The sequence below is a fragment of the Myxacorys sp. genome (genome assembly GCF_059501405.1).
Window position 1 is genome coordinate 1 of sequence record NZ_JCACCM010000024.1, and the last position, 57671, is coordinate 57671.

The 57671-nt window shown below is 48.9% G+C and carries 47 protein-coding genes (1 of these 47 running past the window's edge); 17 read left to right on the forward strand and 30 right to left on the reverse strand.

Going from position 1 to position 57671, the window contains the following annotated elements; all coding sequences use genetic code 11:
- Positions 1 to 232 precede the first annotated feature (232 nt).
- Genes AC5I6P_RS02345 through AC5I6P_RS02355 form a run of 3 tightly spaced genes read right to left on the reverse strand, consistent with a single transcriptional unit; the run spans position 233 to position 4817 of the window.
- Entirely contained in the window at positions 233 to 1369 is a 1137-nt protein-coding gene (locus tag AC5I6P_RS02345) for a CO2 hydration protein (protein WP_495692152.1), read from the reverse strand.
- 25 nt (positions 1370 to 1394) lie between these two features.
- Positions 1395 to 2945 (reverse strand): NADH-quinone oxidoreductase subunit M, encoded by a 1551-nt coding sequence (locus AC5I6P_RS02350; RefSeq protein WP_495692153.1) that lies wholly within the window; start codon positions 2943 to 2945, stop codon positions 1395 to 1397.
- 36 nt (positions 2946 to 2981) lie between these two features.
- Positions 2982 to 4817 (reverse strand): NAD(P)H-quinone oxidoreductase subunit F, encoded by a 1836-nt coding sequence (locus tag AC5I6P_RS02355; RefSeq protein WP_495692154.1) that lies wholly within the window; start codon positions 4815 to 4817, stop codon positions 2982 to 2984.
- 570 nt (positions 4818 to 5387) lie between these two features.
- On the opposite strand from AC5I6P_RS02355, the gene AC5I6P_RS02360 reads away from it, so the two are divergent.
- From AC5I6P_RS02360 to AC5I6P_RS02385, 6 genes are all read left to right on the forward strand, one after another.
- The gene (locus AC5I6P_RS02360) at positions 5388 to 5696 is read left to right on the forward strand and encodes a carbon dioxide-concentrating mechanism protein CcmK (RefSeq protein WP_162423611.1); all 309 of its coding nucleotides are present in this window, start codon (positions 5388 to 5390) and stop codon (positions 5694 to 5696) included.
- A 79-nt stretch (positions 5697 to 5775) separates the two neighbouring features.
- Entirely contained in the window at positions 5776 to 6117 is a 342-nt protein-coding gene (locus AC5I6P_RS02365; protein ID WP_017290237.1) for a carbon dioxide-concentrating mechanism protein CcmK, read from the forward strand.
- Between the two features lie 6 nt (positions 6118 to 6123).
- Complete coding sequence (gene ccmL, locus AC5I6P_RS02370) at positions 6124 to 6423, forward strand: beta-carboxysome shell vertex protein CcmL (RefSeq protein ID WP_495692155.1); 300 nt, start codon at positions 6124 to 6126, stop codon at positions 6421 to 6423.
- Between the two features lie 297 nt (positions 6424 to 6720).
- A complete protein-coding gene (gene ccmM, locus AC5I6P_RS02375) occupies positions 6721 to 8829 on the forward strand; it encodes a beta-carboxysome scaffolding protein CcmM (RefSeq protein ID WP_495692156.1) in 2109 nt (702 codons plus the stop codon).
- Between the two features lie 96 nt (positions 8830 to 8925).
- Positions 8926 to 9618: a beta-carboxysome scaffolding protein CcmN gene (ccmN, locus tag AC5I6P_RS02380; RefSeq protein ID WP_495692157.1), complete on the forward strand. Its 693-nt coding sequence runs from the start codon at positions 8926 to 8928 to the stop codon at positions 9616 to 9618.
- 211 nt (positions 9619 to 9829) lie between these two features.
- Positions 9830 to 13510: a hydantoinase B/oxoprolinase family protein gene (locus AC5I6P_RS02385; RefSeq protein ID WP_495692158.1), complete on the forward strand. Its 3681-nt coding sequence runs from the start codon at positions 9830 to 9832 to the stop codon at positions 13508 to 13510.
- A gap of 1 nt (position 13511) precedes the next feature.
- Here AC5I6P_RS02385 and AC5I6P_RS02390 read toward each other — a convergent pair whose 3' ends face one another.
- Complete coding sequence (locus tag AC5I6P_RS02390) at positions 13512 to 13847, reverse strand: hypothetical protein (protein WP_495692159.1); 336 nt, start codon at positions 13845 to 13847, stop codon at positions 13512 to 13514.
- An 804-nt stretch (positions 13848 to 14651) separates the two neighbouring features.
- Between AC5I6P_RS02390 and AC5I6P_RS02395 the strand changes: the two genes are divergently transcribed.
- On the forward strand, positions 14652 to 16076 hold the full coding sequence (locus AC5I6P_RS02395) for a right-handed parallel beta-helix repeat-containing protein (RefSeq protein ID WP_495692160.1): 1425 nt from the start codon (positions 14652 to 14654) through the stop codon (positions 16074 to 16076).
- A 118-nt stretch (positions 16077 to 16194) separates the two neighbouring features.
- Here the strand turns inward: AC5I6P_RS02395 and AC5I6P_RS02400 are convergent, their stop codons facing one another.
- Positions 16195 to 19878 (reverse strand): WD40 domain-containing protein, encoded by a 3684-nt coding sequence (locus AC5I6P_RS02400; RefSeq protein ID WP_495692161.1) that lies wholly within the window; start codon positions 19876 to 19878, stop codon positions 16195 to 16197.
- Between the two features lie 194 nt (positions 19879 to 20072).
- Here AC5I6P_RS02400 and AC5I6P_RS02405 point away from each other — a divergent pair, with 194 nt between their 5' ends.
- A complete protein-coding gene (locus tag AC5I6P_RS02405; protein WP_495692162.1) occupies positions 20073 to 21236 on the forward strand; it encodes a pyridoxal phosphate-dependent aminotransferase in 1164 nt (387 codons plus the stop codon).
- Positions 21237 to 21289: 53 nt separating this feature from the next.
- Here the strand turns inward: AC5I6P_RS02405 and AC5I6P_RS02410 are convergent, their stop codons facing one another.
- From AC5I6P_RS02410 to AC5I6P_RS02475, 14 genes are all read right to left on the reverse strand, one after another.
- Positions 21290 to 22411, reverse strand: a complete 1122-nt coding sequence (locus tag AC5I6P_RS02410) for an inorganic phosphate transporter (protein ID WP_495692163.1) — start codon at positions 22409 to 22411, stop codon at positions 21290 to 21292.
- A 354-nt stretch (positions 22412 to 22765) separates the two neighbouring features.
- Positions 22766 to 23989 (reverse strand): DUF8838 domain-containing protein, encoded by a 1224-nt coding sequence (locus AC5I6P_RS02415; protein WP_495692164.1) that lies wholly within the window; start codon positions 23987 to 23989, stop codon positions 22766 to 22768.
- Positions 23990 to 24170: 181 nt separating this feature from the next.
- Positions 24171 to 24758, reverse strand: a complete 588-nt coding sequence (locus AC5I6P_RS02420) for a hypothetical protein (protein ID WP_495692165.1) — start codon at positions 24756 to 24758, stop codon at positions 24171 to 24173.
- 70 nt (positions 24759 to 24828) lie between these two features.
- Positions 24829 to 25161, reverse strand: coding sequence for a hypothetical protein (locus AC5I6P_RS02425; protein ID WP_495692197.1), 333 nt, complete (start codon positions 25159 to 25161; stop codon positions 24829 to 24831).
- An 81-nt stretch (positions 25162 to 25242) separates the two neighbouring features.
- Positions 25243 to 25467 (reverse strand): hypothetical protein, encoded by a 225-nt coding sequence (locus tag AC5I6P_RS02430; RefSeq protein WP_495692166.1) that lies wholly within the window; start codon positions 25465 to 25467, stop codon positions 25243 to 25245.
- A 204-nt stretch (positions 25468 to 25671) separates the two neighbouring features.
- Entirely contained in the window at positions 25672 to 27420 is a 1749-nt protein-coding gene (locus AC5I6P_RS02435) for an iron uptake porin (RefSeq protein WP_495692167.1), read from the reverse strand.
- A 140-nt stretch (positions 27421 to 27560) separates the two neighbouring features.
- Positions 27561 to 28556 carry an ABC transporter permease subunit gene (locus tag AC5I6P_RS02440; RefSeq protein ID WP_495692168.1) on the reverse strand — a complete coding sequence of 332 codons (996 nt, stop codon included), beginning with the start codon at positions 28554 to 28556 and terminating at the stop codon, positions 27561 to 27563.
- Positions 28553 to 30106, reverse strand: a complete 1554-nt coding sequence (locus AC5I6P_RS02445) for a sugar ABC transporter ATP-binding protein (protein WP_495692169.1) — start codon at positions 30104 to 30106, stop codon at positions 28553 to 28555. The genes AC5I6P_RS02440 and AC5I6P_RS02445 overlap by 4 nt, the downstream gene beginning before the upstream one ends.
- A 21-nt stretch (positions 30107 to 30127) precedes the next feature.
- Complete coding sequence (locus AC5I6P_RS02450) at positions 30128 to 31126, reverse strand: ABC transporter substrate-binding protein (RefSeq protein ID WP_495692170.1); 999 nt, start codon at positions 31124 to 31126, stop codon at positions 30128 to 30130.
- A gap of 576 nt (positions 31127 to 31702) precedes the next feature.
- Entirely contained in the window at positions 31703 to 31864 is a 162-nt protein-coding gene (locus tag AC5I6P_RS02455) for a cupin domain-containing protein (RefSeq protein ID WP_495692171.1), read from the reverse strand.
- Entirely contained in the window at positions 31813 to 32259 is a 447-nt protein-coding gene (locus tag AC5I6P_RS02460) for a helix-turn-helix domain-containing protein (protein ID WP_495692198.1), read from the reverse strand. Before AC5I6P_RS02460 ends, AC5I6P_RS02455 begins: the two co-directional genes overlap by 52 nt.
- Before the next feature lie 15 nt (positions 32260 to 32274).
- Positions 32275 to 33156, reverse strand: coding sequence for an EamA family transporter (locus AC5I6P_RS02465; protein ID WP_495692172.1), 882 nt, complete (start codon positions 33154 to 33156; stop codon positions 32275 to 32277).
- Positions 33157 to 33181: 25 nt separating this feature from the next.
- On the reverse strand, positions 33182 to 33625 hold the full coding sequence (locus AC5I6P_RS02470) for a DoxX family protein (protein ID WP_495692173.1): 444 nt from the start codon (positions 33623 to 33625) through the stop codon (positions 33182 to 33184).
- 147 nt (positions 33626 to 33772) lie between these two features.
- A complete protein-coding gene (locus AC5I6P_RS02475) occupies positions 33773 to 34504 on the reverse strand; it encodes an alpha/beta fold hydrolase (protein WP_495692174.1) in 732 nt (243 codons plus the stop codon).
- A gap of 608 nt (positions 34505 to 35112) precedes the next feature.
- Between AC5I6P_RS02475 and tftA the strand changes: the two genes are divergently transcribed.
- The gene (gene tftA, locus AC5I6P_RS02480; RefSeq protein ID WP_495692175.1) at positions 35113 to 36480 is read left to right on the forward strand and encodes a hormogonium tapered terminus morphoprotein TftA; all 1368 of its coding nucleotides are present in this window, start codon (positions 35113 to 35115) and stop codon (positions 36478 to 36480) included.
- Between the two features lie 51 nt (positions 36481 to 36531).
- On the opposite strand, the gene rlmN is transcribed toward tftA, so the two are convergent.
- The gene (gene rlmN / locus AC5I6P_RS02485) at positions 36532 to 37596 is read right to left on the reverse strand and encodes a dual-specificity RNA methyltransferase RlmN (RefSeq protein ID WP_495692176.1); all 1065 of its coding nucleotides are present in this window, start codon (positions 37594 to 37596) and stop codon (positions 36532 to 36534) included.
- 513 nt (positions 37597 to 38109) lie between these two features.
- Between rlmN and AC5I6P_RS02490 the strand changes: the two genes are divergently transcribed.
- From AC5I6P_RS02490 to cobM, 3 genes are all read left to right on the forward strand, one after another.
- Complete coding sequence (locus tag AC5I6P_RS02490; protein WP_495692177.1) at positions 38110 to 39690, forward strand: PAS domain S-box protein; 1581 nt, start codon at positions 38110 to 38112, stop codon at positions 39688 to 39690.
- 149 nt (positions 39691 to 39839) lie between these two features.
- Entirely contained in the window at positions 39840 to 40694 is an 855-nt protein-coding gene (lgt, locus tag AC5I6P_RS02495) for a prolipoprotein diacylglyceryl transferase (RefSeq protein ID WP_495692178.1), read from the forward strand.
- Positions 40695 to 40844: 150 nt separating this feature from the next.
- Positions 40845 to 41705, forward strand: a complete 861-nt coding sequence (gene cobM, locus AC5I6P_RS02500; protein WP_495692179.1) for a precorrin-4 C(11)-methyltransferase — start codon at positions 40845 to 40847, stop codon at positions 41703 to 41705.
- A gap of 4 nt (positions 41706 to 41709) precedes the next feature.
- Here cobM and argC read toward each other — a convergent pair whose 3' ends face one another.
- Positions 41710 to 42768 carry an N-acetyl-gamma-glutamyl-phosphate reductase gene (gene argC / locus AC5I6P_RS02505; RefSeq protein WP_495692180.1) on the reverse strand — a complete coding sequence of 353 codons (1059 nt, stop codon included), beginning with the start codon at positions 42766 to 42768 and terminating at the stop codon, positions 41710 to 41712.
- 384 nt (positions 42769 to 43152) lie between these two features.
- Here argC and ribBA point away from each other — a divergent pair, with 384 nt between their 5' ends.
- Complete coding sequence (gene ribBA, locus AC5I6P_RS02510) at positions 43153 to 44844, forward strand: bifunctional 3,4-dihydroxy-2-butanone-4-phosphate synthase/GTP cyclohydrolase II (protein ID WP_495692181.1); 1692 nt, start codon at positions 43153 to 43155, stop codon at positions 44842 to 44844.
- Positions 44845 to 45005: 161 nt separating this feature from the next.
- Here the strand turns inward: ribBA and AC5I6P_RS02515 are convergent, their stop codons facing one another.
- The 3 genes from AC5I6P_RS02515 to purD all read right to left on the reverse strand — a co-directional run bounded on the left by AC5I6P_RS02515 (position 45006) and on the right by purD (position 49077).
- The gene (locus AC5I6P_RS02515) at positions 45006 to 45452 is read right to left on the reverse strand and encodes a DUF29 domain-containing protein (RefSeq protein ID WP_495692182.1); all 447 of its coding nucleotides are present in this window, start codon (positions 45450 to 45452) and stop codon (positions 45006 to 45008) included.
- 277 nt (positions 45453 to 45729) lie between these two features.
- Complete coding sequence (gene nblS / locus AC5I6P_RS02520) at positions 45730 to 47703, reverse strand: two-component system sensor histidine kinase NblS (protein ID WP_495692183.1); 1974 nt, start codon at positions 47701 to 47703, stop codon at positions 45730 to 45732.
- Positions 47704 to 47784: 81 nt separating this feature from the next.
- Positions 47785 to 49077, reverse strand: coding sequence for a phosphoribosylamine--glycine ligase (purD, locus tag AC5I6P_RS02525; RefSeq protein ID WP_495692184.1), 1293 nt, complete (start codon positions 49075 to 49077; stop codon positions 47785 to 47787).
- Positions 49078 to 49324: 247 nt separating this feature from the next.
- On the opposite strand from purD, the gene AC5I6P_RS02530 reads away from it, so the two are divergent.
- Positions 49325 to 50617 (forward strand): tetratricopeptide repeat protein, encoded by a 1293-nt coding sequence (locus tag AC5I6P_RS02530; RefSeq protein ID WP_495692185.1) that lies wholly within the window; start codon positions 49325 to 49327, stop codon positions 50615 to 50617.
- A gap of 74 nt (positions 50618 to 50691) precedes the next feature.
- On the opposite strand, the gene AC5I6P_RS02535 is transcribed toward AC5I6P_RS02530, so the two are convergent.
- From AC5I6P_RS02535 to AC5I6P_RS02550, 4 genes are all read right to left on the reverse strand, one after another.
- Positions 50692 to 51342 carry a response regulator transcription factor gene (locus tag AC5I6P_RS02535; RefSeq protein ID WP_495692186.1) on the reverse strand — a complete coding sequence of 217 codons (651 nt, stop codon included), beginning with the start codon at positions 51340 to 51342 and terminating at the stop codon, positions 50692 to 50694.
- Positions 51343 to 51751: 409 nt separating this feature from the next.
- Complete coding sequence (locus AC5I6P_RS02540; RefSeq protein ID WP_495692187.1) at positions 51752 to 52201, reverse strand: (2Fe-2S) ferredoxin domain-containing protein; 450 nt, start codon at positions 52199 to 52201, stop codon at positions 51752 to 51754.
- Between the two features lie 90 nt (positions 52202 to 52291).
- Positions 52292 to 53653, reverse strand: a complete 1362-nt coding sequence (creD, locus tag AC5I6P_RS02545) for a cell envelope integrity protein CreD (RefSeq protein ID WP_495692188.1) — start codon at positions 53651 to 53653, stop codon at positions 52292 to 52294.
- 192 nt (positions 53654 to 53845) lie between these two features.
- Positions 53846 to 54175, reverse strand: a complete 330-nt coding sequence (locus AC5I6P_RS02550; protein ID WP_495692189.1) for a hypothetical protein — start codon at positions 54173 to 54175, stop codon at positions 53846 to 53848.
- 153 nt (positions 54176 to 54328) lie between these two features.
- On the opposite strand from AC5I6P_RS02550, the gene arfB reads away from it, so the two are divergent.
- Together arfB and AC5I6P_RS02560 are read left to right on the forward strand one after the other, a co-directional pair.
- Positions 54329 to 54742, forward strand: coding sequence for an alternative ribosome rescue aminoacyl-tRNA hydrolase ArfB (gene arfB / locus AC5I6P_RS02555; RefSeq protein WP_495692190.1), 414 nt, complete (start codon positions 54329 to 54331; stop codon positions 54740 to 54742).
- A 179-nt stretch (positions 54743 to 54921) separates the two neighbouring features.
- Entirely contained in the window at positions 54922 to 55059 is a 138-nt protein-coding gene (locus AC5I6P_RS02560) for a hypothetical protein (RefSeq protein ID WP_495692191.1), read from the forward strand.
- Between the two features lie 323 nt (positions 55060 to 55382).
- Here AC5I6P_RS02560 and AC5I6P_RS02565 read toward each other — a convergent pair whose 3' ends face one another.
- On the reverse strand, positions 55383 to 56930 hold the full coding sequence (locus AC5I6P_RS02565; RefSeq protein ID WP_495692192.1) for a SagB/ThcOx family dehydrogenase: 1548 nt from the start codon (positions 56928 to 56930) through the stop codon (positions 55383 to 55385).
- Positions 56931 to 57123: 193 nt separating this feature from the next.
- On the opposite strand from AC5I6P_RS02565, the gene AC5I6P_RS02570 reads away from it, so the two are divergent.
- Complete coding sequence (locus tag AC5I6P_RS02570) at positions 57124 to 57651, forward strand: pentapeptide repeat-containing protein (RefSeq protein WP_495692193.1); 528 nt, start codon at positions 57124 to 57126, stop codon at positions 57649 to 57651.
- 18 nt (positions 57652 to 57669) lie between these two features.
- Here AC5I6P_RS02570 and murQ read toward each other — a convergent pair whose 3' ends face one another.
- A protein-coding gene (gene murQ, locus AC5I6P_RS02575) for an N-acetylmuramic acid 6-phosphate etherase (RefSeq protein WP_495692194.1) crosses the window boundary here: on the reverse strand, positions 57670 to 57671 show a 2-nt sliver of it. It continues 919 nt past the right edge of the window; only 2 of the gene's 921 nt are visible here; the start codon falls outside the window, past its right edge — the gene reads right to left on this strand; the stop codon is cut by the window's right edge — 2 of its three bases fall inside, at positions 57670 to 57671.

The window sequence follows — 57671 nt, forward strand, 5'->3', positions numbered from 1 at the left end:
GATTGTGTCGATGCCGCCTTCAGGCATTGTCCTAACGTACTCGCGTAGCGCTATAGATCCAACCCTAGAGTTTGGAATGCATGAGCCTGCATTTCAATTGTTCCCTTAGAATAGGGACTGCGATTGGCTCTGCCAAGCTCCAAAGGATCGGTCGTACCAGAAGCGACGCACTATCCAGGGACAACAATACCCTTATGACAAGAATTTCGTCTGCATCCAGCGACACTGCGCATTACATTTCACAAACTTGTACATAGGCAATGCGCGAATCCACTAACTTATCCATCCATCCCTCTAAATATTTTCGATTGGCTTTTTGTTCCTGCGGATCTTCTGTATCCATTGGATGAGGTGCTAACCCTAGAATTGCCGCAGTTGTGACGCAAAACATCGATTTTTGAAAACTTACACAAATCATCACCCGTAAATCTTCCTCGCCCCGCAACGAACGGCGGTAGAACTGATGCAAATACTCCGGCACATGATGGCGTAAATCTTGCATCAATAGCGTGGGCGGAATTCCCGCTCCGCCGACTGGCAATGGATCGGCATAAAGCACGCCATAGGAGAAGCGTTCGGGTTCTGAAGGGATGGCTCTTGCCTGAGCGTTGTAGGAAACGGTTCCCATAAAGGGGAATGATTTGAAAAAAACAGCTTCCACATAAGGAACGGCTGTGTCCATCAAGAAGGTTAGCCCTGCTGATTTTGGAAGGATGTCATAGGGTTTACCGTCGATGTTCACGGTATAGGTAATGGGCAGACTAGCGCTCTTCACCAATCCCTCTTTCACTAAGGCGACAACCTCTGGAATCGACGAAATTTCTCCCGCATCATAGCGATCGCTCAGTTCCGTAAAGATATCGCTCATGACCCGCCAGAATTGGCCCAGCCCACTGTAATACGCCAGCAGCCGAACTTGCTCGATTAGAAATTCTGGGAATGCTTTAGATAACCCTTGCATCAGCAGATTTCCTTTGAGCTTTGCCCCGATCGCGGCTTGCGCCAAGGCAACAAATTCGGGCGTGTCCAAGTAGGCGTCTAATCCGCCACCGCCGTGCCAAAGCATTGCCTTCATGCAGTATTCAGCAAACTCGTAATTAAAGCGATCGTGCCACCAATGCTGAAACAGCTTCTTAGCTGAAACGTCTCCATTAAAATATTTGAAAAACGGAAACAACACTAAAAACTGATGCTCAGCAATGTAGTTAAGATTGTTCGAGTAAGCATCTAAAACAACAGCATAACTCTTGAGAATGCCAACCACTTCGAGAACGTTTTCCTCCGAATCGGGCAATAGCGCCCCACCAGATTCTAACGTCTCAATGATTTCAGCCAGTCGGTGCTGCGATCGCGCACGGGTGCTAACCATAGCTTCTCCTAAATAAACGGACGAATTAGTTTAGCCGAACGGGTAAAGGATTCTCAGATACTGCTGGCGTGAGCGGTAGATCTACAGTTTTAGGATTGGGTAGATGGGCGGCGACTGTCGTGAAATCGTTGATTACAGCCGTGGTTGTCGTTTCTATCCAACGCACCATCCAGTTGGGTTGCAGTCCTAAAATTACAATGATCAACGCCAGCCCAAATCCGGGCAAGCGCTCTGACCAACTGACTCGCGGCAAATTTCCCAACGCATCTGGCAATCGACCAAAAAATACTTTATTGACGAGTAACAGAAAATAGACGGCGGTTAGGCCAGTTCCAACCATTGAGAGCAGCGTTTGCACAGGAAACACCTCAAAGCTGCCTCGGAAAATCAAAAATTCTGAGATAAAGCCCGTCATGCCCGGAATTCCAGCGCTTGCCATCACCCCAGCTACCATCAAGCTTCCAATGATCGGCAGTCCGCGTTCTGGTGTCAGCAAACCTTGCAGAATGTTGATATCGCGGGTTCCAGTCGTTTTATAGACGACGCCGACCAACACAAACAGCAAACCAGAAATTAAACCGTGGCTCACCATTTGAAAGACGGTTCCCAGCAAACTAATCGGCGTTGCGGCAGCGACGGCTAATAGAATAAATCCCATGTGCCCGATCGAACTGTAGGCAACCATTTTCTTCATGTCGGTTTGCGCGATCGCGGTGAATGCCCCAAACAGCACGCTCACCACGGCCCACCCTGCCAGCCAAGGGGCTAATACTGACCACGCTTGTGGGAACAGTTCTAAGCCAAACCGGATCAGTCCGTAAGTTCCCAATTTTAGAAGAACACCTGCCAGTAGCACCGAAATCGGCGTCGAAGCTTCAACGTGAGCATCGGGCAGCCAAGTGTGAAACGGGAATAGCGGAATCTTAATTCCAAAGCCAATTAAGATTCCTCCCAACAAGATAATTTGAGCTGTGAGCGGCAATCCTTGAGACATTAATGGATTGTATTCAAACGTGTTCGAGCCGCTCAGCCAAACCAGCCCCAAGAAGGACATCAGAATCAAGATGCCGGAAATCGCCGTGTAGATTAGAAATTTTGTTGCTGCATATCCTCGTCTTGTGCCACCCCAAATTCCGATCAACAAATAAAGCGGAATTAGTTCTAATTCATAAAACAAGAAAAATAGCAGCAAATTGTGCGCTAAAAAGGCACCTGCTACGGCAGAGTTAATAATTAAAATCAGCAAATAATACAATCGAGGACGTTGGATGGACGTATCGCTACACCACAGCGCAACGATCGTCAGCAAATTATTCAGAACTACCAACGGCAACGATAGCCCATCAATTCCCAGTCGGTAGGTCAAGCCTAAAGAGTCCAGCCAAGGGATATCTTCTTGGAACTGGAGGCCAATATCAATGACATCAAATTGATTGGCGATGTACAACGACCAAGCGAAGACAATGCTGATCGAGGCAATGGCAATTGATCGCAAGCGGCTAGACGATACCGAAGCAGGCAACAACCCGATCACCGCCGCACAAAAGATCGGAATCCAAATCAGGGCACTAAGCATAGACAACCTAGAGTAGACAGAAATTGAAAGTAGGGTTTACCAAAACGATCGGGTTAGGATTGCTCCTAGTAGTGCAACTCCCGTCAGAATGGTCAGCATATAAGCTTGATACTGACCAGAGACGCTGTACTTCAGACTTTCTCCACTAAAGATCGACGCTAGGCCAACCAGATTGACAAATCCATCAATCACATAGCGATCGCACCACGAACTAAAGCGAGAGATCAAACTGACGACCAGAACAACGCTGATCCGGTAGAGCCGATCGATATAGAAGTCATACGACAGCATATCCTGCAAAAATCTGAGCGGAGCTTGAACCGGGCGTGTCCACATATGGTTGAGCCTCATCAAAGACCCCACTACACAGCCTGCCAATCCAGAGCTAACCAGTAATACCACTCCTGGCACATTGACTAAGCCAAACGCTGGCAGTAGCGTTAATTTGTCTAGAATCGCCGGAATCATAAGCGTTAGCACGATCAGCGTCACCATCGGGACTGCCATTGTCCAAGGAACCTCTGGAGCGCGGCGAGTTTTAGGTTGGGGTTCCCCTAGAAAGACCAACCGAAAGACTCGTGTGAGACTAAGTGCTGTGAGTCCATTCACCAACAAAATAACGGTGACCAACCACGGTGCAACCACCCAGAAATCTTCGATGCCTCGCTGAAGCGCCCAGAAGCCACCCAAGGGAAATAATCCAATTAGCCCCGCCGATCCGACGACAAATGCCCCTGTTGTTGCAGGCATTTTCTTCCATAAGCCGCCCATTTCGGTTAGGTCTTGGCAAGTTGTCGTCAGGATGATTGAACCAACGCTCATGAATAAGAGAGCTTTTGCGATCGCGTGGGCAAACAGCAAAATCAACGCGAAATCTGTCCAGCCGACGCCAACCGCAATAAACACCAATCCAAGGTATGCACTGGTAGAGTGGGACAGCGCTCGTTTAATATCAATTTGGGCGAGAGAAACAAGCGATGCTCCGATCGCCGTCATCGTTCCCAGCGCAATTGTCACGCCTGAAGCAATTGGCGATAATACAATAATGGGTTGAAGCTTGATCAGCACGAATGCGCCGCATCCGACCACAACAGAATTTCGTAGAATCGAAGCGGGATTAGGCCCCTCCATTGCTTCATCGAGCCATAGGTGCAATGGAAACTGAGCGCATTTTCCGGTTGGTCCGGCAATCAGCGACAATCCAATCAAGGCGGCGATGAGAGGAGTCGGCTGAGCGGTTTCTGCCCACTGGTATAAATCCGAAAAATTAAGACTGCCCGAATACGTAGACAGCGCAACAACGCCCATTAGCAGTAGGATATCTCCCACACGCTTCGTTAGGAAAGCGTCTCGGGCTGCCGTTACAACCAAGGGCTGTGCGTACCAAAATCCAACCAGCAAATATGTGGAGAGCGTCAACAGCTCCAGCAGAGCGTAGGTGAGCAGCAGTGAGTCACTTAACGCAATTCCACACATTGCCGCTTCAAAAAATCCCATCAGCGCAAAAAATCGAGCTAGTGCCCAGTCTTTTTCCATATATCCCAGAGCATATACCTGAGCTAGCAGGCTTAATCCTGTCACTAGTTCCATCGCGCCTACACTAATGGACGAAAGCTCCAGTGCAAACGAGAGGTCTAGCCCAGCTGCTTGAAACCACTGAATCTGGAGATACTGTGGCGGCTGTCCCCAAACCGCATTAAACAGAAGTGTCCCGTGAATAAGCGCAATCGCGGTAGTCAAAATATTTAAATAAGCAGCGGGTCGGGGTCCTGTTCTGCGAATTAGCCCAACTGCCCATGGCAGAGTCAAAATCGCGGCTAGAAGCCCATAACAGGGAACCCACCAACTTGTATTAATGAGGAACTGATGCAATGAAGCCTCCCCTTGCCCTAACTAAATAAAACTGCCAAAACCATTCCCCAAGCTCAAGCGAGACCTCAGGGAGATAACTTACTGGTGTTATGACTATCGAGAAGTTACCAACAAATTTTGTTTGAATTTCTTAAGATTCAGCTTACCGTCTAATTTGAGCAAATGTAAAACTCGCGAGATAGATAGCTCCTATCGTAGCAAGAAGTAAATGTTTATATATAAATGTAACTTATGATTGAAAAAGATGTTGATTTACAAAATGAAAAACTGCACCCTATCAGGTGTTTAATCGGTCAGCGCTTCTTCATTACTGCCGAATGATCCCGTCTACTCTGGGAACGGGTAACAAACGGATCAGTAGGAAACAATAGCGCGATCGCGCTTTCATCAGACTCCCTTATTGGTCAAATTTGCAAGTATCATTGAACTTTATATTGTCAAGTGTGAACGTCGGTCTTATTCTTAATAGAGAAGGTAGAGATAGCTTAACAAACCTTTACATCATGGGCGATCCCGTTGAAATAGCAACGTGGGTTGGTATGATTAGTTTCACTTATCAGGAGATTTCCGATGCCCATTGCTGTGGGAATGGTTGAGACGCGGGGGTTCCCGTGTGTCGTGGAAGCGGCAGACGCGATGGTAAAAGCCGCTCGCGTTACGCTGGTGGGTTACGAAAAGATTGGGAGCGGTCGCGTCACGGTGATCATTCGAGGTGACGTATCTGAAGTTCAGGCGTCTTTGTCGGCTGCGATGGAAGCGGTCAAGCGAGTTAACGGCGGCGAAACAGTGTCAACTCACATCATCGCGCGTCCCCACGAGAACCTAGAATACGTATTGCCGATTCGATATACCGAAGCGGTCGAGCAGTTCCGTAGTTAAATGGCTAGTAGCAGTTAGCGACTAGCAGTTCGTTTAATTTCAAGATCATCTTTTACAGATTGGAAGGGAGAATTTCACAATGGCTATTGCAGTTGGCATGATCGAGACTCTAGGATTTCCTGCCGTGGTAGAAGCGGCGGACGCGATGGTAAAAGCCGCTCGCGTAACCTTGGTCGGTTATGAAAAGATTGGAAGCGGTCGCGTCACGGTGATCGTTCGGGGCGACGTGTCTGAAGTACAGGCATCGGTTGCAGCTGGCATCGAGAACGTAAAGCGCGTTAACGGCGGACAAGTCTTGTCTACACACATCATTGCTCGCCCTCACGAGAACCTAGAGTACGTTCTACCTATTCGCTACACGGAAGCTGTTGAGCCGTTCCGTGAGAGCGTCAGCGGAATTCGCCCTCTTAACCGTCCGTAACGCCTGATGCAAATTGCGAAAGTTCGCGGAACCGTTGTGAGTACGCAGAAGGAGCCGAGTTTAAGAGGAGTCAAGTTTCTACTGGTGCAACTCTTAGACGATGCGGGAGAGCCACTTCCGGTTTATGAAGTAGCGGCTGACAATGTTGGCGCAGGCATTGATGAATGGGTTCTAGTCAGTCGGGGCAGTGCTGCCCGTCAGGTTCCTGGTAGTGAAAGTCGCCCCGTTGATGCGGCGGTGATTGGCATTATCGACACGGTGAGCGTGGATAATCGCTCGTTGTACAACAAGGGAACGCAGTACTAGAAACCCTTCGTCATGTGCGATTGGTTCTGCCAGGTTCTATAGCGATCGCGACAGAAGGCTAGTCCGCAATTTCTGATTCGCTCCTTTGGTCATTTATGCATCGGAGCGATTTGTCAAACCTAGGGTGATGAGTGCGCTCCGATGATGAATCGAGGGCGAGAAATAGCTTTCTGACCTTCAGGTTGATTTGGGAGTTGCGCCTTCGGTATTGCGCCTTGCGCTAACCGCTTCGTTTTCTGCGTAATCGTTTCTCTGCGGGAAATACAGTGCATTAGGCTTCAGTTAGGAGATCTTGTTATGGCAGCCCGGAATGCGGCTCCGCCTACGCCTTCGCGCAGTTTAGCCGAGCCGAAAATTGATGAGACAGCTTACGTTCATTCGTTTTCTAACATTATTGGCGATGTGCGAATTGGCGCAAATGTCCTGATCGCGCCCGGAACTTCAATTCGAGCCGATCAGGGGAATCCGTTTCATATTGGTCAACACACCAATGTGCAAGACGGGGTGTTGATTCGTGGTTTAGAGCAGGGCAGAGTGATCGGAGATGATGACCATTCCTACTCGGTTTGGATTGGAAATCACACCTCGATCGCTCATATGGCATTAGTTTACGGACCTGCCTATATTGGCGATCAATGTTTCATCGGCTTTCGTTCGACTATTTTTAATGCGCGGGTAGGCGATGGGTGCGTGGTGATGATGCACGTCCTGATTCAGGATGTGGAAGTGCCGTCTGGCAAGCTTGTGCCGTCAGGGGCGATCATTACAACTCAAGAGCAAGCGGACCGATTGCCGGATGTTCGCGATCGCGATCGCGCGTTTGCTGCCCATGTGGGAGGCATCAATCAAGTGTCGAGACTGCAAGACAATCTCCCTTCGGGAGTGCAGGGCAAGCTCCCTTCGGAATCGGGCTATTACTGCGCCGAAACTACGAATGGCACTAGCCCGATCAACGAAAAAAAATCAACTAGTACACAGCAAACCACTGCCTCCAGTAGTGCTACCAATGGATCAACTATGAACGGCGAAATTATTAACCATGTTCGGCAATTGCTGGCGCAGGGCTACCGGATCGGGACAGAACACGCCGATCAGCGTCAGTTTCGAACTAGCTCTTGGAAAAGTTGCGCGACAATTCAGACCAACAATGAGTCTGCGGTTTTGGCAGAATTACAATCTTGTCTGGCAGAACACGGAGGCGAGTATGTCCGCTTAATTGGCATCGATCCAAAAGTGAAGCGACGGGTTCTTGAAACCATTATTCAGCGTCCGGGTGAAGCCCCTGCCAAGCTTTCGTCTAACGGCGGATCGTACTCCTCCCAGTCTTACAAGAATTCCACGGTCACTCGGCCTCCGTTGTACACGCCTGATAACAGCCATCGCGGCGGACTTGATCCGGCGATCGCGGCTCAAGTGCGGCAAGTGTTAGCGAAAGGCGGACGGATTGGTATGGAACACGCGGATGAGCGTCGCTTCCAGACGTCTTCCTGGAAAAGCTGCACCCCGATTAGCGCCACAAACGAATCGGCGGTGATTGCTGGACTGCAAGCGTGCATGGCGGAACACCAGGGTGAGTATGTCCGTTTGATCGGCATTGATCCGAAAGTGAAGCGCCGAATTTTAGAAGCGATTATTCAACGCCCCGGTAACAAGCAGGTGACGCAGCACACAAAGGCATCCTCATCCGGAGGAGGCGCTGATTATGGTAGATCTCACGGCGGCAATGCTTCTGGTGGCGCCGCTCTTGGGGGTGGTATCGCTGAGCAAGTGAATCATCTGGTGGCTCAAGGCGCTACGATTGGTTTGGAATACGCAGATGAACGTCACTTTAGAGCCAGTTCTTGGCAAACCGCTCCAGTGATGCGTGGCAATTCAGCGGCTCAGGTGATGAACGCCCTGAACTCGTTCCTAGCAGAACATCAGAAACACTACGTTCGGCTTGTCGGCATTGATCCAAAAGCGAAAAAGCGGGTGGCGGAAACGATTATTCAGCGTCCGGGTAAGCCTGCCTCTGCTAACGGGGCATCTTCTGGCTCAGCTTCTAGCTACAGTGGATCTAACCGCAGCCAGTCTCACCACAGCCAATCAAGCTATGGAGCGTCCTCAGGGCATCAGAATAGTTCCTCGAATGGCAGTGGTCGCTTGAACTCAGATGCGGTGAATCAAATCCGTCAATTCGTCAATCAAGGCTACCGGATCGGCTTAGAATATGCCGATCAGCGTCGTTATAAGACGAGTTCTTGGCAGACGGCAGCTAGTGTTCAGGCGCATCGAGATTCAGATGCGATCGCGAAGATTGAATCAACATTAGCGCAGCACCCTGGCGAGTATGTCCGCATCATTGGCATCGACCCGAACAGCAAACGGCGGGTGGCGGAAGTGCTGATTCAGCAACCCAAGAAGTGAGGTTTAAGTTTGGGTTTTGGAGCTTGGAGCTTGGCAGAGCCAATCGCAACTCTAGAATCTGAACTTAAACTTCCGAACTCCAAAATGGTGTAATTTATGATGCACTCTCCGCCCCCACAACTGCATCCAATTAGTACGACTCACTCTTATAAGAGTGGTGATATTACGATTGGGGAAGGGGCAGCGATCGCGCCGGGTGTATTGCTGCAAGCAGATCCTGATAGCCGAATTGTAATTGGTGTTGGGGTCTGTATCGGCATGGGTTCGGTCATTCATGCGAGTGGCGGAACCCTCAGTATTGGAGAAGGAGTGATGATTGGGGCGGGCGTGTTAATTGTAGGCGCGATGACGGTTAGCAATCGCGCTTGCATTGGTTCTGCCACGACTGTTTTCAATCACGACATTGGCTCTGGCGCAATGATTCCTCCTAGTTCTTTAATCTGTGCGGAGTCTGATGCTGCCCCGGAGTCAGAACCGTCTGACCCATGGGACGATCGTTCAGAAGCCTCTGCTAAACCGTTTTTCCAGAACGGACAGCCGAAATCGGAACCATTTCCGAAGAAATCGGAACCATTTTCTGAAAATGGTCAGCCGAGACAATTTTCAACATCAGAGTCTAAAGCAGAATCAGAGACCAAAGAATTTGTTTCAGAGGAACCATTCAAAGAAGCTGACCCTGGTTCTGCGATCGTTCAAAAATCTAATTTGCAGGCTGGTGTGTACGGTCAAGTTTACGTCAATCAGCTTCTTAGCAAACTGCTGCCAAATCATAATTCTGGTCAGGGCTGATGCGTTGGCACAGTGTTCTATGCTATTTCGTCGCGATCGCGCAAATATTGAAGGATTGCCCGAATAAGCCTGTTGACTTAAATTCATGACGTTTAGGGCAAGCTCAATACCTTTAGGATTTGGTTCTATTAGATTAATAGTCTCCGTTTGAGAACACTTTGTCATCGAATGTGCAGATTACAATAAGCCTATTCTTCCAGGTGAATAGCTCATGTCTCGTTGGCAATTCTGGGTCGATCGCGGCGGTACGTTTACCGATATTGTGGCTCGAAAACCCGATGGCTCTCTGGTAATTCATAAACTACTGTCAGAGAATCCAGAACGCTATGCTGATGCGCCACTACAAGGTATTCGAGAGTTGCTTGGAATCGCATCTGATCAACCCATTCCGTCAGGGCAGATTGAAGCCATCAAAATGGGAACGACAGTCGCCACGAATGCACTACTAGAACGCAAGGGCGATCGCACGCTTCTAATAATTACCAACGGCTTTCGAGATGCATTACGAATCGGATACCAAAATCGTCCGAATATTTTTGCTCGCGAAATTGTGTTACCAGAAATGTTATATGAGCAAGTTATTGAAGTTGAAGAACGTTATAGCGCTCAAGGTGAGGAACTTTTATCGATTTCATCCGATGCTGAAGCGCGATTGACGCTAGCATTGCAAGCCGCGTTTGATTTGGGCATTCGCTCGTGTGCGATCGCATTCCTGCATGGCTACCGCTATCCGCAACACGAGCAGCAGGTTGCCGCGATCGCCCATCAAATCGGCTTTGCTCAAGTTTCGGTGTCTCACCAAGTCAGCCCGCTCATGAAGTTGATCAGTCGCGGTGATACGACAGTTGTAGATGCTTACCTGTCTCCAATTTTGCGACGCTATGTAAATCGAATTTCTAACGAGCTAGATCAGTCTGCAACCGCTCGACCGCGATTGTTGTTTATGCAGTCCAACGGCGGCTTAACCGATGCTCAATTTTTTCAGGGGAAAGACAGCATTCTGTCAGGTCCGGCAGGAGGAATAGTCGGTGCAGCGCAGACGAGCGATCGCGCTGGATTTCGTAAAATTATCACCTTCGATATGGGCGGAACTTCGACTGATGTTGCTCACTACAACGGCGAATATGAGCGCACGTTTGAAACCGAAGTGGCAGGCGTTCGAGTGCGATCGCCGATGATGTCAATTCACACGGTAGCGGCGGGGGGTGGCTCGATTGTGCGGTTTGATGGCGCTCGCTATCGAGTGGGTCCAGAATCGGCGGGCGCACATCCGGGTCCAGCGTGTTATCGCAAGGGAGGATCGCTGACCGTGACTGATTGCAATGTCCTGCTGGGGCGAATACAGCCCGAATTCTTTCCAAACGTGTTTGGAGCGACAGGAGATTTGCCGATCGATTCTAAAATTGTTCAAGAAAAGTTTGTTGAGTTAGCCGCAGAAATCGAAGCAGCAACGGGAAAGAGCGTTTTACCTGAAGATGTAGCACAGGGATTCTTAGCGATCGCGGTCGAAAAAATGGCAAGTGCGATTAAGAAAATCTCTGTTCAGCGGGGTTATGACATTACCGAATACACACTCTGCTGTTTTGGCGGGGCAGGCGGACAACATGCCTGTGCGATCGCTCAAACGCTTGGCGTTTCTCAAATCTTTTTACATCCGTATGCAGGCGTTCTTTCAGCCTATGGAATGGGACTTGCAGACCAGCGAGTGTTGCGAGAACGCGCCATCGAGAAAGATCTATCTGATACGGTGATGATGGAATTGGAACAAGCGATCGCGCAACTCGTTGAAGACGCAGAAACTGAATTAAATCAGCAAGGCGCAACGACGACAGAAATTGTTCGACGAGTTCATTTACGATATGCCGGAACCGATTCAGCCTTGATCGTAAAGATGAACGATTTAGATGAAATGATTCATCAATTTGAAGAATCTCATCAACAACGCTTTGGTTTTATTTCACCTAATAAAAAACTCATTGTTGAAGCGATCTCTACAGAAGTCATTTCGACAACAGCTTTACCAACGGAACCAGATATTTCAACCCCTCGAACTGGTCTGCTCGAACCCATTGCAACCGTACAGGCCTACATTGGTAATCGTTGGCAGCCCACGCCTATTTTTCGTAGGGAGGATCTACGTCCTGGCGATCGCATTTCCAGTCCTGCTATTTTGATCGAATCCACAGGCACAAATGCGATTGAACCTGGCTGGGAAGCCATCGCGAATGATGGGCATCTTGTTCTCCGCAAGACCCATACCACTGCTCAATCCCTGATCCTATGCTCCAGTCTCCACACTCCTGATCCGGTGTTTCTCGAAATCTTCAATCATTTGTTTATGGCGATCGCGCAGCAAATGGGCGTTACGTTGCAAAACACTAGCTCCTCTGTCAACATTAAAGAACGCCTAGATTTCTCTTGCGCTATTTTCGATCGTCAAGGTCAGCTTGTCGCAAATGCGCCTCATATTCCGGTTCATCTCGGTTCGATGAGCGAAAGCGTGATCAGTTTAATTCACGATTACAGCAACGCCTTCAAATCAGGAGATGTTTACGTTTCAAATAACCCGTACAATGGCGGAACTCATTTACCTGACATCACGGTAATTACTCCTGTATTCGCAAATAGCAACGCAACTAATTCTGCCACGCCATTATTTTTTGTCGCTTCTAGAGGGCATCACGCAGACGTGGGAGGCATCACTCCTGGATCAATGCCTCCTAACAGTACAGCGATCGATCAAGAAGGTGTTCTGATTAACAACATTCGATTAGTTAAGCAGGGTGAATTTCAAGAACAAGATATTCTAAATCGATTGACAAATCATTCTTATCCGGCTCGCAATCCTGCACAAAACATAGCTGATCTCAAAGCACAAATTGCTGCTAACGAACGAGGCGTACACGAACTGCAAAACATGGTTGCACACTTCGGTTTAGAAACGGTGCAAGCGTATATGCAGCATGTGCAAAATAACGCTGAAGCGGCTGTGCGGCAGGTAATTGATGCCCTCAAAAACGGCAGCTTTACTTACAAAATGGATGATGGCAGCCAAATTCAGGTTGCTGTCAGCATCGATTCTACCGATCGCACTGCCAAAATTGATTTCACAGGAACCTCTCCTCAACAGCCCAACAATTTCAACGCGCCGCTCGCCGTTTGTAAGGCCGCTGTTCTTTACGTCTTTCGGACGCTAGTAGACGATGATATTCCTCTCAACGCCGGTTGTCTAAAGCCGCTAGAGATTATTGTTCCAGAAGGCTGTATGCTCAATCCACATTATCCTGCTGCGATCGTAGCTGGAAATGTTGAAACCTCACAAGCAATTACCAATGCTTTGTATGGCGCGTTAGAAATACTATCGGCATCGCAAGGCACAATGAATAATTTCACGTTTGGCAATCATCAATACCAATACTATGAAACCATCTGCGGTGGCTCTGGTGCGGGTGCTACATTTGATGGAACCGATGCCGTTCAAACTCACATGACCAATTCTCGCTTAACTGACCCCGAGGTTCTAGAATGGCGATTTCCTGTCCTGCTAGAGCGCTTCTCGATCCGGGCTAACAGTGGAGGAAAGGGTTTCCATACGGGCGGAAACGGTGTGATTCGTCAAATTCAGTTCCGCGCCGCCATGACTGCCGCTATTTTGTCGGGTCATCGCGTTGTGCCTCCGTTTGGACTGCATGGAGGCAACCCTGGACAAGTGGGGCGAAACTATCTTCGGCGCAATTCTAGCGATCGCGCCGAAAATTCTACTATTGAATCGCTCGATGGTAAAGCACAAGTGCAAGTGCATCCAGGAGATGTGCTGGTGATTGAAACACCTGGAGGGGGCGGATATGGTGAGCCCCGTCCGCTGCCCTCACTGCCTTCTAAAGATGCTTGATCTAACGAGTTTCGTAGCTAGGAAGTGGACGACTGGTTCTGCCAGGGTCAGAGGCATCCCGTCTGCGCGAGTGCGAATCGCCTCGACGCTGAGGACGAGCGCGATGGGACGGACGACCCAATCCATCCCCATCTTCAGTCGGTGTATCACTGATCGGATCAGGGCGGGATGCGGTCAGCATAAACACCCGTCGCCCATCATTAATTCGGTAAAGATCTTCGGCAGTACAGACTAGTCCGGTTGCTTGTAGCGCTTCAATTCGTTCATCTCGCTTCTTTCGTGCAGTCTCTGGATCGTCCCAGTCGAGTTCTGCAAATACTTCTTTGATCGGAGTCATTGCGTTTATCTATTGATTTTGATTTGTCTACTTAAAGTGCTACTTCTTAGCGTAGCGTGCTTTCAGGACAGATTTTATTCCTTAAAAGGCGATATGGAGCTTTAATGGCAAACAGCATATCGGGAAGCCAGTGTAAATTGATACAGGCACAGTTACTAAATTGTCATGGAGTAAGTTGCTCAAATTCGGCTTAATCACTTAAGAGACATTCAGTTACATGAATGTCTTTATTTCTTACAGCCAAAAACAATAAATAGTTCCGCGCAAAGAATCGTTTCGTCGGCGACACAGTAAGACTCTGCTTGTTATGAGGACGGTTTTCAGCGCACAAGGTTCCATAAACCATAAATAAAATCTGGACTGAGAAGAAAATCTTTTGGAGAGAAGGGCTTGAACCAATAGGAGTGTCCACAAATAGAAGTAGCACACTCGATTGTTGTGACGCTTTACTTTCCTTTTACAGTAGCCCCGTGCATCCACCGCTTCAATTTACACAAATCAGGTTTCAGTAGTACGCGTCTAATCAATGGGGTGTGACCGTTTCAAACACGTGTTCCAGGTGATCGTGGGATATCGCCATCAAGAATTAGTGTGTTGCCAGACTTAGTGTGTTGCGTTCATCACATTATTGTCGCGTTTTCGAGATAACAAAGGTTTCGTTCAATTTTTCCATTTCTTCTAAACCAGCAACTTTTTTGCTGAGTCATTTGGCTGATTACACGAGTAATTGGTCAACGTGATTCAGTGAGAGAACTTCATGCTCCTCAAGGTGCTCTACCCCGGTATTTCATACAAGGAGTCTTTATGATGTTATCTACTCAGTCTTCTCAACCTCTCAATACGAATGCCACTGACTATTCGACAAATGCTCTGCCTAAGTCAGAGTTGTCCACCTCTAGCACGGCAGCACTTTCCTCTGCTCTGCCTGTATCGAGCAGTTCTGCGCCTTCTTATTTTGTTGCTACCGATGGCAGCGATCAGAATGCAGGCACGATCGACAAACCGCTGAAAACGGTTCAAGCGGCGGTTGGTAAGATTGTTGATGGCCAAGGCGGCAACATTTTCTTGCGGGGCGGAACGCATACGCTGAACGACACGATCTGGGTTGGAGACTACAACGATGGGTCTGCAAGTTCTCATTTGGTGATTCGCCCATACCAAGATGAAAAGGTAATTTTGGATGGTGAGAAACGTGACATTGTGGGGGTTTCAGTCGGAGGACAGTATGTTGATGTTGCAGGGCTAGAAATCCGCAACACCAAAATGGGTGTGATCTCGTGGGGAGGGCGTCACCTCGGCATTCTCAATAACATCGTTCATGATACAAACGATACGGGAATTGCTAGCTATGCGCCCAACATGTTTGGGTCGGCAGATGTGCGGGTAGATGGAAATGTTGTTTACCACACCAATCTCAAGAATAGCAATCGCGGGGACAGTGGCAATTGGGGGTCAGGCATTACGATGTCTCGCACCGATGGAGCCGTGGTGACCAATAATCAGGTCTATGAAAATTATGGAGAAGGAATCACAGGGACTCTTTCTAATAATGTGCGAATTGCAAATAATGTGGTTCACGACAATTACAGCGTCGAACTGTATTTAGACAATGCTACAAACTCTGTTGTAGAGAATAACTTTGTCTACAATAGTGGCAACGCAACTTACTTCCGTAAATCATCTGGAATTCCTCAGCCTGCATCTGGAATTCGGATGGCAAACGAAGACTATGGAAGTGATTCAAATCCATCCGATCGCAATATCGTACGCAATAACATTGTAGCTGGCACATTAGCAGGATTTGAATACGCCAACTACGGTAAAGGCGGCGGTATGAAAAATTCGCAGGTTGTCAACAATACCTTCTATGGAGGAACGGAAACAATGCTGAGAATTTCTAGTGGTAGCCACCAAAATACTGCGATCGCAAACAACATTTTCTACCAAACCAAAGGTAAACCGATGGCAGATATGCAGCCGAGTTCTGAGGTAGCGCTCGATCACAATTTGTGGTTTGGCGGTGCGGCAGGCAAAGCGGCAAGTTCTAGCGACATCAATGGCGATCCAATGTTGGTCAACGCAGGCGGATTCCAAGCGGTAGACTACAAGGTGCAGAACGGATCGGCTGCGATCGACCAGGGTGCGGCGCGGAGCGATGTGACGGCCGATTTCTTTGGTGAACGTCGCCCAGTCAATAAAATGGAGATTGGCGCGGATGAGTTTAACTAAACGTCAGGGGTACTGCGTTCTTTAGAAATCGTAGCGAAGCCAGATTTCACGAACCACAGGAGCAGCGCTGCCTGTTCTCTTAACTGAGGTCAGGGCAGCGCCAAACAAAAAACTATTTCTATTCAGAGCAAGTTCTATCAATTTCGCGAATCGTTTGTGATGGCAAATTGCTTTCAGAGATATCTTGAGGAGATTGACGTAAGTGATTGCATCCTTGCTTCATTAGATTTGTTAAGTTCAGATCCCAAACGATCAGACCATTGCGATCGCTAGCACTGGTCAGAGCTGATCCATTGGCATCAAATGAAAGGCTCTCTACCGGGTCTTGATGCCCAAACAACGTTTTGATCACGGCTCCACTGCGTAAATTCCAAAGTTTGATCGTTTTATCCTGGCTGCCTGATGCTAGAATCTGTCCGTCAGCATTGAAGCTGATGCTAGACGCAGGTTGGCTATGCCCAGTTAGCGTCAAATAGGGACTCGCTGCGCGCTCAGGTTTGCCATCACTAACCGTCCAAAGTTTAATTGTTTTATCCCCCCCTGCCGACGCGATCGCTTTTCCATCAGGACTAAACCTCACATCTGTAATCCCCTGAAATTTAGTAGGAGCAGGCGATTCGTTATGGTGTCCCAGTAGAATGGGCTGATTGCTCTCCGGATACCATAAACGGAGGGTATTGTCGCTGCTTCCAGTCGCCAGAATTCGACCGTCTGTGCTGAAATCAATTGCACTAATGGTGGCTTCGCCTGCTTTCAACGTTTCTACTAAGTCACCTTTAGGAATTGTCCAAAGTTTGACAGTCTGATCGGCGCTACCCGATGCAAGAACGCCTCCATCCGAGCGAAAGCGAATTGCTGTCACGCGATCGCTATGTCTGGGTAGCGTTTTAACTAGTATTCCTTTTTCAATATTCCAAAGTTTAATGGTTTTGTCTGCGCTGGCAGAGGCTAACAAGTTTCCATCAGGACTAATCTGGAGTTGCGTAACCATGGCGCTGTGCCCGCTCAAGGTGGTTGTTGATTTCCAGTTGCCGTCATTGCCTTTGTTCCAAAGCACTATGGCTCCCTTAGGACTGGCAGTAGCAATCCGTTGTCTGTCAGAACTGTATGCGATCGCGACGGTAGGCTGACCGAGTTGGGGAGGAGTTTGAGAACGGAGGATGGCTTGTTGGAGTGTTGCGATCGCGCTAATTTTTGCGGATTCGGGCAAGAAATTCCAAGGTCGATCAAGCTGTTGCAAGCGATGCCCTATTTGCAGGGCAACGACCAGGGCCGCCTGTGATTGATTGGCAGATGAAAGCTTTTCTGAAGTAACAGATAGCGCTCTAATGTCACGTAGTTGGGCGTTGCGCTGCTGATAAAAAGAAGATGCAGCCATTCCACAGGCCAACAGTCCAAATCCAGCCAAGGCAAAGACGATGATTTTGCGGGCTTGGGGACTATATTGTTGCTCAGTAAAGCGGTGCGTGAATCGCTCAGCAGATTGTTTCAATCCGCCAACGGCTGTAGCGCTATGTTGACTGGTATCCGAGACGAACCGCTTTAAGTCATTTTTTATGTTGAATGCTTTCTGAGTTCGTTGACGCTGGCGCTGTTCTTTAGCCGCTTCCTGATGACGTTCGGCTTCTTCCTGCTCACGCTGGCGCTGTTCAAGATGCAGTCGTTCGGATTCTTCCCGTTGACGCTGTTGCTCAATAGCTTTTTGCAATTGCAGATGACGTTCAGTTTCTTCGCGCTGGCGCTGTTCTTCAGCAGCTTTTTGCAGTTGTAATCGTTCGGTCTCTTCGCGCTGACGTTGTTCGAGTTGCAGCCGTTCGATTTCTTCGCGTTGACGCTGTTCTTCAGCTGCTTTTTGCAATTGTAGTTTTCGTTCGGCTTCTTCGCGCAAACGCTGTTGTTCGAGGTGTAGCCGTTTCGCTTCTTCCTGCTCACGCTGGCGCTGTTCTTCAGCTGCTTTTTGAAGTCGGAGTCGTTCGGCTTCTTCGCGCTGGCGCTGTTGTTCGAGTTGCAGCGGTTCGGCTTCTTCGCGTTGACGTTGTTCTTCAGCCGCTCTTTGCAATTGCAGTTTTTGTTCGGCTTCTTCGCGCTGGCGCTGTTGTTCAAGTTGCAAACGTTGACGTTCGGCTTCTTCCTGTTCGCGCAGACGCTGTTGTTCAGCTGCTTTTTGGAATTGCAGTTGACGTTCGGCTTCTTCGCGTTGCTGCTGTTCAAATCGGAGTCGTTCGGCTTCTTCGCGTTGCTGCTGTTCAAATCGGAGTCGTTCGGCTTCTTCCTGTTCGCGCTGGCGCTGTTGTTCAAGTTGCAAACGTTGACGTTCGGCTTCTTCGCGTTGACGCTGCTGTTCAAGTCGGAGTCGTTCAGCTTCTTCCCGTTCCCGTTGACGTTGTTCTTCGGCCGCTCTTTGCAATTGCAGTTTTTGTTCAGCTTCTTCCTGTTCGCGCTGGCGCTGCTGTTCAAGTTGCAGCCGTTCGGCTTCTTCCCGTTGACGTTGTTCTTCAGCTGTTCTTTGCAATTGCAATTTTTGTTCGGCTTCTTCGCGTTGCCGCTGCTGTTCGAGTTGTAATCGTTCGGCTTCTTTCTGTTTCTGTTGACGTTGTTCTTCAGCTGCTTTCTGCAATTGCAGGTGACGTTCGGCTTCTTCGCGCTGACGTTGCTCAAGTGGACTATCTATCGGATCCCGCGATGAGGGTGTGAACCTGTCAGAAACTGGAGCGCTAGGCTCTTGCACTACAGGCGCTGCGATCGCTTGGATCAGGCTTTGAGGAAGCAGAGTCTCAACAATCTCTGGCTGAAAGGGCTTGATCGAATCTTGTATTGTCAGCTTGGATTGATTATTCGATGTAGCGTTAGATTCGCCCTCAGCGGTAGGTGCTGACCTTTCTGCTAACGCAACTCCTAAAATTGTCTTCTCACTACTTCTAACAACCCTTTTAGGCTTCTGCAATGTGTATTCGAGCTGTTGTTCTTGCCAATCTTGCTTATGCTGATTAGCAAATCGTATTTTCTGATTTCGTTGGTTGACGTATTGCAGCGTGTGGCTATAGACATAATCACACAGTCCATCAGTGTCAATGATGCCTTGAGCATTAGCCGCTTCTCCCTGCAAGCCTTGTACTAGATAATGGGTGAATACGCCATGTCCTAGTTCTGGAAATTTCCAGGATTGTTGAGAATTATCGCAGGATAGAAGCGCATCAAATCCTGGATGTTGAGCGGCGCGGCGACGGAGGATTTCAATCAGTTGTGCGGTCGCATCGTCTAATCGGTCTAAGGTCTGATGGTTTGAGCCATCGTGTCTCACATTGTCGCTGTGACATGTATCAAGCCAAACGACTTGTTGTTTGGCTTTGCAGTTGCCGAGCGCCCCTAAAAGAGCGATCGCACTCAGCCCCGTTTTTAGCAACGCATCTTTTTGAGTATCGGCGAGACAAAAAACGGCTTGCTGCAATCGCGGCTCTAACGCGCCGTGCCCACAGAAATAAAACAAAACCGTGTCTTGAGGTTGAGCGTATTCTGCGATTTCCTGAAGGCTCTCCCGCACAGCACTTAGCGTTGGTGCCCGAGACGCCAGATCATGGTGAATGGCGATCGTGCGTTCTGGAAAACTCCGAGTGGCTTGGGTGAGTGCGTAGGCCAAGCTTTGACAGTCGATCGCGGCATAGGGCAACGAGGGGAGCCGAGGATCGTCATAGTGATGGACACTCACCAGGAGTATCCAAAGTTTGGCTTGTCCACCTTTGAGCGCGCTTAGCGCAGAGCGCAACTCCGAAGGAATCTCAGAACGACTAGGGGTGCGAGGCATGGCTAAGAGTGATGGGTCGTGGAACTGCTGAGCGCATTCACAGTGTATTCTGTTACAGCTATATCTATCTTTGATCAGGACATTATGCGCTTGTAGCCATTGGTTTTTCAACCGTTAATTCCGTATCTTTACAGTTGTGACATCAATAGCTAAAGTCCAGATGAGGGGCTAAAGTCCAGATGAGGAAAAACACGATGCAGGAAAGGCAAGCTTTGCGGATGCAGTCCGTGCAATTGCCGATGATTCCGATTGTCGGCGAACTGATTCGTCAGCATGAGGGAACGATTTCTCTTGGTCAAGGCGTTGTGGGTTACCCACCGCCCCCTCAAGCGATCGCGCAAATCAGCGAGTTTCTGAGTCAGCCCAACAATCACAAATATCAAGCGGTAGAAGGAATTGCAGCCCTGCGATCGCGGATTGCCCAAAAGCTCCAGACCGAAAATGGCATGGATGTTTCTGCAAGTCAAATTGTGGTCACTGCAGGCAGTAATATGGGCTTTCTGAATGCGATTCTGGCGATTACCGATCCAGGTGACGAAGTGATTTTGCAGGCTCCCTACTATTTCAATCATGAAATGGCAATCACGATCGCAAGCTGTCGGGCAATCATTGTTCCGACAGATAAAAATTACCAATTGGACTGCAATCTCATCCGTGCGGCAATCACCGAGAAGACGCGAGCGATCGTCACGGTTTCGCCCAACAATCCAACAGGTGTTGTCTATTCAGAAACCGATCTGCAGGCTGTGAATCAACTCTGCCAACAGCACGGTCTTTATCACATCAGCGACGAAGCTTACGAATACTTTACCTATGGTGTGCCTCACTTTTCGCCCGGATCGATTACAGCGGGTCGTGATAATACGATTTCTCTGTTTAGCCTTTCCAAAGCCTACGGATTTGCAAGCTGGCGCATTGGCTACATGGTCGTTCCAGCTAATCTGCTGGAATCGCTGCAAAAAATTCAGGATACGAATGTAATTTGTCCTGCGGTGGTGTCTCAATATGCCGCGATCGGCGCGTTAGACGCTGGGAAAGCCTACTGTCAAAAACAGATTGCCGCGATCGCAGAGGTAAGAGAACTCGTGTTGCACGAACTCAGTTCTATTTCTCACCTCTGCACTGTTCCGCCTGCGAATGGCGCATTTTATTTTTTGTTAAACGTTCACACGGATCAAACCTCAATGGAGGTGGTAGAACGGCTGATTCGTGAGTATCGCGTCGCGGTGCTACCAGGGTCAACGTTTGGCTTAGAGACAGGTTGCTATCTACGAGTGGCGTATGGTGCGTTGGATCGAGAAACTGCGATCGCGGGCATTGGACGATTAATTGACGGATTGAAACATATACAGATGTAACGGACGAAATCAGGCTATCCGATACATCTGTTACCCAATCCGCTGCCACCGCATTATCGATGCAAGATCCAGTAGAACAGCCCACCTAGACACGCCGCGATCGGGAGGGTCAAAATCCAGGACAGCAGAATTTGAGAAAATACTTTAGCATTGGCTTTTCGAGAAACGACGCCAACCCCAAAAATTGAGCCAACCGATACGTGAGTCGTTGAAACAGGCAATCCAAATCTGCTTGCCGCAATCACTAGAATGCCAGTGACCAAATTTGCTGAGAACCCTTGACCAGAATTCATTTCAGTGATTTTTTTACTCATCGTTTCGGCAACTCGACGAGCGTTGAGCAAGCCGCCTAATGCCATCGCAAGCGCGATCGCAAGCGAGCCGCCTTGCAGTGAGATTGCCTGAATGGTCAATAGTAACGGCACAATTTTTGGGGTATCGTTCAGTCCTCTGGCAAAGCCAACAATTCCAGCACTGAGAAAATGACCTGCATCCACTAACCTTTGGCTAGAAATCCCGGCAAAGGCTCCGGTATAGCGTTGCTGACAGTTTTCGACCGTATCGATTGAAACGACGGAAGATTGCATCAGAACTGGTGTGCCTACCAGCGCTACTGATGCTGTCTCGCCAACACAAATACAGCTTTCTTTACCAATGCCTAGCTGTTTTCGGGCGTAGTGAAGGATGCCATACACTCCAATCCCGAATAGAATGGCGATCATAGGGCTTAACAGTAAAGGCAGCAAAAAAGACTTCTGTAATGCGGCAAAATTAACTTGAGTTCCGATTGCTAGTAATCCTGCCCCTACCAACGCTCCGGTTAATCCATGAGTCGTTGAAATCGGAAATCCTAAGATTGTCGCCAGAATGACGGTTAGCCCTGTGGCAATTGCAACGGCAAGGTGAAAATCGGTTGCGTTCGCGATCGCGTCCGGCACAAGTCCTTTGCCTGAGAAACTCTTGACCAGAGCAGAGGCAAGAAAGACAGAGCAGAGCGATCCTGCAAATGTAGTAATGGTGGCCCATGCGATCGCGGTTTTGTAATTCGTTGTTTGACTGCCAAATAGGGTAGCTACGCCTTTGAAGTTGTCGTTTGCACCGTTAGAGTAGGCAAGGAACAGAGTTGCCAAAAAGAGAAGGACAAGATACACCAAAATTGGGTCTCCTTGGTTCAAAGATTAATGCTCAACAGATTAACGCTTGGTTATGCTGCTTTCAACGCTTAATGTTGTGGCTGTCAAAAGCATTAACGTTTCATCATCCTGGGTTGAACGCAGTAATTTGTAAACGATAACCTTTTCTTAACCTTGCTCTACTCGTTCACTGTTAAGAACTTTCTGCACCTTGGAAACCCGTTTGTCGTTCCTGAAGAGGTACACTCCAACAAGCGCTCTCAACATTCAGTAGGAATTAGAGACAAAAATTAGAGACGACGCAAAACGATTGCTTAAAGATACGCTCTTCAAGCAATCGTTCTATCAGCAATGCGATTAGCGCATAGCGCAACTTTGTAGAAATGGCAAATGCGACTAGCAACAGCTTTCTACATCGCAGCAAGCACTACCCTCGTTCGTAACTGTGACGTGATAATCTAACCCTTTTGTCTCCTGAGCAGATCGAATGATGTTATGTGAACAATCGAATATAGGTGCAGATTCCACCGGGATGGTTTCATAAGGTTCAACCGGAATCACATCACGATGATAAGCACCACTTGAGCTTGTGTAAATCTCAAAGGTCTTCTCACAAACTGCCATTCGTTCGCCTCGATAAAGCGTATGCCCGTCATCATCCTGAACTGCTTTCCAAGGCCCTTTATAAATCACCGCTTGATTGCGATCGCGACACTCTCCTTCTTTCCCCTTAAACGCGCGAACCGTGAGAGAACGAAATTCTATACCGTCTACAACTTGCCAAGGTTCTGTCTGGCGACTCAAAATCTCGATGCCATAAAATCCGGCTTGCTCAAACATTTCGAGAAATTCGTTCTCGCGAAATGCACCAGAAATGCAGCCACTCCATAAGTCAGGATCATTGAGAATGTCGGAAGTCGGATCTTCATCGCACACGATGTCAGAAATTACGGCTCGCCCGCCCCGCTTTAACACGCGAAAGATCTCTTGGAACAACTGTTTTTTATCGTGAGGGCGAACAAGATTCAGAACACAGTTGGAAACAACAACATCAACGCTATCACTAGCAATAAGCGGTTGTTCGCGGCGTAAGCGATCGCACTCTGATTCTAGCTCTGCCATCCCAGCAACGGTTGTAACCGGATGCTGCTCTAGCCAAGTTTGTACCGAGTCGAGGCTGAGAGCTAAATCTTGAATTTTACCTTTGACAAACTCAACATTGCGATAGCCCAATTTCTCGCTCATCTCACCCAGATAGCTGCGAGACAACCCTAGCATTTCATCATTAAAATCAACCCCAATGACTCGTCCTGCCGCCCCAACTTTTTGAGCAATAATGTAGCAATTCTTTCCTGCGCCTGATCCTAGATCGACAACCGTCTCTCCTGCATTCACATAGCGCGTCGGATCCCCGCAACCATAGTCTTTCTCAATGATCTCCTGGGGTAACGCCTCTAGATAGCGGCTATCATAGCCATCTGTCGGACAGCACAACGCGGCCTGAGGCTGCTGCGCGCCCGCTTCGTAACGTTGCAATACAGCTTGCTCAATATTATAGGTGATATTAGAGGAGGTGATGCTAGAGGAATCTGTCGGTTGAGAAAGTGCAGTTTCAGTCATAACAGTGTCTCGATTACCGCTTCATGTTACACGAGACAATACATTAGCCGTATCGCTCTGGATTTAAGTCTACCGAGAGCCACCGCAGAAAAGCTGAAAACTTGCTAAAAATAGTATGAAATCTCAACCTATTTCTCTCGCGTTGATTTCTGCACTTGAATTTGACTAATTTAACATCACTCTAACAATGGATGTACTGTTGTAGTTCCCATTGTGTCACTTCTGTGTGATAGTCACTACATTCTTTGTACTTAAAGTCCAGAAAGGTTTTTGCGCCTTGCTCACCCAAGGTTTTTATCAATAAGACATCTTGCTCTAGACAACGCAATGCTTCGATCAGTGTTGTCGGCAGCGTTTGCAGAGCAGGAAATTCTGAGCCGCGAACAAACATATTTTCATCAATGCGATCGCCCGTCGTCAAATGCTCAGTGATCCCTTCGAGTCCTGCCGCCAGAATTCCCGCTTGCGCCAAATAGAGATTGGTTGAACCATCGGCGAGACGAAGCTCAAACCGTCCCCCTTCTGGAATTCGTAGCATGTGAGTGCGATTGTTGCCACCAAACGAAATATATCGTGGGCTCCACGTGCTGCCGGATGAGGTCATCGCGGCTCCTAACCGACGATAGGAATTGATGGTCGGATTGCAGAGCGCTGTCAGACCGCGTGCGTGAGCCATCACCCCGGCCATAAATTTGTAGTCAACGGGAGCCACGCCTAATTCATCCCGCGCATCTTCAAACACGTTTGACTCACCGTTCCAGAGGCTCATGTGCAGGTGAGCGACATTTCCTGTGAGATGACTAAATGGCTTAGGGCATAAAGGTTGCGGTCAATCCTTGCTATTCTGCCAATGTCTTCACCATGTATTTGAAAAAGACGTGCCGATCGGCAGTGGTGAGCGCGTCGCTGTACGTCCAGTTAATCTCAAACTGTCCGTTGGCATCTTCGTGATCGCACTGGTAAGGCTCCCAGCCCAACCCCTCCATATAACGCACCAACGTGGAAATCAGATCAAATTGGCGCATCAGGTTGAGTTGGTCATAGCACGGTCGATCCGCGTTATCGAGCGGATCGGCAATGCGGTAGTCCTTCTCCACTTGCTTTAGCAGCATGAATTCGGCTTCGGCTCCGGTTTTATAGTTGTAGCCAAGCCTTGCAGCGCGATCGCACACTTGTTTCAAAATTACTCGTGGTGCGGCGGCAAAGGGTTCACCATCGAGGTACAGATCACTGGCAACCTAACGTCGGCTGGGTTACCGCGGCAGCACGATCAGCGAACTTGCGTCAGGAATCGCGGCGATATCGTGAGCGTCAGGACCTAAGCCCAAGTTACACGCAAAGGGCGCAAAACAGGCACCCGCCGATTCAACCGCAGAAACTTTGGCAGCAGGAACGAGCTTAGCGCGAGTTCCTCCCAGCAGATCTGTAAACGAGACTAGAAAGAAATCTAACTTATGCGCTCTTATGCGCTTTAGCAAGGTCTGTCAGCGTTTGAGTTCTGGATGCAGTTCCAACCATTGTCACATCTCCAGCGATTCCTGCATTCAGTAAATCAAGCGCATTTAGATTAATTTGTAGTGGATGCTACTAATGTGATTGAGATTGTATTGAGTTTACAGAGGACGAGTTGTTTCTATGGATTAATCCGCTACACCCATTATCAAATTCGCTGCCGACCTGGTTTAAAACGCAAACACAGTTCTAAGTACTCCAATCACCACATCATTGTTATTTTCATTGAAATCTGGGTTAGTAATCCAAATTACTCCTGGCGTAATGGCAATGTTGTCATTTAAGCGATAGCGGTAAAAGGCTTCTAAGTGAAATGAAGGGTCGCGATCCTTCGGAGCTTCGCCCCGCGAATCGCGCGCTCCTAAATTGCTGCCCGCTAATTTTGGCTCTTGCCCTACCAACAGCCCGCCTAAGTTTCCTTCTTTAAACAAATCAGGAAACGCCAACGTAACCGCCCAATTCCACACGTCCCCTCTGCCTCTGTTAACGTAGTGATGATTGGCGTAGCCAACCCATCCCCCTAACGCAAATTTTGGTGAGAGTTGAAACGTACCGGAGATTCCGTAAGCGTTAATGCCGACTGCCGTTCCAAAGTTACTATTTGCCAAGTTGCTTCCCGTCGCACTCAAGTTGAATGGGTCGTCAGGCTGCAAATCGCTGGCAAACGGTGCATACGCATTAATGTAGGTAAAGCCAATCCGCGACGTTTGACTCAGGTTCACAATAAGTTGGGCTAAGGCTCCATACTGCCCGTTAAACAACCCATTCTTATCGCTGGGATTAAACGCATTTGGAACTAGATATCCTAAGTTCACTTCGGCAGCGTCGCCAAATCGGTGTCGCAGGCCAAACCCTGTACCCCCAGAGTAGTTATAAATTGGGTTACGCAACCCAAACAGCGACACTGCACCGCCATCAAAATAGGGGTTGAGTTGCGAAGACGCATCTAGATCAACGAATCCGTTTCCGGTTCCAGCGAGATAGCCATCGGTGTTGCTGCCGATCGGGAAGCGGTAGCGCAGTAAAGCAAGCCCGACTGTACCGCCGCTATCGCCATCAAACTCGACCCGCCCTTGGTTAGTGCCCAAAACGCCTAAACCGCGGACTCCAGTCGGGCTGGTTGGATCTGGTGTTGTGTCACCAAGCGGGACAACGTTGTTCGCTTGTAGGCGAGTGGTGAGCAAGTCGCGCCCATTGAAGCTGGTGTTGAGGTTCAAGCGCACCCGATAGCTCAGCGTCGGATTCCGTAGCGCTTCTTGTCCGTTGGCATTGTCGCCCGCAAGGACGCTAATTGCACCAAAAATAGCCTCACCTTGTAGCTTGGTTGTTGTGGAGAATTGTTGCCGCTCTACCGTGGCGCTTCGAGCTTCGAGGACACCTACCCGACCCCGCAATGTGGCGAGTTCAGCCGCAAATTCTTCTTGCAGCCTTTGCAAGCTTGCCAAGTCTTCTTGTTTGACCAGATTTGCAGTAGACGCTGCAATCAATTCATTCACGCGATCGAGACAGGCATTCAACCCTGCCGCAAATTCGTAGCGGGTCAAAGCGCGATTGCCACGATACGCCCGGTCAGGATATCCGGCGATACACCCATACCGCTCAACAAGAGATTGAAGCGCTTGAAAGGCCCAGTCAGTGGGTCGCACATCTGATAGTTGCGATACCGAAGTGACTTGATCCAGTTCTGGCTGATCTTGGCTCTGAGGTGCGGCGGGAATAATGTCGTTTGAGATCTCGTTTGAGGTTTGCTGAGTGATCAGTTGCGGAGACGGAGAAGTGGAGAGATGGGGATGAGGAGCGACTCCAGACACTTGCGGCGCGGTTTGTTCAGGTTGAGGCGAAGCGCCTAGGGCTGGAGGCACTAGAATGCAGCTAGTTGCTAGGGCAACGAGAGAGGCAAATGAATAGTGTTTTGACATTGTTTTTTATAGATTGAGAATTGATTTTTTATAGTTTTTGAGAACCGCAAAGTAGGTTCGTGAACTCAGAAAACGGTGGCTCCAGACTCCAATTTCTTCAAGAAATCGGAGTCTGCACAATTCTCAGCGATTCGTAGAGTTCATCGGGACGAGCGGCGGCGGAGTCTGTCGATCGTTACGGCGATGATGATCACTAAACCTTTGACAACCAACTGCCAGAAATAAGACATGTTGAGCAGGGTCAAGCCATTGTTGAGAACGGCAATGATTAACGCACCGAGCAACGTTCCCGGAATCGTGCCGATGCCACCCGTGAAGCTTGTGCCGCCCAAAATGACAGCCGCGATCGCGTCCAATTCATAGCCGTTTCCTAACAGCCCAGTGGCGCTATAGAGGCGACTCGAGCTCATGACGCCTGCTAACCCTGCCAGCAATCCGCTCACTCCGTAAACGAATAGGAGGACGCGATTCACTTTGATACCCGTCAGGCGCGCCGCGCGTTGATTACCGCCCACAGCGTAAATTTGCACGCCCAATACCGTCCGCCGCAGGATAAACCAACTCGCCAGCACTGTTAAGAGCGCAATTACAACCAGCCAGGGGAAAGGGCCCAAGTAGCTATTGCCGATCCAGGCAAAATTGAGATCCCGATTTAGCACCGTTGTGCCATTAGCAACAAGATAGGCAACTCCGCGCAGGGCCGTGAGTCCGCCCAATGTCACGATAAACGGCGGCAAATCCACAAAGGCGATTAGCACGCCGTTGAGCAAGCCTAGCAGCAATCCCGTCAGCAGCGCTGCCAGCACCGCCGCCCAGCCTAACCCTGGCACAAGCGAGGTCAATACGCCCACGACAGCAGACACGCCCAAAATCGAGCCAACCGATAAATCAATGCCTCCTGTCAGAATCACAAACGTCATGCCGGTTGCCAGCACGATGTTGATCGAGGCTTGCCGTAGAATGTTGACCACGTTTCCTGCGGTGGGAAAGTTGGGGGTCAGCACAGAAAACAGGATGCAGATTAGGATGAGAATCGGCAAGATTCCGAGTACCTGAATCCAGTTGTTCGCGGTTTTGCGCCGACCTGATGCACCGCGTGACCCATCCTTTAACGGTCGTAGTTCAGTTTGACTCATGATGCAGTAACCTCCGATGCGCCAGTGGCGTAAGCCATAATGTTTTCTTGAGTAATGGATTGACGAGTTGAGCCGCCAAGTTCGCCAACGAGCTGTCCTTCTCGCATCACCAGGACGCGATCGCTTAATCCCACGACTTCTGGCAGTTCGCTCGAGACCATCAGAACGGCAACGCCTTGTTTTGCTAGATCGCTAATAATCCGGTAAATCTCGCTCTTTGCACCGATGTCTACGCCCCGCGTCGGTTCGTCGAGTAGCAAGACTCGCGGCTTAATTGCTAGCCAGCGTGCCAGCAGCAATTTCTGCTGATTGCCGCCCGACAGATCCATAGCGCGAATTTCTAGGTTGGCGAGTCGGATATTCAAGTCTTGGACAGCATTTTTCGCAATTTTGCCGACCGACCCCCAGTTAATCACGCCTGCTTTAGCGTCCTGCTTCAGCATATTGAGGATGATGTTTTTGCCAGAACTCATTTCTAAGAACAACCCCTGGTCTTTGCGATCTTCTGGGACGTAGCCGATGCCCACCGCGATCGCATCTCCAGGGGAGCGAATGTTCAGCTTTTGACCATTGAGAAAGACTTCGCCACTCACTTTTGGGTCAGCCCCAAAAATCAGCCGCGATAGCTCTGTGCGTCCTGCGCCGACGAGCCCCGCTAGCCCAACAATCTCGCCAGCTCGTAGCACTAAATTAGTCGGCTGCACCTTACGACCATCGCTGATGTTGCGAACTTCTAGTACGACCTCACCGGGAGCCGTTTGTCGCTGATGTTCGTAGAAATCTTGCATTGGGCGACCGACCATCATTTGCACGAGCCGCTCTGGTGAAATTTCATGCCGATCAAGACTGCCAATGTATTGACCGTCTCGTAGCACGCTGACTCGATTTGCCAGCGCATACACTTCTTCCATCCGGTGGCTGATGTAGATAATCGCAATACCATCACTTCGTAGCTTGTGAATCACCTCGAACAAACGCTCAGTCTCGCGATCGGACAGCGCTGCTGTTGGTTCATCCATTACCAAGATGCGGCTGTTATCTTTTAACGCCCGAGCGATTTCAACCTGCTGTTGTTCTGCGATCGACAGGCTAGAAACCACATCATCGGGGGCAAAACTTGCGCCCAAACTTTGCAACACCCGCGCCGCTTCTCGCCGCATTCCTTCACGATCTAAAAGCTGTCCTTGCCGCAACTCACTGCCCATAAACATGTTTTCAGCAACGGTGAGATTAGGCGCGACATTTAGTTCTTGATAGATCAGATTAATGCCTGCTCGTCTTGCGGTTCCTGGATCGGTAATGTTGAGCGGTTGCCCATTGATCCAAATCTCGCCTTCATCTGCAATGTAGGCTCCAGCTAGAATTTTCATCAATGTGCTTTTACCTGCCCCGTTCTCGCCCATGAGTGCATGAACTTCGCCTGGGTAAATCGTGAGGTTGACGTTTTGCAGCGCAGGTACGCCATTAAATCGTTTGGTGATGCCCCGCATTTCTAAAACTGGCGTTGCGATCGGGGCATCAAGTGGCAACGGTTGTTGATTGGTTGTCATGAGCCATTCCTGAAATAAGGATTACTGCCAGGCTTTGTACTGGCTAACGTTGTCGCGGGTGATGAGCTTGACGGGAATCTGAATGTCGGGGTTGGCAGGTGGCTTGCCATACAAAATGTCGTTGCCGACCTGAACCGCTTTTTGCGTCATGCCCAACGGGTCTTGAGCTGCCGTGGCGACAAACAAACTAGATTTGTCCTTGATCGCGGACTTCGCTTCGGGTGCGCCATCAACGCCGACAATGAAAAACTCACTGCGCTTGGCTTGTCTAGCGGCGAGTTCTGCCCCGACGCCGCAGGGATCATTAATGGCAAAGACCGCATCAATTTTGGGAAACGATGTGAGTAAGTCGCTCATGACTCTCAATCCGCCATCCCGGCTGCCTTCAGCGTTCTGGTCTTTTGAGAGGACTTTAATATTGGGATATTTAGCGAATACCTGTTCACAGCCATCGACGCGATCGAACACCGACTGCACGGGTGGACCGTTCACAATTACTACGTTTCCTGTGCCTTTGAGGCGATCGGCGATGTATTGACAACTCACCTGTCCCGCTTGCAGATTATTAGAGGTGACAGTGGCATCCACTCCGCCGCCCGCGCCCGTGTCAACGGCGATGACAACAATTCCAGCTTGTTTGGCTTTCTCAACGGCAGGCGTAATGCCTTTACTATCCCCTGCGTTGAGCAGAATCAGGTTGGTATTGGCTGCAATAAAATTCTCGATTTGGTTGAATTGTTGATTCAGGTCGTATCCGCTTGAAACCACAGTCGTACGAACATTCTTGCCCCCGAGTTTTTTGGCTTCTGCCTCTGCACCCCGTCCCATTAATACAAAGAAAGGATTGCTGAGATCACCAACGGTGACAGCAACCGATTTCAGCTTGATATTTGGGTCTCCCTGGGTTGTCTGATTGGTGGGTGTACAACTGACCAAAATGCCGCCGACAAGACTCAAAATGGTCGTCGCAATAGCGCTGTGGCGAAGCACTCTGCGAGTTGCTAATTTATTCACGTCCATTTTTCTCCAACAACTCACTTCCAATAACTCACTGGATGAGAGTCAGCAGAATCTACATTGCGATCGAACGTTGAGCCAGATGTACATTATGTAATCCGACTCATGGCACTACCAGCATTTGCAATTTCAACATTTTGTAAACTAGTTTTGTCAATACAACTAGCAATACTAGTTGTATTGACAAATTAGATGTTTGAACAGGCACAAGCATAAACTTATGCCAATGCAAAAAAATCTTATTGTTAAATCATGTTTAGACAATGTTTGAACTTGCAAAAAACAGCTTTTAGCTAAAGCCCTTAATAATGAAGTGTTATGTATTTCGCAACACTGTATTCTGCATACTCTCTATAGCAATTATGGTGCGGCTTGCCAGAGATCTATCACATCTATCCTAATGGTTACATCTTAAGAGGTAGCGTTAACAACTATCGCTGAAAGCTTCTCTATCAGCTCGTTTACAGGTTTGTTTCAGCAAACAGAAATCGCTGGAGTTAACAAAAAGTAATTCTTTTTCATCACCTAGGGTAAATTCTGCATGTTGCGGATTGAAGCGATCGCGAGATCTAGAATTTATCACGATGATTCAACGTAGTGAATGATCGCTAAAAATCGAATGGGTAACTGAATCAGGTTTTCAGGGCCGTGGGGCACATCTCCCCGAAATGTAAGCGCATCTCCTGGCTCTAGCAGATAAGTATGCTGACCATGCCGATATTCAAGTTTGCCATCCAGCATGTAGATAAACTCAATCCAGAATGCTCGAAGGTGGGAAAGACCTCTGAGGCATCGTCCATGGTAATGAGGAATGGCTCAAATAGACGCCTCTGACCTTGTTCGTAAGCAAGCAAATGATAGGTGTGCCCGCATTTAGTTCCGCGTCGAACGACCTCCATTCCAACTCCATCTTTGACATGTTGCGCTCCGCCTACTGACATGTTGTAGTTGCGAAACAGCGTTGAGAGGGACACCCCAAATGCGCCAGCAAGTTTTGTTACGGTTTCTAAACTCGTTGACGTTTGAGCATTTTGAATTTTTGATAACATGCCACGAGAAATTCCGATCTGTTCGGCAACATCTGCGATCGTGAGTCCATGTTTCTGGGGAGTTCTCGAATGGTTGTGCCTAAATATCGGGCTAACGAATCGTTAACGAGTTGAAAGAGACGAGCCCGCTGCCGCGATCGTAACCAGCGCGATTGCGACGACAGCTTGCAACTCCAGGGTTTCTCGCAGAATCACAAACCCTGCGATCGCGGCTACAGCAGGTTCTAAACTGAGCAATACACCGAAGGTGTGCATTGACAAATGCCTCAGCGCTTCTAACTCTAGTGAATACGGAATCGCCGATGAAAGTAAAGCAACCCCAAATCCTAGCAACAGTATCTTGAAATTTAACGCGGCTAAACCAACGGTAAATAGATTGATGGGTAGAAGAATCATCGTTGCCACTGCCATCGCCAACGCCAATCCTACGCCACCTGATAAGGCACGACCTACCCGAACAGATAACAGAATGTAAGCTGCCCAGCACGCTCCTGCTAAAAGGGCAAGCCCGACTCCAACCGGATCGATACCTGCTCCATTGATCGGCGTTAACAGCAAAATTCCGATCGCTGCTAAAGCAACCCACAGCAGATCGAGTAGCCGACCAGAATTGAAGACAGCCACTCCCAAGGGTCCAACAAATTCTAACGCCACCGCAACGCCAATTGAAATTCGCTCAATCGCAAGATAGAACAGAAGATTCATGAGCCCAAGGGAAACACCAAATAAAATTAGTGCCCTAGAATGGGAACGAATTCTAATCTCAAGTTGCACTTCGTTGGAGCGTTGCCCCGCTAATCGCCATATTGCTACTAAAACGATCGCCGCAAATCCAACCCGCAGGAAAACAATGGTGATGGGGCTGATTTCGGTGAAGAGGGTCTTTGCGATGGCCGATCCAAGCTGAGTTGAACCAATTGAGAGCAACACAAAACCAGTGGGTGATATACCAGTCGGTGATGATATAGAGGGACGATTGGGCATTTCTAGGATGTGCGCCTCGGTAGAACTAATCGGACGATTCTACCGTTGATGCAACGTTGGATGCTCCAAGCTGTTGTTCAGGGTGACGTGTGTACCAGTATGCCCATGCAATCAGTACGGCCTGAAATGGGAGCCTTGCCCAATAAAGGGTTTGGCTTTGCGGAATGCCGTCGATCTTAATGTTGTGTACCAGCATGTAGATGTTGGCAGGAAACACAGCGATGAATAGCGCAATCAGTCCCCACGCAGCTGCGACGCTAACGATTGGAATCAATAAACCAATGCCTCCTAAAACCTCAAAGAAACCGCTTATATATACAGATGCAAATGGTGGAAACGGCGGCGGTACAATGCGAGCAAATTGATCTGGTTTCAGAAAATGGGTTATGCCAACAATAATAAGAGAAACGGCAAAAATGCCGCGAAGAATTTCTTTACGGCGATACTGTGGAGGGCGAGAAGAACGCATAACAAGAAATTCTAAACAGTACTGTTAAGCCAATTTGAAGGCTTATTCTTAGCAACTCTAAGTTAAATGGCTACTCATTTTGCTTACATCTACCTAAAGTAGTCTCTAAGAGCAACAGAGTATCAATGCTTTGCTTTAGTAATTGCTTTAGTAATTAAGTTGTAGCAGAGATTGCCGAGCCGATTGAGATTGCCAAAAGTCTAAAATCTGATCTCCAACAAGCTGCGGATGGAAATAGTGAAAGAAATGATGTCCATCTAAACATTCCCATAGCCTATCTTCTGGCTTCAACCAAGCTGCCCACTCAGTCAATGCAGAAGGATCGACAATCGGATCGGTTTTACTACCACAAACGAGCAGTGGCATGGACACCCCACCTTGAGGTAAGCGGTTTAACTTAAACAACGAATGGAGACTCGGAGAGCTTTCTAAATCAAGTCGAAGGACATGGATGATCTCCTTTACAGAGTAAGGTAGCTTCTGACCAAACAAACTGACCATCAGTTGACCTAAAACTTGAGTTTGGCTACAAGGTAGAAGTTGACGCTGTACGTAGTAATGAGCTTGCCAAGTGACGGCAGGCTGCGCTGAGACGGCGAGCAAGGTTAACGATTTGACTCGTTCGGGATAATAGCGGCTATAGAGCAATGCCACAATGCCGCTAATGCCGTGACCAATGAGATGAACAGGGTCATCTTGATGCTTAAGATACTGATGCAGAAGCGCGATCGCAGTCTCTACAGAACTTCCTTCATCTAGCGTCTGGCAATACTCCCACTGAGCAAGATTAGTTTGCGCTGCCAAGTAGCGCATCAGGGGCTGATTAAAATACTTGAGGCTTGGACTTGCGCTAATCCAAAGAGCCGTGGCCGTAGACATAAAACTCTCCGTTGATGAGTAAGGAATACCGAGCCAAGTTTACGATTCGTTTTCGATTTGGAATCAGACCTGTTTCGTTTTGGCAGGAGCAGAATCCTACCTTATCGGGACTGATGCAAAGGTTTTTGATTGGCAATGCCTCAGTCCTGCTTGTTCTATTCGCTTATTGAACTTGTCTTTCGATAAACTAACCGCATCTTACCATTCCTATTGAGAAGTAATGTCACTAAAACAATATGAATTTATATAAATAAAAGCTCTGAAACTTTCTCTGTCTTCGATTTTGAGGAATTTTAACACTAGAAAGAATTCTGAATTTATCTTGAATCGTTCTGTTTTGTTAGTTTCAAGTTGCTATAGAGTATCAACAACGAGCCATTTCTGAAAAATCGTTGAAATGACTGTAGGTTAAGTGAGACTTTAGTTGCTTCAATTCCAGAAACCTCCTTGCCCTGATTCCCTCCTTGCCCTGATTCCATTCGTCAGGCACTGACCTCAACTCACCTTCAGAATACCTTTGAGAAGATTTCTCACAACTGACTGGTAAGTTTTAGGTCATAAATGGTGAGCCTACGAGAGAATAATGAACGACGTACGCTAAACGACCGATGGGACGAATTTTTATTTCAGCAGGACATGGCGATCGCATCAACGGCATCACCGACCCCGGTGCAGTCGTTGGAGGCACAACCGAAGCGAGAGAAATGATTCTCCTACGAGATTTTGTGGTAGCGGAGTTGCGATCGCGGGGTGTAGAAGTGTTGACTGTGCCTGACACACTCAATCTATCGCAGTCCATTGATTGGATTAATGCTCGCGCCCGTCGGGACGATGTTGCGGTCGATTTGCGGGCAGATGCGTTCTCTAACCCAAGTGTGCGCGGGGCAACGGCCTACTACATTACCAATAACGACCAGCGCCGCAAAAATGCCGAACTTGTGTTGCTGTCCCTGATTCGGCGCGTTCCTCAGTTGCCGAGCCGAGGCGCAAAACCCGATAGCGATACAGGACTCGGAAGCCTACCGTTCTGCCGATTGACCGTTCCGCCATCGCTGGTGTTAATTGTTGGATTTTTAACCAACCCTGACGATCGCTTCATCATCCAAAATCAGCGGCGAGATCTAGCGCTAGGAGTTGCCGATGGCTTGATTGCCTGGAATCGCGTGGTTTCTGGGGTTCCAACTCCATCTCCGACCCCGACTCCCACGCCCGCAACTTATGAGGCAATCGATATTAGTATTAACAATCAGGCCTATGCGGATCGAGGCATTTTAGTCAGTGGCAACGCCTACATTCCAATCGATTTAGTCGATCGCTTGGGAGTCGATTTGTCAAAAGCGCCTAACGTCACCCGCATTAACTATCGACAAATTGTGTTTGTCAAGGCGGTTGAGCTTCGTGACTATAACGTTTCTGTCGCTTGGAATGCTCAAACTCGAACCGTGCTCCTACGATCGATTCTAAAAATTTGTCCCGGAACGATCGATCGAATCATGGGAATTGGGGCCACGACTGAAGTTCAGCTCAATCTCTTTCTCAGAAATAATAATGATGCGGCGCTAAACCAGTTTCCTGATATCGCCAAGCTCTACCGCGAAGAAGGCAGCATTGAAGGCGTGAATTACGATATTGCGTTTGGACAAATGTGTTTGGAAACGAATTATCTCCGCTTTGGCGGCGATGTCCAGCCCAGCCAAAACAACTTTGCAGGCATTGGGGATGTGGGCGGCGGCCCGCAAGGAGCATCATTTCCAAGTGCCAGAATTGGCGTGAGAGCGCACATTCAACAACTAAAAGCTTATGCCAGCACAGAACCGCTCGTTCAGGAAGTCGTCAGTCCGCGATTCCGGTTTGTAACGCGCGGAATTGCACCCTTGGTTGACCAACTGAGCGGACGCTGGACTGCCGATCCAGAATATGGCACAAAAATCAAAGCGATCGTCAGAAAACTCTACGAATCTGCTCAAATCTTGTAGCACAATTGGCGCGGGGTAACCTGCTCGCGCCAATCTGCAAACGTTCAGAATTTATACTTTATTAGCGTAGGATGCCCGCAATTGACCGCAAGCGGCATCGGCTTCTAGCCCCCGCGATCGCCGCACGCTGACCGCTACGTGTCGCGCTTTCAAAGCATCCATAAACGATTGAAGGCGACGCTGATCGGGGCGCTGATAGTCAGCTTCGCTGATCGGATTGTAGGGAATCAAATTGACGTGGCTTTGAAATCCGCGCAGATGCTCAGCCAGCTCGATGGCCTGTTCCATCCCATCATTCACGCCCGCCAGCACAATATATTCAAACGTGACTCGCCGCCCTGTGATTTTGACATAGTCGCGGCACTCATCGAGCAATGCGTCTAACGGATACTGCCGAGCGCTAGGAATGAGTTGTTCTCGCAGGGATTGATTCGACGCATGTAGGCTCACTGCTAGGGTGGATTGCAAGTGATGCTCCGCTAATTTACGGATGCGACCGGGAATGCCGACGGTAGAAATGGTGATGAGTCGTTGTCCGATGCCAATATCTTCGTTCAGCGATCGCACGGCCTCCAACACGTTCTCCGTATTTAACAACGGCTCTCCCATGCCCATAAACACCACGTTCGACACGCGCTGTCCAAACACTTCTTGAACCGTTAGCACCTGATCAACAATTTCGTGCCGCTCTAGGTTGCGCTTGAAGCCACCTTTGCCCGTCGCGCAGAAGTCGCACGCCATTGGACAGCCCACCTGCGAGGAGACGCAAACCGTCAGTCGCTTCTCCGTCGGAATGCCAACAGTTTCAACGATCTGTCCGTCTGTTAATTTTAGTAAAAGCTTGATCGTGCCATCTAAAGCCTTTGCTTGATAGTGGATCTGCGATCGCCCGATCGGAAAGGTGGCTAACTCCGCTCGCCATTGTTTTGGAAATACCGAGATGTCAAGGAGCGATCGCGCTCCCTTCTGATAAATCCATTGGTGGAGTTGCTTGCCCCGATACGCAGGTTGCCCATACTGCTCAACCCACTTGGTTAACTGGGCGAGCGATGCACCCAGCAAGGGAACCTCTGAGACTTGCTCTACGGAGTCTATCGACGCTAACTGCTGAATCACAACTAAGAAAACCCTGCTGAAATTGTATTCACCTGTGAAGGCAATGTCTTTCTGTGCAATCCTCTATATTAGCGCTTTCGGTGGATACGGATAGCTTTATCTAAAAAATTCGTGATTTATACATTGGTACTTGTGAAATCACTTACTTCTTTTTAGAAAACTTTTTAGTCTGTTTTGAGCATAATCCGTGAAATCCCCGCTTCCGATCTAGCTATCCTAGTAGAGACTGAGATGAGTTTCAAAGCGGAATAATTTAAGAAGTGAATTTACTCAGGGTGTTAATGCCTAGAAACTTAGTTCAAGGCAATAAAAAGGATGAGATGCGAATTTGAATCTACGGCTAAAGCATTTCGGTAAATTCAAAATCCTGCTTTATTAAATACGCCTACAACCTTGAATGTGTTCTCGTTGACACGGAGTGGCTCAAGCGCTGGAGAATACCATCCCCTCACGCGCTGGACGATCATTTCGCTTTTGTCCTTTATCGCTGACCAGGCTGGTTGACCTGTTACGATGTCTACTCAACAAATGCACGAACAATTGCTTCGGATCGGTTCAGTTGAAATTAGCTTGCGCCAATCGGAAGAGCTTTTTCGAGCCTACGTCGAATCCGCCAATGATATGGTCTATACCCTCGATTTAGAGGGCGCAGTGACCTACATGAATTCCTACGGACTCAAGTTGCTGGGCTGCTCCTCTAGTGAAGTGCTAGGGCGTTCTTACTTAGAGTTTGTCTCTCCTCCGTACCGAGAAAAAACAGCGCAAGCCTTCAGTAGTCTAATCCAGACCGGGGAACTGCGCGATTTTGAGTTCGTTGTGCAATCGTCAGAAGGGTCTGAGCTTTATCTTGAAGTCAACGGACGGCTTCTGTACCGTGATAATGAATTGATTGGCGGCATGGGCATTGGTCGAGATGTAACGGAGCGCAAATACATTGAGCAGGAATTAAAGATGTTTTCGCGGGCAGTAGAATCTGCCTACGACAGCACCACCATCACCGATCTAGACGGCAAAATTCTCTATGCTAATTCTGCCACGGGTCGAATTTTTAGTTGGCAGCCAGAAATGCTATTGGGCGCTCATGCGGCGGTTTTCTTTCCAGAGCGAAAGCAAACCGAGTGGCTGATCGAACAAGCGATCGCGGTGCGAACCTCTGGAGGAATTGCCGAGGGCTGGAGTGGTGAAGTGACGTGCAACCGCCGAAACGGCGATACGTTTCCAGCGTTGGTGTCGGTCGGACCAATTTTAGACGAAAAAAATAGAGCAACGGCTGTTTCAATCATTACCCGTGATATCACGCAGCAGAAAAATGATGAAGCGGAACTAGCGGCTAAGAATTTAGAGTTAGAACGGGCGAGTCGGCTCAAGTCTGACTTTTTGGCAAACATGTCCCACGAACTCCGCACTCCCTTGACCTCGATTTTGGGGTTCTCTTCGATTCTTCAAAAACAAATTTTTGGCGATCTCAATCCCAAACAGCAACTTTATATTCATCAGATTAATCAGAGCGGTCAGCATTTGCTGGGCCTAATCAACGACGTGTTGGATCTGTCCAAGGTGGAAGCCGGGCAGCTGCGGTTAGACATTGCTCCCCTAGTTGTGAGCGAGTTGTGCGAAAGCACGATCGCGATCATTGATGAACAAGCCAAGATACGAGATTTGACAGTTAACTACTCGATTCAACCTAATTTAGAACCTTTGATGGCAGATGAATTGCGGGTTCGGCAAATGCTGCTCAATTTACTGTCAAACGCCATTAAATTCTCTGAAGATGGAGGAGAAATTGGCCTAGATGTGAGGATGCATGAGGAGGGCTTGCACCTAACAGTTTGGGATACTGGAATTGGCATTCCTCACGATAAGCAGCATCTTCTGTTCCAACCCTTTCAGCAGATCGATGGGTCGCTCTCTCGCCGCCATGAAGGAACTGGACTGGGATTAGCCCTGACGCGTAAGTTGGCTGAATTACACTCTGGAACGGTGAAAATGCAGTCTATTGAAGGTGAAGGCAGTCAATTTACAATTTGCTTGCCGATGAATTTGCACCAGACTGTCTCGATCGGAACGATTATGATTGAGCCAAACCGGAGATAGGCTGTGCTTCGCAAGTCCTAGCAGGGGGTTGAGTCAAAAGTCACAACGCTTGGCAGGAGTGAGTTGATGGGAATTTGAGAGGACAGAGATGTTAAGGTAGCTATGCTCAAGCGATTAGTCTAGAGCATTACTCCCAAGACAAGTCACTCATGCTTTCTGATTCTGTTCTGGCATTTGAATTTAGATCCCCCGGTTCAATTTTGGTTGAATGGGGACCTTTAGTAATTCGTTGGTATGGCTTGCTGATTGCGTCCGCTGTGCTGATTGGCGTTACGTTATCTCAACGGCTGGCTGCCAAGCGGCAGGTTGATCCAGAGGTGCTGAGCGATTTGGCGGTTTGGCTAGTCTTGGCTGCCATTCCGAGCGCTAGGCTCTACTATGTGTTGTTTCAGTGGCAGGAGTATGCCGCTAACCCCAGCAAAATTATTGCCATTTGGGAAGGTGGCATTGCCATTCATGGTGCCATTTTAGGAGGCATTATTGCGGCCTTAATTTTTGCCCGGTTGAAGCAGGTGGCGTTTTGGCAACTTGCCGATCTGGTGGCTCCCTCGCTGATTTTGGGACAGGCGATCGGGCGATGGGGCAATTTCTTCAACTCCGAAGCGTTTGGCGATCCAACTGATTTACCCTGGAAATTGTATATTCCCCCTGAGCGCCGTCCTCCTGGACTTGACGCGCAATACTATCATCCTACGTTTCTCTATGAATCCCTTTGGGATCTCATGGTATTTGCAGGACTCATTACGCTGTTTATTCGGGATCTCAATGGGAAACCTCGCCTGAAGGTTGGAACGCTGGCGTTGGTCTATCTAATTGGCTACAGTTCGGGTCGGTTTTGGATTGAAGGCTTACGCACCGACAGTTTGATGCTGGGCGGGTTGAAAATAGCTCAGTTGGTGAGCTTGGGCGCGATCGCATTCGGCACATTGGGGCTAATCTGGCTCTATCGGTTGCGTCGCCCGCTGCCCGATGTCGTTCCTTCTGAGCGCGGATTCTCTCGGTAATGTCTTTTACCTCTAAGAAATAACCCTAGAGCATTGCTCTAGGGTTTAAGTCAGGGTGCATCTACCACTCTATTCTTCCCGCACACTGGTAGAAATCCGGAAAGAATAACAGCAAAAAAGCAAGGTTTGCTACTCCACACGATGGTACGTATGACAAATAATAATGGCGAAGTGTTGAATCGGTTGAAGCCCGGTGTGTATATTGTCGGCGCAGGTCCTGGCGATCCAGAACTTCTGACGATTAAAGCTCAGCGATTATTGAGCCAGGCCGACGTGATTTTATTTGCCGATTCGCTAGTGCCCAAACAGATTCTGCAAAGCGTGCGATCGGACGCTGAACGTATTGGGACGGCAAACAAAACGCTAGAAGATATTTTGCCGATCATGATGGATCGAGTGCGATCGGGAAAATCAGTCATCCGGCTTCACTCTGGCGATCCTTGTCTCTATGGGGCAGTGCAAGAACAAATGCAAGCTCTCCTAGAAGCTGACCTACCGTTTGAAGTGATTCCTGGCATTAGCGCGTTTCAGCTGGCCTCAGCTCGACTACGAGTAGAACTAACGGTTCCGGGACTCGTGCAGTCCATTATTTTGACCCGCATCAGTGGACGCACTCAGGTTCCCGAGCCTGAAGAACTCGCCTCTCTCGCGGCCCATCAAGCAAGTTTGTGTCTGTATCTAAGTGCCCGACATGTGGAAGCGTCGCAAGCCAAACTGATGCAGCACTATGCGGCAGATACGCCGGTAGCCATCTGTTTTCGACTCGGCTGGTCGGATGAGAAGATCTGGTTAGTGCCGCTTCATCAGATGGCAGAGGTGACTCGGAACGAGGACTTGATTCGCACCACGATGTACGTGATTAGTCCAGCTTTAGCGGCTCCGACTGTGCCAGCAGAGTATCGATTTGAGAACGGCAATCGCGATGAAGGACAATTCCAAGGAAAGCTCGCGCCACGATCGCGCCTCTACAACCCCGACCACTCTCACTTATTCCGACAAGAGCGTCGTTGATGGTTTAGGGATAGAAACTTAGCTTGGGTAACCCCAACGTTTCATCCCATCCCATCATTAGATTCAGACATTGAATCGCTTGTCCAGCCTGACCCTTCAGCAAATTGTCGATCGTCGCCATCACAATCACCCGCGCCGTTCGCGGATCAACCTCAATGCCGATGTAGCAAAGGTTCGTGCCGTTCGCCCACTTTGTTTTAGGGTACACCCCGCTAGGCAATAGCTTTACCCACGGAGAAGAGCGGTAGAACGCTGTGTAGATCGTGAGCAAATCTTCTCGCACCAGTCCTGGGTCTCGCAAGGTTGCATAAACCGTGGCAAGAATTCCACGCACCATCGGCACTAAATGCGGCGTAAACTGCACCAACACTTCATGCCCCGCGAGATCACTACAGACTTGCTCGATCTCTGGCGTGTGATGATGGCGTGTCACATTATAAGCGCCGAGAGAATTGTCTGCTTCTGCCAGAAGCAATTCCACCTTGGGTTGACGACCGCCGCTAGAGGCCCCGGCTTTGGCATCAATAATGGCCGTTTCTGGAATGATTAAGCCTTGTTTGAGCAACGGCGAGAGCGCCAGCAAACTCGCGGTCGGGTAAGAGCCAGGACAACCGACTAACTGAGCGTCAGAGATGCGATCGCGATACAACTCGGGCAAGCCATAAACCGCCGTTTCTGCGACATCATGATCCGTTCGTTCAATCCGATACCAATGGCGATACACGCTCAAATCAGAGAAGCGGTAGTCTGCTGAAAGGTCTAGCACTTTGCAGCCTTTCTCTAGAAGCTGAGGAGCCATTTTGCACGCAAGCCCCGTTGGCAGTGAGAGAAACACGACCTCACACCGCTCAGCAATTTGCTCTAGGTCAATGGGTTCGATCGTCTGATGAATATGATGAAATAAATGCGGGTAGAGGTTTGAAAACTCTCGTCCTGCACTCGCGTCACCGCCTAAATAGGCTAACTCTAGCTGTGGGTGATCCATCAACAACTGGACTAACTGCACCCCGCCGTAGCCGGATGCCCCAATCACACCGACGGGTATACGCCCTACATCACCCATGTTTCTCGACCCTTACGACGTGGAATCGCTATTCTGCTGCATTGTAATGCTGAACCCGCAATTGTCAAAGCAGATTTTTAGCTTGAAGCCTAATTTAACTGCCTCTCAACATAAAGCCGTCAGTCCGCTAGTATAAGAACACAGAAGGGTAGCGATCTAGCTTCACAACGCGCTTGAGAATCAAAGTACGCAAAGACTAGAAACTTAGAATTGACTGGCACGCTAGCGACGGAATTCTAGTGGCAACGTCTCAGCAAACGCTTGCTCTACTCCTAGCTCTCCACGCCAAAGAATTACAATTCAGTGATAAATTAAGTCTCCAAAGTCGAAACAATTATAATCGTCACATACGCCTGCTTCAAGAAACTTTACGGTGTAGTAGCCTTGAACTTCTCTGTTAAATCGTCTCAACCCCCCTTTAGCCAGCCGTTTACTTTTGACTCGATCGGCGATGCTTTGATGGACCTCAAAGCGGGACGATCGATCGTCGTCGTTGACGATGAAAATCGAGAAAACGAGGGAGATGTGATCTGTGCCGCGCAGTTTGCCACTCCCGACATGATCAATTTCATGGCAGTCCAAGCAAGAGGACTGATCTGTCTGGCGATGACTGGCGATCGCTTGGATGAACTCGACATTCCATTAATGGTGCGCGAAAACACTGACAGCAATCAGACGGCGTTTACCGTGAGTATCGATGCGTCTCCTGCCGTCGGCGTCACCACGGGTATTTCTGCTGAAGATCGCGCTCGAACCATTCAAGTCACGCTCAACCCGATGAGTCAGCCCAATGATTTGCGTCGTCCGGGTCATGTGTTCCCCATTCGAGCAAGAGAAGGGGGAGTGCTAAAGCGGGCAGGTCACACCGAAGCAGCGGTTGACTTGGCGCGTTTGGCAGGGCTTTATCCGGCGGGAGTGATTTGCGAGATTCAAAATCCCGACGGTTCGATGGCGCGGCTACCCGAACTGATTAAGTACTCGCAAACGCACAACCTAAAGATCATTAGTATTGCGGACTTAATCAGCTATCGGCTCCAGCACGAGCGTTTTGTGTGCCGAGAAACAGTAGCAGATATGCCCTCTGAGTTTGGGCAATTTCAGATCTACGGCTATCGAAATCTCCTCGATAACTCCGAGCATGTTGCGATCGTCAAAGGCAACCCCGAAGACTTTAAGGGACACCTTGTGATGGTGCGAGTCCACTCTGAATGCCTCACGGGCGATGCCTTGGGGTCGCTGCGCTGCGATTGCCGAATGCAGCTTCAAGCCGCCCTCAAAATGATTGAAAATGCGGGCTTGGGTGTAGTGGTTTATCTGCGTCAGGAGGGGCGCGGAATTGGTTTGGTCAACAAACTGAAAGCGTATTCTTTGCAAGATATGGGACTCGATACCGTAGAGGCAAACGAGAAGCTCGGCTTTCCAGCAGATTTGCGCGACTACGGTGTGGGCGCACAGATTCTCAATGATTTGGGGGTGCAGAAGATTCGATTAGTGACCAATAATCCGCGCAAAATTGCTGGGCTGAAGGGCTACGGGTTAGAGATGGTCGATCGCGTTCCCCTCCTGATCGAAGCAACGTCCCATAATGTGAACTACCTCACCACTAAAGCCGAAAAGCTGGGGCATCTCTTTCTTAGAACCTATCTGGCAACGGTAGCCATTCATTTGCCTTGCGAGTTGGGGTCTGTGACCGAGCGCTATGAGTTGCTAGATAAACTTCGCTTCGTTGCCAAGACCTACGATTTGATGTTGCAAGAAGAGACGCGACCCGTAGCGGCAGCGCTCTTTGGGCCAGCGACACTGATTTTCAATCTAGGATTTGAGCAAATGCTGTTCGAGAATGTCGAGTGGTATCGCACCAACAGTTCGTTTACCCGCGCGATCGCTCAAGTTCTCGACAACATCATCTCTGGCTTAGCGATCGACAAGCTAGAGTTTCTCATCTCTTCAGGGTCAGATCCGCTCACCGGATTGCAGGTGCAACTCGATCGACAAACGTTCTCGCTCAGTCAACAGCCATCCTCAATTTGCGATGTGCTAGAAACTCAAACGATCTACAGTTTCTCGAACGACTGACTTGATCAGAGCGTCAATGCCTAGCGATTGCGCTGCCGAACTCTCAAGGATTGCGGACACTGGCTTCAAACCAGTGTCCGCAATCAGCTTAATCGAGGGGGTGCAGCACAAGGCTGAACGGCAGCGTAAAGACCGAGATAAGGCACATAGCCATCGCCCGTCTACCCAAGGCGATGGTTGCTATCTGGCAACCAATCTTCATCCAATACTAACTCTAGGGGATAGGGACACGCCTCTGGGAACCCTGACTCGATACTAGTCTGCTTAGCAGCTTGGCGGCGTGCCCGTTGGTAACTCTCTTCAAGTTGCTTTGTAGGATAGTTCTTGAGGCTGGGACTATCCGCGATCGCAAGTTCAATTTGGGTGCGAGCATCTGTGATGGAATCTAGCCAGCTATCTGATCGACGCTGCGGTTGGTATTGCCACTTAAGCAAATGCAGTAGAAGACGAGTGAGTTGACTGGCAATCCCCCGCCGTTCACTCTTGCCCAAGTCCTCAACCTCCTCGATTAAATGCGTCATGTCGAGTTCATGCCAACGGCGCTCTCGTAATAGCTGCGCTGTTTGGTCAATCCACAAATTGAAATCTGCCGAATATGTTTCGTTCATGGCTTGTCTTCTACTGACAACGCAGCATCACTGGCTGTCTACAGCACCTCAATCGTAATGATCTGATCAGTACCCATAGCAGGAGGTTTTAAAGATTTGCTCAATCACAGCCAAATTAAGTCAGCAATCGTAAATTCAAACTTGAAAGGGACTTTTTGCAGTGTCTTTTGGCATTGCCTATTTCTATCGTATTGAATCTATGCTTCAGAAGCTGACAATACATTAAGGGTTGTCAAGATCGAGTAATATCCAGGTAATTCAGGAGAACTGATCGGGTTTAGGAAACAACCGGGCTGATTGTAGCGGCCTCAACATCTACTGTATGAGTGGAGTTGGCATGAATCGCATCAACGGGTCTTTCTTCAAAAACAGCCAGGTCAAACCAGAACGTGGTACCAACGCCAACTTCACTCGTTAAGCGAACCTGACTGCGGTGACGATCGATAATATTTTTCACGATCGATAGCCCTAATCCAGTTCCTTCCAACGTATGGACACGGTTTTCTACCCGGAAAAAGCGATCGAAAATCGCTTCTTGATCCACTGCATCAATGCCAATGCCGGTATCTGAAATTTCAACTCGAACTTGTGGGTTGATGTTCCCTTCAGCCTGATCGACAGCATAGGCTCGAAGCACAACTTTACCGCCTGCTTCGGTAAATTTCAAAGCATTGCCAACGAGATTTGTGAAGACCTGAAGCAATAGATCGTAGTGGCCGTATACCGCAGGTAAATCAGGCTGAACGTCCTGAAGCAACTCAATTCCCTTGTCTTTTGCATTCAGTTGATATGTGCGAAGGGTCTGCTCGATCGGTTGCAGCAAATCTACAGCTTCAAACGTGTAAATCTTGCAGGATTCTAGGCGCGACAGATCGAGGACATCGTTCACCAATCGAGTCAGTCGATCTGTCTCTCGGTTTGCGGTTTCTAAAAATTCGTGCTTTTCGGATTCGCTCAGTTCCTCGCCGTACTCGTGGAGGGTTTCGATAAACGATTTGATGTTAAAAAGAGGCGTCCGTAACTCGTGAGACACATTGCTGATGAACTGACTTTTCGCTTCGTTCAGTTCTGCTTCGCGCGTAATGTCTTGAATGGTGACGGCCACTCCTTTGACATTCTCTCTCACTGGATCAGCAACTGCATTCAGCAGAATTCGCAGAGTCCGATTGCTCGGTTCGGTTAGCGTGATGCGAAATTCGGCCTCTTCGCGGAGTTCGCCTTTTGCCATTTGGTAGAGTGGGCGAGTCAGTTCGATTTGAACCGGAACAGGTAAGCAGTAGAGGGCATTTTCTTCTTCGATCGCTTTGTTGTCCCACCCAAAGATATGACGGGCCGTAGGATTGACCAGAACAATCTGAAGATTGGTATCGAGCAGAATAGCTCCATCTGCGATCGTAGAAACCAGTGTCTCCAGTTTGGCTTTCTCGGCGGTCAATTCCTCGATGTTTTGCTCTTCGTAGCGCTCTAACCGCTCTGCCATGTCATTGAAACTGGCAATTAGTTCACTCAGTTCGACCCCTGCCCCGACGGGCAAATCGACTCGCTGCTTGAAGTTGCCTTTAGCAATATTGCGAACGCCCACCACCAATTCTTGAATCGGTTTCGTGATTTGCAGCGCGTTAAACACTGCCCCTAGAATGACCATCACCCAGATGGAAACAAACACGGCAACCGTGACATCTCGCGTCAGATGGGATGATGCGGCTACGGTGGGATTGGGGTTAGTTCCGATCGCGAGAACGCCGAGATAGTTGCCTTCATAGACCAGAGGCACAAACACATCCGTCACTTCACCATCGGGGGTCAAGTGCTGCCGCACCATCGGTAAATCCGAGTGTTCCGCAAAATTCTCTGGAAGCTGAATCCGTCTCCGAATCGTCAGCGAGTTTTGAACTTCCGAATCGGAAAAGGGAATGCCAAAAAAAATGTTGCCATCGGCATCGGCATAGAGCATGTAGCGCACGCTGGAGGTGCTGCTGTAGAACCGATGAGAAAAGCGGGCTAACTCTGTGCGATTGTCCTCTCCGACTAGCGGCGCAACGTTGGCTGCCAGCAAAAGTCCTAAATCGCTACCAAAGCGGGTATCGTTCGCACGGGCATCCGCTTGAATGGTGTTGACTGCCCAAAACGTCAACCCGCTCATAATAATTGACACCACCAGCGTTGCGGCTGCCATCAGTTTGGTCTGAAGGCTAAACCTTGCCCACCAGCGAGTGAGAATATCCCGAATCATTTTGATGAGAGAAACCAAGGCTCTAAGAGATGGGGGATCAAGACACACCGAACCTGAGTTCGCTGCTCATTTTCCTATATCTTAGGCTAATTTTAGAAGCTAATTTGAGCTAGAGCCAACGGTTCTGACCCGATGCCCAATATCACGGCGGTAGTACATGCTCTCAAAGTGAATCGACTGAACTGCCGCATACGCCCGTTCAATGGCTTGGTCAAAGGTTTCACCGATCGCCGTGACTCCCAACACTCGCCCGCCATCGGTGATTAGTTTTTGGTTTCGGAGTTGGGTTCCGGCATGAAACACAACAACTTCATCAGTTTCGGCTTGATCGATGCCCGTGATTTCTAGTTTCTTCGGGTAGTTGCCAGGATAGCCTTCAGCCGCCACCACGACACAAGCAGATGCACCCGCTTTCCATTCGATGGCAGGAAATGATTCTAGAGTTTGGGTGGCGCAAGCCAGCAAGAGCTTTTCCAGGGGCGTGTCGAGGAGCGGAAGAATTGCTTGCGTTTCTGGATCTCCAAAGCGGCAGTTAAACTCAATCACTTTCGGTTCGCCTGCGGGTGTGACCATCAGACCCGCATAGAGGACGCCACGGTAGTCGATATTGCGGCTCCGCAAGGCCGCGATCGCAGGCTCTAATACATGATTTTGAATTTGCTCCATCAGTTGGGGGGTGACGACGGGCGCAGGCGCATAAGCTCCCATGCCGCCGGTATTCTCTCCCGTATCTCCCTCACCGATGCGTTTATGGTCTTGAGCGGGGAGGAGGGGACGAATGGTGAGACCGTCGGTAACGGCAAGAATCGAAACTTCTTGTCCGCTAAGGCATTCTTCGATCACAACTTGACTGCCTGCGCTCCCAAACTGTCCCTGAAAGCACGCTGCGATCGCGCTGTCAGCACTCTCCACCGTTTCAGCCACCGTGACGCCTTTTCCTGCTGCCAACCCATCGGCTTTAATGACGATCGGGACACCCTCAGAGCGGACGTAAGCCTTCGCTGCCGCTTCGTCTGCAAACACGGCGGCCTTAGCGGTCGGAATTTCGGCATCTTCCATGAGGGCTTTTGCCCAGGCTTTGCTGGATTCAATCTGAGCGCCTTCGCGAGTGGGACCAAACACATTCAGTTCTTTGGCTTGGAGATAGTCTGTAATCCCCATCGCAAGCGGAACTTCCGGGCCCACCACAATCAATCCAACATTATTGACAAACGCAAAGCGAGCGATTCCTTCAAAGTCGTCTACGTTCAACGGCAGATTGCGGCACCGTTCTAGAGCGGCGGTTCCACCATTGCCCGGTACACAGATAATCTGCTGAACTTGCGGAGATTGCAACAACTTCCAAGCTAGGGCATGTTCTCGCCCGCCGTTTCCTACGATTAAAACTCTCACAGTGCCCTCGCTTAGAATTGAACCAGTGTGATCCAGATAAAATCTTAAGCTGAACGGTGGGCTTTTCGATAAGAAGAAGCCAGCATCTCTATATTTTGAGAGTGAAACTCTATATTTTGAGAGTGAAATTTTAGGTTGAGAGCCAACTTTAGAGCAAAATAATGGGCTAAATTGCAAATTTGAAACTTTTAACAGCACGTTCAGTTCTGAGTATAAAGCGACGGAATTTAGAGAAATGGTGGTTAGGATGAGTCAGATATCGGGTCGATGGTTCTGGGTGAGTCTGCTAGTGGGAGGTTCAGTTGTGGCAGGGCAAGTTATGTGTGGGGCGCAGGCTCCAGCCGTTCAGCCCTCTCCTCAACCGACAACCCCAGCCAAACCGCTGCCCGATCGATTTCCCCCCAGTCCACTGGAGTTAACGGTGCCCGATCCGCTCCTGCCAGGAGGGCTAAAGCGTCCCTTGAGCGAGGCAGAGCGGCAGCAATTAGATCAGGCGTTGGATGCATTGAATGTGCAGGCGACCGAAAAGCTGCAATTGAACGATCCGATCGCAGCTTTTGAGATCTGGAATCGAGAATTGCGCTTGCGTCGAGCGTTGGGCTTTTTAGAAGAAGTAACGGCTTTGGGTCGAGTGGGCGATCAAGCTTGGAAGCAAAACCTGTCTGAGGAAGTGCGCGTCATTACCAATCGGCTCAAGGCAATTCAAACCGAGGCACAAAAACCCGTTCAGGCCGGATCAGCCAGTTCCTCTGGTGGCGTGCAGGACGCAAATCGAACGGCCTTGCGATCGGCATTAGGAACGGCCTATCAGCAAGTGCGATCGCCAGGACTAGCCGTGACGGTGTATAACTCAATGCTGGCAGATGCGAGAGCCGCGAATGATGTGCCTCAAGAGACGAGTCTGTTAACCACGATTGGACAACTGCATCTCAGTTGGTTCGATTATCCGAAAGCGATCGCAACGTACACCGAGTTGCTGAACTTGGCAAAAGCCAGAACCGATCAGCAAAGCGTGTTTGTGAATCTGATTCAGCTTGCCTATGTACATGAACAAGCTAAACAACCCGCGCAAGCGGCAACCTATCAGCAGCAGTTGCTCGATTTGTATCAACAAAATGAACAGGCGCAGTACATTCCAGCCCTAAAGATTAAACTTGCAGATAACTACGCGGCAAGCGGTCGGTTAGATCTTGCCGAACAGCAGTACCGAGAAGCGTTTGAGTTAGCCCAGCCGTTTCTTCAGGTCGCCTATGCGACCGATGCGTTGCAAAAGCTAGGCAAGCTGTACCGAGCCAACGATCGCTTGGACTCAGCCCTGCAAGTGTATGACTATCTTGCTCAAGCCGAACAACAAGCCTATAACGCTTACGGCGCAATGGATGCATTAGATCAGGTTGGGCAAATCCGCCTTGCTCAAAAAGCGTATCCAGAAGCGTTAGCCGCCTTTAGACAAGGGTTAGAAGTCTCAAAGCAGTTAAATTATCGAACGGATTACTTCAACGAACAAGTTCAGAAAGTGGCGCAACAAGTCCCCCGTTGAAAACAAACATAGGGACGTTATGGGTAACGTCCCTACCTTAAAAAAGTTCAGATCGACAGTCTAGCTCGGCAAGCTCACGCCATGCTGTTTTCAATCGCCCAACGCGCTAATTCGGTGCGGTTGTGTAACCCGGTTTTCCCCAACATATTACTCACGTGGCTCTCGATCGTGCGTTGACTTACGTTGAGTTCCTCAGCGATTTCCCGGTTTGCCATGCCGCGCGCCACAAACTGAACCACGCGCAACTCAGTCGGCGTCAGTTCGACATCGAACGGCACCTGAATTTTGGGCGCGTTCTCACCACCCTTAGCATCCTTGTGCTGAATCAGACGAGAGGCTTGCTTCAGAGAGGATTCGACCTGAGCCACTAATTCTTCTGGCTCAAACGGCTTGACCATGTAAACATCTGCACCGATGTTTAATCCCTTAACGCGATCTTGACTTTGCCCCTTAGCGGAGAGAAACAAGACTGGAATCCAACTGGTTTTTGGATCTTGGCGAATCGTGCTGACGAGTTGGTAGCCATCCATTTCTGGCATCATCACGTCGCAGATGATCATGTCTGGAGTTTCACTCTCCAACACCTCTAGGGCTTCACGCCCATTTTCTGCGGTGACAACTTCGTACCCACGGAACTCTAGATAGTCTTTGACTAGCAAAATAAGGTTCGGATCGTCGTCAATCAGCAGCAACCGTCTGTGATTCCCTGCGCTAGTTTCCTTCATGCTGTGCTACTCGCTCTGCCGAATCTGAATAACGTTTACAAATTGAATTGGAATTGAAGCCAACTTCGAGAGATGGACACGTGTTATTGTGGACGATCTCGTAACCATTAAAAACTAAATTGCTCCCGATATTAGTAAAGATTCAGAATTTTGGCTATAGGTCTCGTGACATTATATACGACCAGCCAAGCAATCAGACTTCTTTGGTCTATGATTTATACTCCTGTAAGAGAATCGCTCAGACAAAAAAATGTACTGCATTCAGAAAATGATCTTTTGCTCAAATCGAGTCGTTAGTAAGGTGAGGCAGCGTTTAGCTGATGGGTCTTTGAGTAACTGAAATAGAATGCTGCGCAAATTTACTTCTATCAACAGTACAAAAATCAGAATTGAATTTTAGTTAGAAAAATCACGAGGTTGATGTGGTTATAGAATTGCTTGAAATAGGTGCGAGTGGATGAGTCAAAAAGACATATTCGTGGACAATCTGATTGCCAATTAAATGTTCTTGAATAATGCGTTCGATCACCTCTGGAGTGACAGAATGGTACCAAACTCCATCGGGATAGACGACTAAAATCGGCCCTTGCTGACACACGCGAAGACAGTTCGCTTTCGTTCGGAAGATGCAGCTTGCAGGGGCGTCGCCTGCCGAACCACTAGGAGTGGGCTGGTCGAGCTTCAATTCTTTGAGCCGTTTTTTGAGATAGTCCCAGGCGGCTAATCCAGTTGCTTTGTCGCAACAAATTGCTTTTGTTTGGTCAGCACAGATAAAGAGATGACGCTGAATCTGATTCAGTCCTAATTTCTGAGCGCAAGTTTCAAGATCAGATTGGGGGACAGTCAGTTCAGGAGCCATGGATGAGGTTCAAGATGAGGGGAGAGATTAGAAGTTGAGGCGCTCCTTTGCAGCTCAGGCATCGCTTCAACTTCACAGCGCTCCTTCATGCTAATCGATTTCAGAGGGTGCTCCGCCTGGGGTCGTTGGTTCTAGCCGTCTGGGGGTGGGTGGTTCTAACCAATCCATGCGGCGAGTGAAGTACATGATGATGGCTAAGAATACAAATAGCCCGATCGACCCCATGAGTAATGAGTAGTCCTGATTGGCTAACACGATGTAGAGATAGCTGTAGAGCGCAATCTGCATAATGCCTACGATCGCGCCTCGTTTTCTGGCTCGAAGGACGGCGACCGAGTATGCCGTGATCAAGACGACGACTGCAACAGTGGAAATAAGATAAGCGGTTTTGAATCCTAAGTGCTCAGAAAGGGCGAGTTGCAGGAGATAAAACATCGACATTGCCACACCGACGAGCAGATATTGCAATGGATGAACGCGCAGTCGAGTCGCGGTTTCAAACAGCCAAAACACGGCAAAGGTCAGCACTAGGAATAGAAAGTTGTATTTGATGCTGCGATCGCTCATTCGGTAATTATCAACGGGCGAAATCAGATCGACGCCAAAGAGCGAGGCTTGAATCATTCCCAGGTTGGTGGGTGATTCGTTATTCCATTGCTGCGGGTAGTTGCGGCCAAGAGAGGGAATATTCCAGGTGGCATTGAATCCTTTTTGGTTGACTTCGCGCTGGTCGGGCAACCAGACACCTTGGAAACTAGGGTTTGTCCAGTTGGAGGCGAGGCTAACTTTGGTGACTTTCCCAAAGGGGGCGAAGGCGATTTTCTCGCTGCCGTTCACTGTGAGCGGAATAGAGAAGGTAAAGGTCTCTCCTTTCATCTGGTCTTTTAAGACTGCGTGAATGCCTTGGTCGCTGTCGCCGTACTTGCTTTGCCCAGCGGTGAAGGGAATAGATTTTTGATTCCAGTTGAGCGCCGCCTGGTTTTGAATCGCGTGAGCATCGGAGACTTGCAAACTGAGTTCGGCGCGATCCCACAAGATGTCTTCTGAGCGAGTACCCCAACTGGTGAAGTCTGGACGATCGAAGCGACCGCGAATGTCGAGCTTGGTTCTATAGACGGGAACTTCAAAAATGCCTCGGTAGCGTACATCTGAATCGAGATTGCCCGTGATTTGCAAATCATCGGGTAGGAATGTGCCGTATTTGACTTCGGCTTTTTCTTCTTTCCCAGCTTGAAAGCGCTTGATGTAGGGGACGTAGAGGCGGGGGCCAAGAATCGACTGTGATCGCCCCCAATTTCCGGTGATGCCAGCGATCGCTTCTTGACGTAAATTCTGGCGATCGCTGACCAAATTCTGGAGCATCACCGTCGGGATTTGTAGTAACAGAATGAGAAATGTAATGAACAGAATACGGAGGAACTGCGAGTTCTTGATTTGCTCGTAGGTGTTCATGTGAGGATTTCCAGTGCAGTATTCGGAAGATGGTTTCCATAGAATTCACTGTTACTCACAGAAATTTCGGATGATCGCAACTAAAAACATCGCGATCGAGCCACTAAAGACGATCGACCTCAGAATTTAAATCGTTTCAGCCAAGGTGAGCGACTAGCCCGAACTTTCATATAGGGAAGATTGTGAACTGAACTAACCTCTACTTGCGCTAAAAATTTTGCTTGTGAGCTTCAAAGTTTCTACTTTCAAGCTCAACTCTTCATACTCCGCCTTCTGAACCTGGAACTTTGCCCTCCGAACCCGGAACTTTGCCCTCCGAACCTGGAACTCCGCCTTCTGAACCTGAAACTCCACCTTCTGAACTCGGAACTCCGCCTTCTGAACCTGGAACTCCGCCTTCTGAACTCGGAATTTCAGGCTTTTTACTTCAAACATGAAGTTCAGAACCCGGAACGTCGAGCAAATTCCTCCAACCTTCGCGTTTTGAGCGTCAACGACCAGCCTCTGAAGTCGAATCGCCAAGCTTTTTACTTCTCAAGCAATTCTTCCTCAATTGCAGCCCAAGAGGGAACCAACGATGAACCTGCTACTTTATGCTGGAACTGTCACAATCCAACGAACTAGCAACAACCTATCTCTGAGAACGGTGCATTGCTTATGTTGAACAAATAAACCATGCTGCAAATTTCTAACACCGTGAGTATCCCAGAGCATGAGATTGAGATGAGTGCGATCCGCTCCCAAGGAGCAGGCGGGCAAAACGTAAACAAAGTAGCAAGCGCCATCCACTTGCGCTTCGATATCGCAGCATCCTCACTGCCCGATCGCTACAAAGAGCGGCTGTTAGCATTAAGCGACCAGCGCATTACGAAAGAAGGGGTGATTGTCATCAAGGCTCAAGAACACCGCAGCCAAGAGCAGAACCGAGAAGAAGCCTTGCAACGACTAAAAGACTTGATTAGAAGTGCGATCGTATTACCCAAGCCCCGTAGACCCAGTAAACCAACTCGTAGCTCTCAGAGAAAGCGGCTCGATAGTAAAAGCAAACGCGGACAGATTAAAGCCATGAGAGGAAAGGTCACGGACTAGATGACATTCATCGATTGTTCATTGATAAATCAGGAAGAGAGGCACATTTAATGGAAACAATTGATTGGATGAATGTAATTCCGGCAGGGTTTGCGATCGCTATCTTTGCAGGGGGAATGTTCCTGTTAATATCGGGTGTTTGGTCTGCACGAGATAAATAAGCACAATGGATAAGCACAATGGGTTTCACAACGTTGGATTTCAGAACGTTGGACTTCAAAACGTTTTTAGAACATTTCGCCACCATTGCCCAAGCAGCTAACGGTATCGCAAAACTGCGATCGCTCATCCTCGATCTGGCAGTACAGGGAAAATGAGTGCCCTAAAATTCATTAGATTCTCTTCGTCACCGACGACATTTAATTAGTCACTAATTAGTCACTGTACACAGATACAAAAAACCGACAGTCTTCCCGAGAAATCTGTCGGCCAGTCGTGTGTTCCCTGTTGATGACTCGGCTAAAGTTGAGTCTTCTACAGTATGTCTGTGGTTAATGATACCTTTAGTGATTCGGATCACACAACCCTGTGATCCGAATCACAAAATGGCAGGAATTGAAATAACTATATCTTTAGATAGAGTTGCAGAAATAGAACTGGTTTTAACGAGCTATATCGATAGAAATAGAATTTTCTGCGATCATCTTCTCGGTCGTCCCAAGGTTGTGATGTAGAGAACCGCTTCGTCAGACGGAATACCCAACACTTCATTCACCTGATCATCGAAGAAGCCACCAATACCGCTCACGCCCAGATCAAGATAAACCGCCGCTAAATTTAAGCGCTGTCCTAAGTGTCCAGCGTCCATGTGCAAATAACGATACGCGCGATCGCCATACTTACTAACAGCTTTTTCTAAATCTGCGGTATGAAACATCACTGCCGCCGCATCGCGTCCCAAGTCTTGCCCCAAACAGAGATAATGCAGTTCAGAGCGAAAGTTTTTAAAGCGAATTTGGCGCAATTCTTGAGCCTTGGGAGCGTAGTAATAACAGCCTTCTTCAAGCCCAGTGACACCCGAAACGGCAACGAAAGTCTCGACCAACTCTAGATCGAAATAATCAGGGGAACCGTCTAGATCTTGATCAATGTAATGTTGAGGCTGATAGGTAAAATCGAGGAGTGCTTTGAGTTCGTCCAGAGTCAAGGGTTCGCCAGTATAAGCACGAGTCGATCGACGATTAATCATGGTCTGCTCTAAACCGTCGAGATTAGCGTCCCAGTCCACAGGTGAGGTCAAGGTTGGAACTTTAAGACAGAACGGAATGTTGTATTTATCCGCGCGATGCGATGTAGTCTCGTCAGAGTCGTCACTGCCGACTACAGAGGCATCGGTGGCATCGGTGGATGCCCAATCAATTTTAGTATTGGCATTAAACTCAATTTGAGTCGCTTGATGAAAGTAGTTCAGAAGCTGACCATCTTCGAGATGAGGAAACTCTCGTTGTGTGGCAGCCGGGAGTGCTGTGCGGGTGAGGGAAAGGTTTTCCCCAATCTCTAATCGATCTGCCAAGGGAACTACTGCGATCGCGCCTTCTTGATCCGCGTCGAGGTACAACAATTGGTTCACCGCTTCATCAGCAAATCCACCAATCAAGTGGGGACGGTAATCATTTGCCGCACACGCCAGTTCCAAATTTCCAAGCAAATGTCCCGTATCTAGAAAAATGCGGCGGTATGCTCGATCCTGATAGCGCCATGCTGAGCGAAAGAAAACGGCAGTTGCGACTAACGCCAGCTGAGTCCCGGCTAAAACCGGATTCCAAAAGCAGGCAGATTGGAGCGCTGTCCAAACATCGTTTTCCCAGAAATGGATCAGAGAGTGTGTTTTGGACTGGTAGTGGTATAGCCCCGACGGAAGGCGGGGAGTACCGCGAGAAATAAGGTAAAGTTCGGCGGGATAGAGGCCGCCAGCAGAGGGAGACGATCGCAGGTAGTGCGGTTCTCCTAAAGTCGGAATCATTCCCGTTAAACCATACGTGCAGTAGAGCAACTTCGAGAGCCGTTTCCACCACGATCCAGCCTCTACAGAAGAGTCTTCTAGAGCGGGCTTGAGGTCAAATGAGGTTCCTACCGGGTAGGTTTTGAATAAGATCGGTTGTTCTTCCCAATTGAGGGCATGGCTTTTAGCGTGGATCGTTTTCGGGTCGTACTTAGTGCGTTCGTGATAGTGCTGTGCGATTGACATAAAAAATGGGGACTAAAAAATAATGAGTTTGGGGAGGATAGGTAATTCAAGATACAGCTAATCGAAATCGCAGGCTTCTGTCTATGATTGTAATAAGTATAAAAGCCTAAAAAAAGTTAAGGAATACGAAGCTGTATCTCCTCTGTTTTTACATTTCTACAAAGAACTGTAGCTGTCTAGTCTAGCGATCGTAATGAAAAGGTTAGAGATTCAGGAACTGTTTTCCCGATATGCTGAGGGAGAGCGAGACTTTGAAACAATAAGCTTAGATGACGCAAACCTATTTGAGGCATCGTTACAAGGGATTAATTTTAGCGACAGCACCTTGCAAAAAGCTTATTTACCCTACGCGAATCTTAGTCAAGCAACGATGCCGCGATCGCAGCTTCAGCAAATTGAGTTGAGCAATGCCCGGCTCAATCAAGCCAATCTATTAAATGCCAACCTTCAATGTGGACGGCTAGTGAGAGCCGATTTAAGTTTTGCCAACTTGCAGGGAGCCGATTTATCAGACGCTGATCTCAGCGGAGCTAATCTCTACTGCGCAGATTTAAGACAGGCAAAGTTGTGTCGCGCTAATCTTAGTCGTGTGGATCTACGGCAAGCGAACTTATCTGGCGCTAATCTATCGGGTGCAACATTATTTCGGGCGTCTGGTGCGGAGTTAGATGGAGCGATCGTCGATGCGTTCACTACCTATCCCGACGGACACCGAGAGTAGTTAATGCTCTAACTATTGCT

Excerpts from the sequence above, each read along its gene's own strand:
- AC5I6P_RS02475 (WP_495692174.1), bottom strand. The coding sequence starts at position 34,504 with ATGTCTACGGCCACGGCTCTTTGGATTAGCGCAAGTCCAAGCCTCAAG.
- AC5I6P_RS02560 (WP_495692191.1), top strand. The coding sequence starts at position 54,922 with ATGGGTTTCACAACGTTGGATTTCAGAACGTTGGACTTCAAAACGTTT.
- AC5I6P_RS02395 (WP_495692160.1), top strand. The coding sequence starts at position 14,652 with ATGATGTTATCTACTCAGTCTTCTCAACCTCTCAATACGAATGCCACT.
- AC5I6P_RS02445 (WP_495692169.1), bottom strand. The coding sequence starts at position 30,106 with ATGACAACCAATCAACAACCGTTGCCACTTGATGCCCCGATCGCAACG.
- tftA (WP_495692175.1), top strand. The coding sequence starts at position 35,113 with ATGGGACGAATTTTTATTTCAGCAGGACATGGCGATCGCATCAACGGC.
- AC5I6P_RS02455 (WP_495692171.1), bottom strand. The coding sequence starts at position 31,864 with ATGCTGGATGGCAAACTTGAATATCGGCATGGTCAGCATACTTATCTG.
- AC5I6P_RS02530 (WP_495692185.1), top strand. The coding sequence starts at position 49,325 with ATGAGTCAGATATCGGGTCGATGGTTCTGGGTGAGTCTGCTAGTGGGA.
- AC5I6P_RS02350 (WP_495692153.1), bottom strand. The coding sequence starts at position 2,945 with ATGCTTAGTGCCCTGATTTGGATTCCGATCTTTTGTGCGGCGGTGATC.
- AC5I6P_RS02540 (WP_495692187.1), bottom strand. The coding sequence starts at position 52,201 with ATGGCTCCTGAACTGACTGTCCCCCAATCTGATCTTGAAACTTGCGCT.
- AC5I6P_RS02405 (WP_495692162.1), top strand. The coding sequence starts at position 20,073 with ATGCAGGAAAGGCAAGCTTTGCGGATGCAGTCCGTGCAATTGCCGATG.
- creD (WP_495692188.1), bottom strand. The coding sequence starts at position 53,653 with ATGAACACCTACGAGCAAATCAAGAACTCGCAGTTCCTCCGTATTCTG.
- arfB (WP_495692190.1), top strand. The coding sequence starts at position 54,329 with ATGCTGCAAATTTCTAACACCGTGAGTATCCCAGAGCATGAGATTGAG.
- AC5I6P_RS02435 (WP_495692167.1), bottom strand. The coding sequence starts at position 27,420 with ATGTCAAAACACTATTCATTTGCCTCTCTCGTTGCCCTAGCAACTAGC.
- ccmL (WP_495692155.1), top strand. The coding sequence starts at position 6,124 with ATGCAAATTGCGAAAGTTCGCGGAACCGTTGTGAGTACGCAGAAGGAG.
- AC5I6P_RS02565 (WP_495692192.1), bottom strand. The coding sequence starts at position 56,930 with ATGTCAATCGCACAGCACTATCACGAACGCACTAAGTACGACCCGAAA.
- AC5I6P_RS02465 (WP_495692172.1), bottom strand. The coding sequence starts at position 33,156 with ATGCCCAATCGTCCCTCTATATCATCACCGACTGGTATATCACCCACT.
- AC5I6P_RS02515 (WP_495692182.1), bottom strand. The coding sequence starts at position 45,452 with ATGAACGAAACATATTCGGCAGATTTCAATTTGTGGATTGACCAAACA.
- AC5I6P_RS02535 (WP_495692186.1), bottom strand. The coding sequence starts at position 51,342 with ATGAAGGAAACTAGCGCAGGGAATCACAGACGGTTGCTGCTGATTGAC.
- cobM (WP_495692179.1), top strand. The coding sequence starts at position 40,845 with ATGACAAATAATAATGGCGAAGTGTTGAATCGGTTGAAGCCCGGTGTG.
- AC5I6P_RS02365 (WP_017290237.1), top strand. The coding sequence starts at position 5,776 with ATGGCTATTGCAGTTGGCATGATCGAGACTCTAGGATTTCCTGCCGTG.
- AC5I6P_RS02490 (WP_495692177.1), top strand. The coding sequence starts at position 38,110 with ATGTCTACTCAACAAATGCACGAACAATTGCTTCGGATCGGTTCAGTT.
- AC5I6P_RS02390 (WP_495692159.1), bottom strand. The coding sequence starts at position 13,847 with ATGACTCCGATCAAAGAAGTATTTGCAGAACTCGACTGGGACGATCCA.
- AC5I6P_RS02415 (WP_495692164.1), bottom strand. The coding sequence starts at position 23,989 with ATGACTGAAACTGCACTTTCTCAACCGACAGATTCCTCTAGCATCACC.
- lgt (WP_495692178.1), top strand. The coding sequence starts at position 39,840 with ATGCTTTCTGATTCTGTTCTGGCATTTGAATTTAGATCCCCCGGTTCA.
- AC5I6P_RS02570 (WP_495692193.1), top strand. The coding sequence starts at position 57,124 with ATGAAAAGGTTAGAGATTCAGGAACTGTTTTCCCGATATGCTGAGGGA.
- AC5I6P_RS02470 (WP_495692173.1), bottom strand. The coding sequence starts at position 33,625 with ATGCGTTCTTCTCGCCCTCCACAGTATCGCCGTAAAGAAATTCTTCGC.
- AC5I6P_RS02420 (WP_495692165.1), bottom strand. The coding sequence starts at position 24,758 with ATGAGCCTCTGGAACGGTGAGTCAAACGTGTTTGAAGATGCGCGGGAT.
- AC5I6P_RS02345 (WP_495692152.1), bottom strand. The coding sequence starts at position 1,369 with ATGGTTAGCACCCGTGCGCGATCGCAGCACCGACTGGCTGAAATCATT.
- AC5I6P_RS02400 (WP_495692161.1), bottom strand. The coding sequence starts at position 19,878 with ATGCCTCGCACCCCTAGTCGTTCTGAGATTCCTTCGGAGTTGCGCTCT.
- AC5I6P_RS02360 (WP_162423611.1), top strand. The coding sequence starts at position 5,388 with ATGCCCATTGCTGTGGGAATGGTTGAGACGCGGGGGTTCCCGTGTGTC.
- ccmN (WP_495692157.1), top strand. The coding sequence starts at position 8,926 with ATGATGCACTCTCCGCCCCCACAACTGCATCCAATTAGTACGACTCAC.
- AC5I6P_RS02450 (WP_495692170.1), bottom strand. The coding sequence starts at position 31,126 with ATGGACGTGAATAAATTAGCAACTCGCAGAGTGCTTCGCCACAGCGCT.
- ccmM (WP_495692156.1), top strand. The coding sequence starts at position 6,721 with ATGGCAGCCCGGAATGCGGCTCCGCCTACGCCTTCGCGCAGTTTAGCC.
- AC5I6P_RS02385 (WP_495692158.1), top strand. The coding sequence starts at position 9,830 with ATGTCTCGTTGGCAATTCTGGGTCGATCGCGGCGGTACGTTTACCGAT.
- argC (WP_495692180.1), bottom strand. The coding sequence starts at position 42,768 with ATGGGTGATGTAGGGCGTATACCCGTCGGTGTGATTGGGGCATCCGGC.
- AC5I6P_RS02440 (WP_495692168.1), bottom strand. The coding sequence starts at position 28,556 with ATGAGTCAAACTGAACTACGACCGTTAAAGGATGGGTCACGCGGTGCA.